Source organism: Nostoc sp. NMS9 (assembly GCF_017114995.1).
Lineage (GTDB): Bacteria > Cyanobacteriota > Cyanobacteriia > Cyanobacteriales > Nostocaceae > Nostoc.
The window spans coordinates 1-57,671 of record NZ_JABXKL010000101.1 but is presented as its reverse complement, the minus strand read 5'-3'; the positions used below and the strand labels follow the sequence as shown (position 1 = coordinate 57,671).

Below are 57,671 nucleotides of genomic sequence, written 5' to 3'. Positions count from 1 at the left end.
GATACACTAACTTTATCTGTTGTATTGATGAGGATATTACCAGCTTTTCCTTCTCCTGATGTGACTGTATTCAGTTGAGCGCCATCTGTTAATAAGAGTGATTGGGCTGTGATATTAATCCCTTGAGCATCTCCAGTTGCCCCTTTTTGTACGGCAGTAGAGATGTCACTATCAGCCAGGGAAATTGCACCCATAGTCTCCACAGAAATCCCGCCAGCATTTCCTTGTCCTTGAGTGCTAGCAGATATCAAAGATTGATCAGAGGAGACAAATCCTGCTTGGATATCTATATTTCCGGCTTCGCCCTTCCCATTAGCAAAAAGTGTAGTCGTGATAAAGCTCTGGTCTAAAGATAAACCATCCCTGAGATCGATTGATATCTTGCCAGCATTTCCCTCTACTTTCTTCTCCAAATTATTGTCGTCACCCACTCCAGTAGCTAAAAAAGAGTCGTTGATTAACTGGAGAGATGGCGCTTTGATACTAATATTGCCTCCATTGCCTTTTATCGTGTTATTACTTAGGGTGCAGCCAACGGCAATTAATGAGCAGATTCCAACGTTGCTGAATGCGCTACCTTGATCAAACAATACGCGATCGCTGGCATTAATAGTGATATTTCCAGCATCTCCATTTTCTCCATTGGCGCTGGCTGCTAAAAAAGATTTACTAGTCACAGAAAGTGCGCCAGTATCAATGGTTATACTGCCTGCATTCCCTTTACCTTGGGTGTTGGAAATTAATTGAGCGCCATTCGTTAAGGAAAGCGACCCGCTAGTAATTTTGATGTCACCTCCCTTACCTTCTACTTCTGTGGTATCACCAGGAAGCTGATTAACATCAGTGTATACTTTAGCTCCATTCTCGAAGGAGGCGGTTTCGCGGGCATCAATAGTGATATTTCCGGCATTTCCCCGTCCATTGGCGCTGGCAGCTAAGAAAGATTCATTAGTTACAAAAAGCGAGTCTGTATTGATGGTTATATTGCCTGCATTTCCCACTCCCGAAGTACTGGCAGTCACTTGAGAGCCATATGTTAAGGAAAGCGACCCGCTAGTAATTTTGATGTCGCCTCCATTACCTTCTACTTGTGTGGTATCACCAAGAAGCTGATTAACATCAGTATATACTTTGGCTCCATTCTCGAAGGAGACGGTATTGCGGGCATCAATAGTAATATTACCTGCATTTCCCCGTCCATTGGTTCTGGCATCTAAGAAAGATTCATTAGCGACAGAAAGTGAGCCAGTATCAATAGTAATATTACCTGCATTCCCCTGATTTTTAGTACTAGCAACTAGTTGAGCACCATTCGTTAAGGAAAGTGACCCGCTAGTAATTTTAATGTCACCTCCATCACCTTCTACTTGTGTGGTATCACTGAAGGGAACCTGATTGACATCAGTATATACTTTCGCTCCATTCTCCAATGAGACGCTATTGCGGGCATCAATAGTGATATTTCCGGCATTTCCCCGTCCATTGGCGCTGGTAGCTAATAAAGATTCATTAGCGACAGAAAGCGAGTCTGTATTGATGGTTATATTGCCTGCATTTCCCACTCCCGAAGTACTGGCAGTCACTTCAGAGTTATTTGTTACCGAAAATGACCCTGTGCTGAAGGTGATATTACCCGCATCTCCTACTCTGGAAGTGCTAGTATTAAGCTTAGAACCATTGCTTACGGTAAGTAATCCTGTACTAATGCTGATGTCGCCTCCCTTGCCTCTGGTCGTCACATTGGTATATGCTTGACCTCCCAGATCAAACAATACGCGATCGCGGGCATTAATATTTATATTCCCTGCGTTTCCTTGTTGTCCATTAGCGCTGGCAGTGAAGAAAGATTGATTAGCGACAGAAAGCGAGCCAGTATCGATGGTTATACTGCCTGCATTCCCTTCACCTTGGGTGTTGGAAATTAATTGAGCGCCATTCGTTAACGAAAGCGACCCGCTAGTAATTTTGATGTCGCCTCCATTACCTTCTACTTGTGTGGTATCACCAGGAAGCTGATTAACATCAGTATATACTTTCGCTCCATTCTCCAAGGAGGCTGTATCGCGGGCATTAATAGTGATATTTCCGGCATTTCCCCGTCCATTGGCGCTGGCAGCTAAGAAAGATTCATTAGCGACAGAAAGCGAGTCTGTATTGATGGTTATATCACCTGCTTTTCCTACTCCCGAAGTACTGGCAGTCACTTGAGAGTTATTTGTGACGAAAAATGACCCTGTGCTGAAGCTGATATTACCCGCATCTCCTACTCCCAAAGTGCTGGCACTAAGTATAGAGCCATTTGTTAAGGAAAGTGAGCCAGTGTCAATAGTAATATTACCTGCATTCCCGTCATTTTTAGTACTGGCATCCAGCTGAGCACCATTTGTTAAAGAAAGCGAATCACTAATAATGTTAAAGTTGCCTGCTTGACCTTTACCGTTTTCCCCAACATCGGTGTAAGCCCAACCTCTATCTAATGAGATGGCATCGCGAGCATTAATGGTTATATTTCCCGAATTACCATCTCCCTTGGTGCTAGAAGCGAGGAAAGAATTATTGGTAACAAAAAGTGAACCAGTGGTGATATTGATATCACCTCCATTACCTTTGACTGTGACGTCAGTATAAGCCTGGCTTCCTTCATTGAAGGAGACAGTATCGGGGGCATTAATAGTTATATTCCCTGCATCTCCCTCTCCATTGGCGCTGGCTGCCAAATAAGAGTCTTCAAAAACTGAAAGTGACCTGGTATTGATAGTGACGTTGCCTGCATTTCCCTGTCCATTGGTACTGGCAGCTAGAAAAGAGTTATTGCTCAGAGAAAGTGAATCAGCATTGATATTAATATTTCCACTATTGCCCACAGCGTTCTCTAGCACTTGATTGGAAATATTGCTGCTGTCTGCGATCGCAACTATCCCAGTGGCATTAATTTTAATATCTCCCGCCTGAGTTGTGGATGAACCAGCGCCTGAAATTCCTGTGATCAGTTGGCTTCCCTCCGATATATTCAAATTTGCTGCATTGATAGCAATATTACCACCATTGCTTGCAAGTACATTCACTTCAGCTTGATTGGTAAGAGACACATCAGCTTGTGGCACTCCTTGGGGAAAATTCAAACCAAGGAAATCCCCGTTAGAAAAAAGTCCGACGGTGCTTTCTCCTGCTACTCCCCCCAACTCCACACTTCCCGAAGGAGCTACAAGCTGACCACGATCCATGCTCACATTGCCGCCAACAAGTATTAAACTCCTACCAGGATTTACCTGCAGATTAGACCCCCTCACCGAAACACTTTCAGCATTGCTCCCAAATTGCAAACCAATAGGGACATTAATAGTTAACAAAGGTGTAGATTGAGGATTTTTTGCACTAAATTCAAATCCATCAGCAAATTTCATACTATTGGCAGATGTGGCAAAAAATGAACCACCAATATTTAACCGAGCATTCTCACCAAAGATAATACCATTGGGATTAATTAGGAACAGGTTAGCTGTGCCGTTGGCTCGGATTAAACCATCAATATTAGAGATAGACGTTCCTGTGACTCGGCTAATAATGTTTTGAATGTTTGCAGCATTGTTAAAAAATGCCTCCGAGCCAGTGGGAACAGAAAAATCTTTAAAGCTGTGAAACTGATTACCCCCTGCTTGACTTCCTCCGGTGATTTTGAAGGTGTTGTTCTCTAATGTGACGTTGGAATTATTTGGCAGAGTCCCGTCTGGAGTGATTTGGGCAACTGAGATATTTGCATAAAAGGCGATCACACTCCCAATCGCAATTCCTAGACCTTGCAACCAGTCCAAACGCATAGCTTTAAAAGACATTGCACTCTCCTATTGAAAAGGTAATTTAGCTTGGAAGCCTTAATTGAGTATAGGTGTGAGGACAATCAACTTATGCATAAGAGAGGATATTACCAAATTGGAATTACTGAATCAAGTGAATAAAATTCAATCACTGCTACCAATGAAAAATCAGAGTCAAGGCAAACAAGCTTAACCTTCAGTTCAAACACAATCTGAAACTCAGGAGAAAAAGAATGTCTAACATCAACAACCAAACCCAAGACTTTTACAGCATCGAATTAGTGCAAGACCTTTCCTATGAAACTGCTGCTGCTATTTCTGGCGGTGCTGCATTGGAACTCTACAATGACAGCAATTTTGGGAAGTTGTTAGTGCAGACAAACGAGGGTACTGGAAATGTGGGCAACGATGTAAATGACCGTATTACCTCGATTGTAGTCAACGAGGGTGTTTGGAGATTCTTCACAGATTCTCAATTTCGGGGTCTTTCTGCCGATTTGGGACCAGGACGTTATGCAAATATTGGTCTCGGTTTTAGTGATTCAATCACATCCTTCTGGAGGATCGGGTAGGTTGAGCTAACACTTTCAACGATCCGATCTCATCTATTGTGATTCTTGAAACTTAAGTGCTGAAATTCAAAACAGAAAAAACGCTCTCACCTTCGCTTTTAGCTGAGTAACGCTTCTTCTCCCAGTTCCTAAGGGCGAGGTTGCTTTCACTCCTTATTTTTTCATAGATATAGATAATTAATTCTACCATGAGAGATCAGGTTGTTCTCCAACACAGTGAGAAAAACTGTGGTGCAGCAAGCCTAGCCACAGTCGCCAAATACTACGGACGTACTTTTACTCTCAACCGCGCGTGAGAAGCAGTCGGCACAGGTTCGCGGGGAACCACGCTACTAGGTTTGAGACGGCGAGCAGAAACTCTAGGATTTCATGCTCGTCAAGTCCAAGCTACCGCAGAACTACTAGAGAAATTAAATGAAGTTCCAATGCCCGCGATCATTCACTCAAAAGGGCACCACTAGGTGGTATTTTACGAGTCAAATTCGAGATCAAAGCGATCGCACTTCCAATTGCAATTCCTAGACCTTGCAACCAGTCCAAACGCATAGCTTTAAAAGACATTGCACTCTCCTATAGAAAAGGAAATTCAGCTTGGAAGCCTTAATTGAGTATAGGTATCAGGACAATCAACTTATGCATAAGAGAGGATATTACCAAATTGGCATTACTGAATCAAGTGAATAAAATCATGTGACTGCTACCAATTAAAAATTAGAAGGGAAAACCAGCCAAAAACGCCTGATTCCCAACAGTGAATAGAATCATGTCACTGCTACCAATTAAGAATCAGTAAGGTTAGCAAGCTGGAAATAACTCTGATTTCCGACAGTGAATAAAATTCAATCACTGCTACCAATTAAGAATCAGAGGAAAGGCAAACAAGCTTAACCTTCAGTTTAAACACAATCTGAAACTCAGGAGAAAAACAATGTCTAACATCAACAACCAAACCCAAGACTTTTACAGCATCGAAGCTGTGCAAGACCTTTCCCATGAAAGTGCTGCTGCTATTTCTGGCGGTGCTGATTTGGAACTCTTCAATGACGACAATTTTGGGAAGCCGTTAGTGCAGACAAACGAGGGTACTGGAAATGTGGGCAACGATGTAAATGACCGTGTTACCTCGATTATAGTCAACGCGGGTGTTTGGAGATTCTGGACAGATTCTCAATTTCGCGGTGTTTCTGCCGATTTAGGACCAGGACGTTATCCAAATATTGGTCTGGGTATACTTCCTAATGATTCAATCTCATCCTTCGAGAGGATCGGGTAAGTTGAGCTAACACTTTCAACGATCCGATCTCATCTATTGTGATTCTTGAAACTTAAGTCCTGAAAACCAAAAGAGAAAAAACGTTCTTACCTTCGCTTTTAGCTGAGTAACGCTTTTTCTCCCAGTTCTTAGGGGCGAGGTTGCTTTCGCCCCTTATTTTTTCATAGATATAGGACTTACGTAAAAGTACAGGCGGTAGGGGCAATTCATGAATTGCCCCTACATAAAAATCATTCTTTTCAGCTATTGTTTGCGTAAGTCCTGAGATATTTAATTTTACCATGAGATATCAGGTTGTTCTCCAACACAGTCAGGAAGACTGTGGTGCTGCAAGCCTAGCCACTTTTGCCAAACTACTACGGACGCACCTTTACTCTCAACCGCGTGTGAGAAGCAGTCGGCACAGGTTTGCAGGGAACCACACTACTAGGTTTGAGACGGGGAGCAGAAAGTCTGGGATTCCATGCTCGTCAAGTCCAAGCCACCGCACAACTAATAGAGAAATTAAATGAAGTTCCCTTGCCTGCCATCATTCACTCGAAAGGCTACGACTGGGTGGTATTTTACGAGTCAAATTCTAGCTCAAAGCGATCGCTCTTATCAATCAAATATCTATCTAAAGTGGTAACATGTTACAGACTAAAGTGGTAAGATATTACATAATCAGCTTCTGTGCATTTGTAGCGTAGTCAGGGCTTCAGCCCTACTTTTATGCAACTTAAGTAAGTCGGTGTTAAAAAATCAACCTATGTAACGAAGTATAAAGTCAGGAAAGAGCTTATAGAATCGTTCCAGGCTTTTTACAAAACTCAACATACCTTGGTTTTACCGTGCAGACTTACTTAAATGCCGATTAGCTGACAACGCCAAAAAAGAAGTATTCACACTTAATTAGGAGAAAAAAATGAAAAAGAACTGCTTTGAAGCAATTTCTACCATCATGGAACTTGACGATGAACATGCTGCTACCTGTAGTGGTGGTGTAGCCTTTACTGGGAGCAACGACCCAGATGTAATTTTGTATAGAGATATAAACTTCGGCGGCGGTAATCCTCTGAATGTTAATGCATCAGTAAATGATGGTGTTGCCTACGTTGGTAATGATTTCAACGATCTAACCTCATCTATTGCCATTATTCGGGGTACATGGAACTTCTATCGAGACGCTGGATTTGGGGTTTATCAGACCACTCTCGGACCAGGACTATACTCTTTTGTTCCTAATTCCGGTATTCCAAACGACAGTGTAAGTTCCCTCTATCGTGTAGGATAGATTTAACTATACTCTAGTCTCCCAGGGGATATTTCAAACGACAGTATAAGTTCACTCTATCGTGTAGGATAGATTTAACTATCCTACATGATAGATAGAGGGATTTTAGGCAATGGTAAAGCCACCTTAGAGTATACATTTCTCAGATAGTATTAACAGTATTTAGCTATAAGTTACTTTAAGAATATCAATAACTCAGTTAGTAGTTATTCACTTTTGACTGATAACTATTCACTGTTTACTTTCTTTAATCATTGAACAATGAAATACCACAGCATATTGCAACACAGTGAAGAAGATTGTGGTGCAGCAAGCCTTGCCACAGTCGCCAAACATTACGGACGCACCTTTGGCCTCAACCGCGTGCGAGAAGCAGTAGGCACAGGTTCGCGGGGAACTACCTTGTTAGGTTTAAGACGGGGAGCAGAAACTCTAGGATTCCATGCTCGTCAAGTCCAAGCCACTCCAGAACTACTTGAGAAATTAAATGAAGTTCCCTTACCCGCGATCATTCACTGGAAAGGCTACCACTGGGTGGTATTTTACGGACTAAAAGGCAAAAAATGTATTATCTCTGACCCCGCATTTGGTATCCGTTATCTCACCTTAAAAGAGTTAATGGCGGGTTGGAGTAATGGTGTGATGTTGCTGCTGATGCCAGACGACAGCCGCTTCTATCAGCAATCAGAAGATCAAATTGGCGGTTTTGGACGCTTCATTGCCCGGATCTTCCCCTATCGTAACCTTCTGATTCAGGCGATCGCCATCAACTTTGCGATCGGGCTGTTGTCCCTCGCCTCCCCTTTAATGATGCAACTCCTCACCGATGACGTGCTAGTACGAGGAGATACCCAACTGCTAACAACAGTAGCAATTGGCGTCATTGCTATGAACCTAATTCAAAGTGCCATAGGTTTGGTACAAGCTCACCTGATTGGTCATTTTGGTCAACGGTTGCAATACGGGCTAATTCTAGAATACGGCCGAAAACTGTTGCGTTTACCCCTCTCATATTTTGAAGCACGTCGCAGTGGGGAAGTCGTTAGTCGGATTGCTGATGTTAATACCATCAATAATCTCGTTTCTCAAATTGTCCTTGGTTTACCCAGTCAATTTTTTGTGGCTCTGGTTTCCTTGGGTTTCATGCTTTTCTATAGTTGGGAACTTACTCTAGCTTCCCTCGCAGCTTTTATCATTGTCACAGGAGTTAACCTGCTTTTTCTTCCCGCCTTACGCCAGAAAACCCGCAGCCTCATCGTTAAAGGTACGGAAAATCAAGGCTTTTTAGTCGAAACCTTTCGCGGTGTTCAAGTCCTCAAAACCACCCAAGCAACTCCTCAAGCTTGGCAAGAGTATCAGACAAATTTTGGTCGCATTGCTAACTTAGGCTGGACTACGATGAAGTTGGGGCTTTACAGTAGCACAGTCACGAGTATTCTTTCCAAATTGACGAGTATTGGCATACTCTGGCTAGGTTCTAGCTTGGTGATTAATCAGACATTATCCATCGGTCAACTGCTGGCGTACAGTGGTATGAGTGGCAGCTTTCTTGGGTTTTTATCGTCAGTAGTCGGGCTAATCGATCAATTTATCACTGCTCAAATTGTCGTTCAACGCTTGACAGAAGTGATAGATGCTACCCCAGAAGATGAAAATGACTTTAAAAAACCTTGGGCAGAAATTCCTGGTAACGCAGATATTATTTGTTCTCAAATTAACTTTCACCATGCTGGTAGAACTGACCTGTTAGAAAATTTTTCTTTAACTATCCATGGTGGTCAAGTAATAGCCTTAATCGGTCAATCTGGCTGTGGTAAAAGCTCTCTTGGCAAATTAATTACTGGTTTATATCAAGTTCAATCCGGTAATATTCGTTATGGCTTATATAATCAGCAAGACTTATCTTTAGAATGTTTGCGACAGCAAGTAGTATTAGTTCCCCAAGAACCTCATTTTTGGAGTCGTTCGATTGTGGATAATTTTCACTTCAGTTATCCCAACATTAGTTTTGAGCAGATAGTCAAAGCTTGCCATATTGCTGGTGCAGATGAATTTATTAGTAAATTACCCGATAAATATCAAACTGTTTTAGGCGAATTTGGTGCAAATCTTTCTGGTGGACAAAGGCAGAGATTAGCTATAGCTAGAGCAATTGTGACTGACCCACCTATATTAATTTTAGATGAATCCACAGGCGCTCTTGACCCAGTAAGTGAAACTCAAGTTTTGGATAGATTAGTTAATCACCGTCAAGGTAAAACCACAATTATGATTAGCCATCGTCCTCAAGTAATCAAAAGGGCTGATTGGATTGTGTTGCTTGCAGATGGGCGCTTAAAAATTCAAGGAACTTCAGAAGAATTACGTCATATTCCTGGAGAGCATTTAAGCTTTCTTGATGAGATTTATTCTGATAATAATGGGTTGAAATCTTCGTTAAATTTTCGGAATTAGTTAATGTTTATTAGACATTTTAGAGATATTTATAGCTTATGATTAGTAAGTCTCAAACAAATTTTTTACCCTTAGTTCAAGACAACGAGTTTCTCCCACCAATTAGTCGTTGGACTACATTTGGCGGACTATTTATCGTGTTTGCCTTGTCGTTAGCTGTTCCTGTGGCTTCGGTTGTTAAATATAAAGTTACGGTCATTGGTCAAGCTGTTGTCCGTCCTGCGGGTGAATTGCCAATTGTACAGGCGGCGACAGAAGGACAGGTAATGCAGATTTACGTCAAAGAAAATCAAACACTGCAAAAAGGAGATAGAATTGCCACTATTGATGACTCTCGACTGCAAACCAAAAAAAACCAGTTGCAAACCAATATTCAACAAGCTAGGTTACAACTAATTCAAACCGTTCCGCAAATTAATGCAATCGATAGTCAAATTCGAGCCGAAAGCGATCGCACTAATCGGACTATCGCCTCTGCTAAAGCTGAATTGCAGGGACGCGATCGCGATCATCAAGACAAAAAGATTACCAGTATCAGTGAACTCCAAGAAGCAGAAGCCAATGTCAAAATGGCTCAAGAAGAATTATATGCAGGGCAAGCACAGTTACAATCAGCACTAGCTAATCTCTATGCGACTGAGGCTGCTTTAGGAGCAGCGAAATCAAAGCAGAACCGATATGACAGTGCTGCCAAACAAGGGGCATTATCGCGCGATCAACTTGAAGAAGTACAGTTGGCTGTGAAACAGCAGGAACAAGCTGTACAGGCGCAAAAAGCTACTTATAAAGCCCAAGAAAAAACAAATGAACGGCTAAAACAAGCTGTTAATGGGGCTATTGCTAAACGCGATCGCACTCAAGTAGCCCTCAACCCAAGCAATGCAGAGGTAGCAATGGCGACTGAACGCATTGCTCAAGAAAAAGCTTCTGGGGAAGTAAATAAAGCATCGTTAGAAAGAGAACTTCAAGAACTTCTCAAACAGAAAATTGAAACGGAAAAACAATTAGAGCGCGATACTAGCGAATTCAAGCAAGTCGAAATTGACCTGAAGCAAACTACTATTACCGCTACAGCCGATGGTATTATTTCCAAGCTCAATTTGAGAAACCCTGGTCAAACTCTCCGGGCTGGGGAGGAAGTTGTCCAAATTGTTCCTAGTCATGCACCTTTAGTGATCAAAGCAGCTGTCGGTTCTGAGGAAAAAGGTAAGATAAAAGTCGGTCAAAAGGTGCAAATGCGAGTTAGTGCTTGTGCTTATCCTGATTACGGTACTCTCAATGGTGTTGTCAAAGCGATTTCTCCTGATGCTGTTAGTTCCCAAAAAAACGATGCAGATGCTGATACGAACTCTATTCCAAAAGCAACTGCTGTAGGTGCTTTTTACGAAGTCACAATTGAGCCAGAGAAACTTGCTTTAGGTCGCAGTACAAAGAAATGTCAAATTCAATTGGGTATGGATGGCAGAGTTGATATTATTACCCGCGAAGAAACTGTACTGCAATTTGTACTTCGCAAGGCAAGGTTAATGACAGATTTGTGACCGAAGAGGCTCTTGATCTCTTAGCAGGGGGCAGGGGAAGGATGTTAGACTAAAGACAAATTGACTCAGCAAAGCTGAGGTGATGAAAGAAGCTCAAAATTGAGGATGACGAAAGGATTAAGCAGACTTTTTGAGCCATTTTTTCAATTTTTTAGTCCCTTTTTTGACCACTTGAATAACGCGGTTTACGCTGCCCTCTAGAGTTTGACTAGATAACTCAAAACTCACATCTTGCACCAGTTGCTTTATTGCAATTACCGTGGTGTGGGCACTTATTGAGTTATAGCTACTGGCAGTCATTTGATTCATCTGACGGTTATGTTTCATATGATGTCCGGGTAATTAACCATAATAACCGGAACCCCACCCCGCAAAAGCTGCGCTTTAGCTCCCCTCCCCGCAAGCGGGGAGGGGTTGGGGGTGGGGTTCTTTTATTATGGGTGATTTGGCGGACATGATATCAGTTGTAAAGGAAAATTTTATTCAACTAAGGGTTGTGGAATCGTGAAAAATTCCGACGGCGTTGAATCAACACTACAACAACACCGCTTGCAACCACGGCAAAGGCAGAAGGAATAAATGGCAACCATAGCCCTTGTTTTAAAAGAGCGATCGCACAAACTCCATATAATATGACAACTGTCACAAAGATGGCGCATCTCTGATGTGAAAGCGATCGCACCCGCCAAATAATCAGACTCCCAACTACAGACCAGCCGCATATCCAGAGAATATCGCCCCAGTAAGGCAAAACCCAAAGAATTGGACGTTGGTCTAAAACAGCACTCAAAACTTGGCTAACCATTTGCGCTTGTATAAATACGCCTGGTATTTCTTGGTAATCTTGCTGTGCACTACTGTAGGGAGTTGACCAAGTATCGCTGACAGTGTTAGCTGTCACTCCAATGATAACTACCTTATCTTTCAGTAGCTCAGGATTAACTTTATCGCTCAATATATCTTCAAGGGAAACTCTTAAATAATTGGTATTACGGTAATTGACAAGTATTTGATTTCCGCCTAAATCAACTTCTTGTTGATAGCCACCACTGCGACTAGGTTTTAAGCGTTTAAATACTTTAGAGCCAAACTGTACATAATCTTCATTAAATTTAGGTTGAATATTTTCGTAAGATAAGTAACGAGCAGCTAATTGCAACGAGAGCGAATAAGGTGTTGTACAAGTCGAAGAAGGTTCTTGCGCCATCATTAAAATTTGGCGACGGACGATACCATCTGGGTCTTGAATTGCATCCGTAAAACCCTGACGTATTACAGGTACTTCTTTCGGAGGTTTAACACCTTGGGGGTCATATTTACGATCGCGGCTTTTGCAGACAACAACAACATTCTCTTTACTAAGTTCAGTAGTAACCTGTATTGGATTTAATTTCTTTGGGGGATCGGCAAAGTCTCTATAAATATCTAATCCAATAATTCGCGGTTGATACTTTTGTAATTGCTTAAGTAATCTTGCTAAAGTACTATCTGAAATTGATTTCAACCCTAGCGTTTTTTCTTGTCGAGATTGAATATCTTTTTCAGTTATTTCTACAATTATCAACCTTGGATCTGGGTCTTCCTTGGGTCGCAGCCGTAGCATTTGATCAAAAGTTTGCAGTTCAACTTTTTCAAAGGCTCCAAAGTATCTCAAACCTACTGTTGAAACAGCCACAATAAAAATACTAAGTAGCACAGTCCAAAGTTTAGATTTTGGTGCCGCAATTTTACCCTTTGTCGAAACTTCACCTACAAATTCAGTATCAGCAAAATTCCCGCACAGTTCTTGCCACGTAGTAGGAACAGTTGTGGGATTTTGACAGATAACTGGCAACCAACTGGCACAAGGAAATTCATTTTCCAGTCCTTGAAGTCTTTCTCGCGCTTCTCGCACAGCTAAGTAAAATGGTTTGCTATCTGCAAAGGCGGTAAGAAAGTTTTTTAAAAATTCCTGTGCTATTAAATCTGGTACTCCTTCCCGCATGACAATCATTTGGGGAATGTTTAAATCAGCTAAATTTCGTCCCAAACCAATTCCGTCACAAGAATTGAAAATTGCCAGTTTCAAACCACGTCTAATTGCTGCCTTAAGTGCATTTCTCAACTGCGAAATTGCTAAAGTTTCTGTTTTATTGATGCAAATTTCTCCCATCTCTCCGTCAGCAATACTAGCGCTATGTCCGGCAAAAAATAGAATATCCCAATCCTGATTCCAGAGATACTCGTCAAGTTTTTGCCGTGTTGGTTCGACGAGAAACGTGGTTTGGGCATCTGTTAAACTTTGTAATAAAGAGGCGTCTTTATCAATATCAATACCAACTCTGTTGCCTAGAATTGCTAAAATTTTGACTTTACCTGTGGGAGATTTTTGTAATACCTGAGGAGATGCATACTCATGATTGCTCAAAGCTAATTCCGCTTTAGGGTAATCTTCAAAAAAATGCCACAGATGCCAAGGCAAGCGATGCAGTAGAACTATATTTGTTTCAAAAATCACTCTAATTTCATCATTACGACTGAGTAAAGTTCGCAACTGCCGTTCAATATTCTGAAATGACTCAAATTTCAACCAAGCATTGATATTTACTTGTAGCTGTTGACACATTTCATCGAAGTCATTGACAGAAATATTGGTTATTATGTCTTGCGAATGTACTTTTATACGTTGATTGCTACGCAGGCGTTGATGAATTGCTGCATAGAGTAACTGCCATCTGCGGTAGAGTTCGCTTAGTTCTGGTGCTGCTGGCAGACTCCCTGTTAATTTCACGGGTACAAATTGGTTATGACACCAAAGTTGAGCCGTGACAACAGGAAATCCTTGATTTAAATCTCCTCCCAAGAAGCTGAAGACAACTAGCTTACTCATAAGTTAAGTGGACTTTTACTAAACATAAAGATGCTTTGATGTGGTAATTATGAGAACACAAGACCCTTTTAAAACATCCTCTTAGAAAACCTGTTCAGTATGGCTCTTAATAACTAAATCACAAAATTTTCTGTAATCTTGCAACTATCAAGAGTAACCTGGATGCTAAAACATTCTCCCACTTTCCCATCAAAGAGTTTCAACTGCACATAAATATCTTGAATTCTTGCTTGTACTTGTTGAAGTATTTCCCCTTGATCTGAAAGTAAAACTAGTTTAATAGTAGTAGGTAGGTAAGGTTGATTACAAGCTGGATGTAGCTGCACGCGAATCTTAACTTGTTGCTTAGCTTCTGGTATTAAGGCAACTAATAAAACAACTTTTTGAGCCTCTATTTCCATTCCCAAGTCAATCAGCTTGGCGCGTTTGATAGCGGCAGCATTTAACCCGGGAGAAGTGCGGAAATTAAAAGCTAGGCTACTAGAGTTTGGTTCAAAAAAAGTCTCTATAGCTTGCCAAGAAGCATCGTAAATCTGCTCCAGCCAACGACTGAGATTCACTTGTACTTCTGAAAATTGCGTAGGCGCAGCCCCTCGTAGATATCGCAGCCTTTCTTGGTACAAACGCTGCCGCCACTGCTCATTTTCTAATAGCACTCCCCAGGTTGTAAATGGCACTGCAAGTCTAGGAAATGTTACAGAGGAATTACTTAACCGTTGCACAATATTTTCTACTTGAACAGTCGATAATTCTGGTAGTGGAGCGATCTCCGCTTTCATCTCCTCTGTTCCACAAAATTGGTAGGTCATCCAAAAAGCATTCAGGTCTTTAATTAAGTGCCGTGCATCTATACAATAAGTCCTATCTACTTGGTCATAGTCTGCTAGTGATTTAAGTTCTTGATGGGTTATGTAGCCCCAAATTCTTACCCACTCGCCATCTGGTGTGACTTGTACTGCTAAATAATAGTCTGCTGCCCAACTGGGTATGTCTACCCATTCTTGAGGAACTTCTAACTCGCTATCATCAATTGCCTCGCTGGGAATTAAAACAATTCGCTTTTCCTTTAACAAAATTGCTGTGCCATTGACAAATTCCCAAAAAGCAGGAATACCAGGGGAACTGTGCCAGATACTTGCTTCTGGAACATATTCAGCTTTTACCCAATTCAGAAACCCATGAAGACAAATTTGATTCATGTAAGCACGCCAGCGACTGCTAGGTGTGGCGTACATTTGGCTTTCTTGCCAAGAACTTGTCTGTAATGATGGTGATATTTCTAACAAGAGTTCCTGCGGTTCTGTAAAAGCGGAAGTCATTTTTACTACCTTCTTATCTTTGATAATGTCAGCGAGATTCCCCATACTTGACTTTCAACCATTCTTCCAAAGCACTACTCATATCATTAACTAGGTTGGAAGTCACAAAAATATTAAGCGTATCTTGACTCCATTGGATCAACGCTGCTAGCATTAATTCTCTAGCTTTGAGCAGTCGGCGAGAAACGGTAGGCTGACTCATTTGTAGACGTTTTACAATCTGTGGCTGAGTCAACCCCTGTTGGTAGTAAAGTTTAAGTATTTCCTGGGTTTTTGCCTCAAAAGTTTGTAAAGTTTTTAACAAAACAGCTTCAATCTGAGATTGTTGATTTTGTTGGTTTTGGGCATCCTCTTGGGCTATCATCTGTGCTATTAATGAGTCAGAGAATGGATCTGGCAAATCAAAAGTCGTTGTAGAGTCATCTTCTGATATCGCTAAATTTAGAGAACTAACAGGTGGATAGAGATAACCACGCACGTACACAGCTGTCTGGGTTAACCACTGTTCAATTTTCTCTCTCGTGCATTGTGGAGTAGGTTGAGTTAACTGATTTTGGCGTTCACGGTTGTAGAGGTTGACAATAGCTTCCCAAAGTTGGGGTTCTGGTTCTGGTAGTGACTTTGTGCCACCTGGTTGGTTTTGAACATACAGTTCTTTGAAACAAGTCCAGGCGAGTCGATATTGGGCAATTAGAATAGGTGATAATCCAGCTTGAGCAAGAGCTTCTAATAACTGCTTTTTGCTTACTTTGCGTAACAATGCCCAATTTGTGCAAATATCAGCTTCTTTGCGTTGGCGTAAAATATCTTTTAGCCGACTGGAAACTGCCATAGTAGCATAGGCTTTTAAGTTAGAGCATTTTTCTAGATTAAAATTTTTGAGAATTGTTTCAAGTTCAGCATTCGCCATTTGAAAATAATCTCCTAGGCTATGTTGACCATTTGTAAATTTGGCAATTGTTTTTTTAGCAGCCCAATAATTTGGTTCCTGTAAATAAGCAGATAAATGCATTCTAGCAAGGCTATTAGATTCCTCTCGCCAGCACTTGTGCCAATGTAACGCCCAAAAATTTTCTGAGTTAGGGACGAATGGTGATGACTCCAAGGAATTTTGAATATTTCGATGCAGTTTGATATCAATCAACCATTTGCTGAATCTGTCTCCTTCCAACTCAACGAAGGTTGAGAACATCTCGATAATTTTTTGACGAGGACGCATAAGCAGTTAAAAATTTAAATTGATCCGAACTTAAGCAACTATTAAAGCCACAGACACCTCTGTGGACAATTGCAAGATACTGGTTTTCTACTTCGCAATTCAATAGCGCACATATTTTATTCCTTGATATTCTTTGAAGATAACTCTATTCATATTCTATTGAATCTAGATAATTTAGTTATTTTAAAGTTAAATTGGCGTAAAAAGCGATTTTAGGCGTTGCATAAATGCGGCATAAAGCAAGTAAACACTGGTTGATAAGGCCTAGCAAGATATTGTCTCTTAACTTTTTGAAAATTATCTTGCAAATTTCCGTCTGTCGGAAGTTTTTATCGATTAGCGGTTGTACGCCTATACGCTCTATTTGAGTTAGAAGTATAGGTATATCATCGACTCCTTTGTTTGTAATTATGGGTTCAGTAGCCATAGTTGCGAACATATACCTAATCAAGTCTTTTTGGGAATATGCCCTTCGGTATACTTTTCCTAACTCCCTAAAAAATGGGCGAACCGGGAGTAATTAAAGTTAATTGCTTATATTCAGCTTAAAGTATTTTAATTAAATCAACTAAATCAACTTTTTTGATCTAACTGCAAATGAGTTTAAAAGTGAGAAAAATCAAACTACTGGCTTTGATATTAATTAGTTTGGCAATGGTGTTGTGGTTTAATTTGCGTTTTTCAACACCGTCAATACCCACTATTGCGGCTTCACCACCAAAAACTATCCGCTATTTCGATCGCACTTTGCCCCAAAGCATCGCTCACATTGTGTTGATTCCAGCTAATAGCAAATTTTTGGTGACTCCTGCACTATCACAGAAGGTAGCCACTGTAGAGGAATTTGCCCAAAAGCATCAAGCCGTGGCTATTTTGAATGCAGGCTTTTTTGACCCAGCCAACCAAAAAACTACATCTTATGTTGTCCGACAAGGAAAGTTGATAGCCGATCCCAAGGAAAACGAGCGGCTGGTGAACAATCCCAATTTAAAATCTTATTTGGGTCAAATATTCAATCGCACAGAATTCCGTCGCTACTTATGCGGGCAAACTATTCGCTATTCCATTGCCCTACACAGTCAGTCACCACCAGCAGGTTGTCAGTTAGTTGATGCTATAGGTGCTGGCCCACGCCTATTACCAGAACTCACCTTAGAAAAAGAGGGCTTTGTAGACAATGTCAATAAACGAGATGCGCTTGGCAGCAACCAACGCAATGCCAGAACTGCCGTAGGTATCACCCGTGATGGCAGCGTTATTTTAGTTATGGTGGCTCAAAAACCCTTGGCTCCCGCGAACTCTGGAATATCTTTGCCAGCATTAGCTGATTTGATGAAAACTCTTGGTGCCGATCAAGCGATGAATCTGGATGGGGGAAGTTCGTCTTCGCTTTATTACAATGGGAAAACCTTTTACGGGAAGGTTGATTTGGAGGGAAATTCTATCAAGCGTCCTGTGAAGTCGGTTTTGCTGGTTCAGGAAAAGTAGGGGCTGTGGGAATTGATCGGACGGAGCGATCGGCAATTGCCATATCAAACTTAAGTACTAGTACCGCAAGGCGGAATTAAAAATTAAAAATTAAAAATGAATACAGCGTAAGCGTTTCATTGATTTGAAATGGGTGGTTTACTTCCGCCGTGCTGTACTAGTTGAGCTATACCTACCTACTGGTAGATTTTTGCCATATCACCAATTCCCGAATCCAAATTGAGTCACAATGATAATAGGCAATCATTGAAGGTGCTGTTATGCTTCGTCTAACCCAAATTATTCGGAACTTGTTCCTTCGTTTTGAAGGCTTGTTTGGTGTTTTATTCCAAAGTATTTCTAATTTTTTCGGAAATTTATTTGGTTTTTTTGCCAAGCTTTTCGGATTCTCTCAGTCTGGTTATTTCTTGGAATCTGATCAGGTGCAAGGCATAAAGCAAGCTTCAGTTAAACAGCCAATTCAAACGAATCGGGATAACACTGGTAAAATTCCTGCCACTAACCGCCGTCGTTCTAATGCCAAACTTGATGACTACTACCTTAATATGGCTCGTGATGTGAAAAAGAACTGAAAAAAGCCATCAACTGAAAGGTAAGTTTAGCAATAAGCTGTTCCACCTTTAACTTGCATAATTAGGGCGGGCAAGACTTTAGCATCAGCGCTACTTTAATAACGCTCAGTACAAGTCAGCCGAACATTGTCCACCCCACAATATTTTAATTAAATTTAGATATGCAAATTATATCTGGAACAGTTTACCAATAACTAAATGGCGCTTTGCATTTTCACAAAAATCATCTAGCCACAATTAACGAATTTATATGTGCGTAGGCGAGCATTTACCGCAGGCATCGCACCTACAACAAAAATTTTGTCCAGTTTGAGGCTGGACAATAGCTAGAAATATTTTTGAGCTTGAATATTTACTTGGTTTTTAACTTACCAAATCAACTAAGGCGTTGCTTTGGAAGCGGACTATAGATGAAACTGAGCAACCCCGATAATTCTCAGAGGTGAATACTGATAGTGTGATATTAGCTTGACCTGGATCTAAAATGCGTTTTACCTTGCAGGTTTGCATTTTATTGTTGCAGTAAGCAATAATCCGATCGCCAGCCTTGACTTCCAACGCTTGAATTTTCAATTAATACCAACCTTGCCAGGAATTTGCTTTGTTAAAGGAAAAATATATTGCTATATCTGACTCGCTTGACAATAGCAATGTTCTTTTAGTATAGCACAAAAATTAAGGATATCAATGCTATCAATTTAATCTTGGTAATGTCAAGTTTATTCATACTGCAAATACTAGTGTAGAGGTAGGAGGCAGAAATTTATCTGTTGCTCTCAACCCTATCTAATTCCAAGCCACCAAATCGTTTGTGCAGTTTCTCGGTTGGAGTATTTGTTGAAATTCAGATGAAGGGAAACCTCTACTCCAAAGAAGTTAGAGCTAAATTTTTTTGATGGAAGATTTTTCTCTCGATGTTTTTGTTACAATCATTGAAATTTTTACCTAAAAATATCACTATGGCTTTATACGCTGAATTACATAGACATCTAGGCGGCTCCGTCGTACCACGAGTTTTATGGCGATATTTCGAGCGACATTCTACGGAGTTAATTTCCCGCTTTGCTGACTATTCAGATTTTGAAGATTTTTATACCCGCCCACGTAACACCCTAGATGAGTATCTAGAATTACACACCCTGGTAGAAAGCGTGCAAACTGTGGAGACTTTGCCTTACTTTATCTATCGCTTGGTGCGGGGTGCTTACATATTTGAAAATTTGGCTTATCTGGAACTGCGCTACACTCCTTATTTGCGGACACCTGAGCATCTGAGTCAATCCGAAAGAATTGACAAGATGGCAGAAATTGTGCGAGTAGTAGGACTTGCCAGCCACCAGCCAGAATATCCGATTGTTACTAGCCAAATTCTCTGTATGCACACGCGCCTACCATATCAGGTGAACAAGGCGATTGTTGATTTGGCGGCGCAAAATAAACAGTATGTCTGTGCAGTAGATGTAGCGGGAGGTGGTAGTAGTTACGCTGAACGCTTAGAAGAATGGATTAGCTTATATGATTATGCGCGATCGCTGGGCGTTAACACCACAGGACATCTATATGAAACCACCGCTAGTTGTTACCCAGAACTGTTACCATATTTGATGCGAATTGGTCACGGCATTCAAATTCCCCTACTATATCCAGAACTACTTAATGATGTGGCTAGACGCGGACAATGTTTGGAGGTTTGTCCGACAACTTACCTAAAAACTGGAACTTTGCAGGATATACGTCAACTGAAATTAGTTTTTGACCGTTGTCTTGATGCTGGGGTTGATATCGCTATCTGTACTGATAATGCTGGATTGCACAATGTGCGTCTACCGTTTGAGTATGAGAATCTCTTGACTTACAACATTATTAGTTTTGAACAACTACAAGCTTGTCAAGATGCAGCTTTCCGTCATGCTTTTGCTTGGCCTTACAGTCAACCTCCTGCATCGCTGTTGAACGGTTTGCTCAAACCTGAACCACCTAAAATTTTGGCAGCAAGAGATAGTAATTAACGACCAGCTAGAAGTAGGCAGAAAGTAAGGTGATTTAATGTTAATTAATGTTGCAATCTGTGCTTTTTTATGATGCTGCAGAGAAAGCTGTAATGCACAAGACATATCTGGCAAAAGCCAATGTTTTAGAGATTAAACCACAGATGCACGCAGATAATTTATCGGCGTTTATTTGTGGTTCTCTTTTCGCTGATTCGGATTTTTGCTGAACCTATCGCACAAATAATATTTTGTTAATATTATTTGTGAATGCCAGAATTCACCCACTAGCTTCAAGGTAAGGTCGACGTAACATCAAACCAATCCCAATTACACATATACCGAATAGTGTTGCATTAGTTCTTGGTTCTGGAGTTTTCTGCGGTGTCTGGAAGGAACCACTCAAAAAAGCTTGACCTTTCAAGGGAGCAGTTGGATCTTGCTCGAGTGACTCAATTTCACTAAAGTTAAATATGCCTGTAGCATCGCTGAACCTGCCTGCACCACCAGTGATAGTTATAGTACCAGAACCTACTAATTTGCGGTTGATAAAGTCAAATGAAGCAGTAGCGCTACTGCTGCCAAATAATTTATCATCGCCACTGCCAAAAAACTCATCTCTGCCGCTTGGCAAGCCTTGTAAACCAAATTTTGCTGGATCTTGAAAGAATACGAGCTTACCAGTATTGGGATCAATTCGGCTGTAGTTATTTATGCTTAAAAAGTTAGTCAGACCGTAAGGCGCATCAGAATTAAAGCCTGAAACAAATGCTTTTGATACGTTGGTCGATGGGATAGGTGTGAGGGTGACTTCCGTGTTGTATACTACATCAAATGGATAAATAGTCTGGGTGATCGCTTTTGCCGGACTCGCACCCACACTAACTAAAGAGAAAATTAGCGGGACAAGACATATACTATGCGATCGCAGTGTCATTGTTAAGACCTCTACTATAAAAGAATATTGGCTTTGACAACGAGCAGAATCTTTTGCTATGAGCTAGAGAATCAATTTTCTAGTAAGTAAGCGTATAATACTAATTTGGAATTGGTAGCTCGCTATGAATGCTACCACGTCAACAATTTATTGTACATCTCATCCCCCCTCACTTCCCCTGCGCCCAGAAGCTATAAACTATAATTTATGGCATCTACTATTCAAGCTCTACCAACAGAAGTCGTATATCTCATTACAGCTGGAGAGGTAATCGACTCTTTAGCTTCTGTGGTGCGGGAATTGGTAGAAAATTCCCTAGACGCAGGTGCAACGCGAATTGTGGTTTCTCTGTGGCCGCAGCAATGGCGAATTCGTGTGGCAGATAATGGTTGTGGAATGAACCTAGATGATTTGCAACAAGCAGCCACAGCCCACAGCACTAGTAAAATTCGCTCTAGTGCTGATTTGTGGAAAATTAACAGTTTAGGGTTTCGTGGTGAGGCGTTGCACAGTTTAACGACTCTGGCAGATTTGGAAATTTTGAGTCGTCCTCTGGGTGGAAAATTAGGATGGCGGATAATTTATGGCGATGGCGGGAAAGTTGTACAAATTGAAGCAACTGCGATCGCACCTGGTACAGTAGTTACAGTTTCCCATCTTTTTGGTAATTGCTCATCTCGTCGTCAGGGATTACCCACAACAGCACAGCAAATGAAAGCTGTGCAAGCCGCAATTCAACAAATCGCCCTTTGTCATCCGCACGTCACCTGGCAGATTTGGCAAAATGACCGTCAATGGTTCACCATCTGTCCCGCTGCCACAACTGGGCAGTTGCTACCGCAGATTTTACCGCAAGTGCGACAAGGTGACTTGCAGGAAGTAAAACTCGAAATACCCAACCCACTAAACTCCTCACTCCTAACTCCTAACTCCTCACTCCTCACTCAGCACTCTGCACTAAATTTAGTGGTAGGATTACCCGATCGCTGTCATCGTCATCGTCCAGATTGGGTACGTGTAGCCATTAACGGCAGGATGGTGAAGACACCGGAACTAGAGCAAACGATATTATCAGCATTTCACAGAACATTACCGCGCGATCGCTATCCAATTTGTTTCTTACATCTTGCCATTTCCCCCGATCAAATTAACTGGAATCGCAATCCAGCAAAAACAGAAATTTACCTCAACGAAATCATTTATTGGCAAGAGCAAATTACCCAAGCAATTAACCAAGCACTCAGCATCTCTTCTAGCAATCTCAAAGAAGCTGTTCACACAACACGAGTTAGTAAATTACTCAAAGCCGCAGAAGCCAAAGGTGGTTACAATTTCAATCCTCAAAATCCCAACCCTTGTACAGACGCGATTAATCGCGTCTCTCCTAACTCCTTAAAAGCTGTCGCTCAAGTTAGCAACACTTATATTGTGGCGGAACATTCAGGTGGTATGTGGTTAGTAGAACAGCACATTGCCCATGAGCGAGTTTTGTATGAACAATTATGCGATGATTGGCAACTTGTACCCGTCGAACCGCCAATAATTCTTTATCAATTATCGCTAGCGCAAGTATCGCAACTGCAACGCATCGGTTTAGAAATAGAACCCTTTGGCGAACAACTTTGGGCAGTCCGTAATATCCCCGCACCTTTGCAGCAGCGAGACGACTGTGCAGAAGCAATTTTAGAACTTAGTTGGGGAGGCGATTTACAAACAGCCCAAGTAGCTGTCGCCTGTCGCAGTGCCATTCGTAACGGTACACCGATGAATCAACAAGAAATGCAGACACTTTTAGATAATTGGCAACGCACTCGCAACCCCCGCACCTGTCCCCACGGACGCCCAATTTATCTATCCTTAGAAGAATCAGCTTTAGCTCGGTTTTTCCGGCGTAATTGGGTAATTGGTAAAAGTCATGGAATTTGATGTTTTTGGCAATACATTATAATAGCTGTAAAAATGGTGTCGTTTGCCAAATTATTTGTCTGCGTTGAGAAATTAATGTCCATATTGACAGATAAATGTCCGCATTGACAAATTAGTGTTCATTAGACAGTCTGGATAACTTTTCAAACATCCTCTTACCACTATATGAGGATTTGTGGTTCAAAGAAATGAAAATTGCTGTAAGTTGACAAGTTTTTGTCCCATTAGTCCAAGAATTCCATGACTTTTACCAATCTTTCAACCCACCTATTTTTAAGAGAAGTTTGTAAAACTCTCCCCAAAAAAATTGTCAATTTTCAGAGTTTTCTTTCAGCCCATCTCTAGCTAGGAATGCTTTTGAAACGTAAAAAAGTATTATCATGCAAAGTCTCATTTTTCCTCAGGGCAAACGCATCTAAATTTTGACAAAGTGGTACAAAGAAACTATCAAGCTGGTTAAGTGAGGTATTGTGCAAGACTTGTATCAGAAGTTCCTGATGGGGCTTTGTATCGGTTGAGTGATGGCGAAACGAACAACTTCAGGAGTATCCGCGCTTGTGCGTAGGCGTAGCCCGCCGCAGGCATCGCTCGACCATGATATTCTCATTCTCAAAGTAAAATGAAGCCACAGCCTGTGAAACTCAAGCCCAAAATCACAATTGCCTCAAATGAAATTACAGCAATTCTAGAACTATTAAAGGTTTTAGAATTAGCTGGATGTATTGTAACGATTGATGCAATCGGGTGCCAGAAAGAGATAGTGAAGTTAATTACACAGCAAAATGCAGATTACGTAATTACCTTAAAAAAGAACCAAGGTAATCTGTATGCGGAGGTAGAAAAACTATTTAAGTTAGAGATAAGCACAGGTTTTCAAGAGCTTCAACATAGCACGTATAAAACAGAAGAAACAGGGCATGGTCGTCATGAAATTCGCCACTACGTGATGTTATCTGGAATTAAATCTCGGCTTGACCCTGATTCAGTTTGGACAAATTTTAATAGTATTGGCATGGTAGAGTCCGTCCGCTCCGAAGATGGAAATACAACGGTGGAGACTCGTTATTTCATTAGTAGTATTGAGGAAAATGCTCGGAAATTTGCTAACTATGTTCGCAGTCATTGGGGAATTGAGAATTCATTGCATTGGGTATTAGATGTCGCTTTAAGAGAAGATGAATGTCGGATTAGAAAAAATAATGCTCCACAGAATTTTGCTGTATTGCGGCAGATTGCAGTCAATCTTTTAGGTAAAGAGAAGCGTGTGAAACGCGGAATAAAAAATAAACAGTTTCTCGCCGCGATGGATGATAACTATTTAGCAAGAGTTTTAGCGTTAGCTTAAACTAATATAGCAAAACTTGAATTTGGAATTTTGCGGAAAAGTGAAACTTTTCCCCTAGATAAACATACTTGTATACACTTATTCATTGAAGATATTTACTATTAATAAATAGTGATTCCTGGGGAGATAATATAATCCATGTTTTAAGGGAATAATTGATTTATTTTATTTATAACTTTATCAATTTTTACAATTATCTATGTCAGGTTAAAATCTCTTTTAGTTTTTATTAGTAAATAAGATGCGTTTTCCCTGGTTGGGGAATATTATGTAAATTAACTACATAATCACCGTATTTTTTGATACGTCTTGTTATGTATGGACTCAAAGCAGCAAGGTGTCGCATGGGAATCAATTCTCCCTGTGACATTAACGTTTGGATAGCCAACGACATATCAACCGTATTCTGGCGTAAATCTAGCGAAGCTGTCACCAGGGGCAAGATAGCCTGAAAGTATTGTGGAATCTAGGTTTGAGAAAAAATAGTTCATCATTGGGTTTTAGCGGGTTTGACGGGCGTTTTATAAGCACAGCCACAAATTGGACAAAATCGGTGTCTTAAAGACAACACCAATTCACCGCAATTCGCGCAGTTAGCTCGAATCGGTGTACCGCACAGATAACAAAACTTTGCTTTGACATGACCCCACATAGGGTCAACCGCAGCGCCAGGATTCCAATATTGGGGACAAAACTTAACCCCTCTAACCTGAGATACTTCCTCACCCTTGATCACAGCATCCAAATATTCTTGAGGCACGCCAAGCGCGATCGCTAACCCTTGAAGTGTCCTACAATTAATTTTGACCGTAAGTCCCCGCTCAATTTTCCCGACAGAGCGTCCATGTATACCAGCAGCATCTGCCAACTCAAACTGAGTTAAATTGAGTTTCTTCCTGAGCCGCGACACGTAACTAGCAAGGGATTCAACGTTATTTTATTCAGAAAGAACAATTACGTAATGCTATGCGTGTGTTGCAAATGCAATTTTTACTGCCAGAATTTCTACAATGATTCAGCAGGTTTTGTCCCAATCACAATGGATGAAGTTGATGAAGTTGGAAGATTTGCGGGCGCTTTCGCCTTTAATTTGGGGTCACGTTAATCCCTATGGTACTTTTCATTTGGATCTCAATGTTAGGTTGCCAATTGAGACGGGGTGAATGTGTCTAAAAATACTAATGTTAGTATATCTGAGAAGCTTATAGTCTGAAAGTCATTCATAGCAGTACTTTCAGGCTATCTTGCCCCTGGTGACAGCTTCGCTATATTTACTCCTATCTGCGGCAGGAGGCATTGTAACAGTGATAAAATGTCGGGCATGGGCTGTTTGTGGGTTTTGAGTTGTCGTTGTGAGAGACAATAACTCTACTACGGCAGCCCTATCTCTTCAAAGCTTGCGATCGCACCCAAGCTTGGAAATTTATGCGAAGACAATAACTCTATTACATCGTCCCTCTCTTTTCATCCTCTTATTTTGGCTAAGGTATTGATTAGGCAATCACAGTAATATTTGCATTAGTAAGCATTACCTGATTCGAGAACTGGGCTATTTGAACTTGTGCTGTACCACCAAGTCCATCTTTATCAAAGAACAAGTTACCCGTAGTTTGATTGTAGATGAAGCGATCGCTTGCTGTTGTAGCACTAGCACCAAGTCGAAATAAGCTAGCCTCAAGAGAAGTGTTTTGAGATTGGCTAAGTCCGAATTCTGCCTTGGAAATGAAAAGCGTATCATCTCCAACAGTAAAATCAGCAATAATATCATAGCCTCCAGTGCGCGTATCAGTCAGGTACAAGCTATCTCGACCAGTTCCACCAGTTAATACATCTCGACCAGTTCCACCACTCAGGAGATCGTCACCTGCACCGCCGAACAAGCTGTCATTGCCTGAATCACCAATCAGGCTATCGTTGCCATCTTCTCCATTCAAGATGTTAGCGCCAGTATTTCCAGTCAGAATATTGTTGAGGCTGTTGCCAGTACCATTAATTGCCCCGCTTCCACTCAGTGTCAAGTTTTCCAGGTTAGCTCCTAACATCCAAATTACCGAAGACTTGACTAAATCTGTGCCTGCATCTAAGCCTTCAGTAATACTATCGTTCAGGTTGTCTACGGTGTAAGTATCATTGCCAACTCCACCATTAAGACTGTCAGTCCCTGCACCTCCATCCAAAGTGTCATCGCCTGCACCGCCGAACAAGCTGTCATTGCCTGAACCACCGAACAAGCTGTCATTGCCATCTTCTCCACTCAAGATGTTAGCGCCAGTATTTCCGGTGAGGAAATTATTGAAGCTATTGCCTGTACCATTGATTACCCCACTTCCAGTCAGTGTCAAGTTTTCCAGGTTAGCTCCCAACACCCAAGTTACCGAAGAATTAACTAAATCTGTGCCTGCATCTAAGCCTTCAGTAATACTATCGTTCAGGTTGTCTACGGTGTAAATGTCATTGCCGACTCCACCATTAAGACTGTCACTCCCTACACCTCCATCCAAAGTGTCATCGCCTGCACCGCCGAACAAGCTGTCATTACCTGAGCTACCAAAGAGGCTATCGTTGCCATCTTCTCCTCTCAACGTGTTAGCACCAGTATTTCCCGTCAGGATGTTATTAAGGCTGTTACCAGTACCATTGATTGCTCCGGTTCCAGTCAGAGTCAAGTTCTCCAGATTATCTGCCAACACCCAACTCAGCGAAGAATTAACTAAATCTGTGCCTGCATTTAAGCCTTCAGTAATCGTATCGCTGAGGTTGTCTACGGTGTAAATGTCATTGCCAACTCCACCACTGAGACTATCCGCTCCTAAACCTCCATCCAAGGTGTCATCGCCTGCACTACCGAACAAGGTGTCATTGCCTGAACCACCAATCAGGCTATCGTTGCCATCTTCTCCACTCAAGATGTTAGCGCTAGTATTTCCGGTGAGGATATTATTGAGGCTGTTGCCAGTACCATTGATTACCCCACTTTCACTCAGTGTCAAGTTTTCTAGGTTAGCTCCCAATAGCCAACTGACAGAAGAGTACACCAAATCTGTACCTGCATTGACTTCCTCAATGATAGTGTCGCCGATGCTGTCCACGGTATAACTGTCATTGCCTATACCACCTTTAAGAAGATCATTGCCTGTGCCACCATCCAAAGAATCATTTCCAATGCCACCATCAAGGGTATCGTTTCCACTCATACCATAGAGCTTATCGTTCCCCTTGCCTCCAGAAAGAGTGTCATCAGTATAAGCACCAGTAAGGGTATCGTTGTTGTCAGTGCCAACAAGATTCAACCCACTAGGTTTGAAAAAGTTGAGGATGTCGGTTCCTTTGAGATTATCTACAGTTTCCAGGAAGCCAGAACCAGCTGTGTTGTCACTACTAGAGAAAAACTCTAAAATCGACAGGTCATTAGTGACATTGGCGATGCCATCAGCGTTGATATCTATAAATAGTGTGGTACTGACTTTAGCAAGTCCAGTATAACCAGCAGCTAATCCTGCCAGAGAGAGAATAACGCCTGCAAGATTAAGAGTACCAGTGCCATCTTGATCTTGAATTTGGCTGCCAGCAGCTGTTGCCGCAACTAACTCATAAGTATCATTATTTATACCACCGCTCAGACTATCAGACCCCCCGCCACCAATCAAGGTATCATTCCCGGCTCCACCGATGAGGGTGTTGGCAGCAGCATTGCCTGCGATCGCATTGTTGAGTTCGTTGCCGATACCACTAACTGCACTGCCACTTAGGGTCAGGTTCTCCAAGTTCGAGTTTGCACCCAGGTTGTAGTTAACAGAGGAGACTACAGTATCAATGCCTCCGGTTGCCGTTTCTGTAATTGTGTCTGTGGTGCTATCGACAATATAAGTATCGTTGCCATTGCCGCCAAGCAGGGTATCGATACCTGACCCGCCGTTGAGGATATTAGCGGCACTATTGCCTGCGATCGAGTTATTAAGAGCGTTACCTGTTCCGTTAATGTTGGCTGTATCAGTGAGAATAAGGTTTTCTACGTTGTTGCCGAGTTCGTAGCTGACAGAAGATTGTACGGTGTCTGTCCCTTCTCCCGTATTCTCCGTGATAATGTCGGTTGTTGTATCCACAACATAAGTATCATCCCCTGTACCACCCTGTAAGGTATCAATTCCTGCACTTCCGTTAAGAATATCGTTACCCGCACCACCCTCAAGAATATTATTGCCAAAGTTGCCTGTGACTAAGTTGTTGCTGGCATTACCAGTAGCTTGCAAGTTGCTGAAGCCAATTATGGTTAGGTTTTCCACCTCGGTAAGGGCAACTAAGGAGAAGCTTACAGAAGCTACCACTGTATCTATGCCCTCACCTGCTAACTCGGTAATCATCTCGGTGGTGTTATCTACTTGATAAATATCATCACCCAAACCGCCGATTAAGGTGTTATAGCCACCGCTACCAATCAGAGTATCGTTACCCGCAGCACCATTGAGAACATTATCACCCAAGTTACCTGTAATGATGTTATTGGCGTTGTTACCAGTACCCTTAATACTGCCATTACCACTAAGGATCAGGTTTTCAATATTGGGCAAGCTAGCCAAAGTGTAGGTAAAATTAGCAACAACTGTATCAGTGCCACCATTATCTGTAATACTTTCCCCAGTGTTATGGACAATAAAAGTATCATTACCAGTTCCACCAAGGAGTTGATCTGCACCACCGCCACCATCTAAGGTGACATCACCAGTGAAAGCAGAGGCATCAAGGCGATTATTACTGGTTCCTCCAGTCAGTCTAACCCGTTCGATATTACTGAGGGAGTCTGTGCCATTGCCACTAAGTTGAGTAATGGTCAGGGTAAAGTTGATATTCCCTGATTCAACCACTGTATCAATACCTGCTCCACCATCAAAGCTGTCATTGCCCAGTCCTCCTGTGAGGATGTCGTCACCCGTTCCACCCTTGAGGGTATCATTTCCGATCGCGCCATTGAGGATAACATCGCCCAAGCTAAAGGCAGAGGCATCAAGAAGGTTATCTCCAATGCCTCCAGTTAAGTCTGCCTGTTCGATATTACTGAGGGTGTCTGTACCATTGCCTGTAAGTTGAGTATTAGTTAAGGCAAAGTTTACATCACCTGATTCAACGACAGTATCTACACCTGCTTTGCCATCAAGGGTATCATTGCCTGCTCCACCTGTTAAGTTATTATTACCCGCATTACCGATTATTTGGTTGGGGTTACTATTACCAGTGACACTGAGATGATCTATTCCAGTCAGAGTTAAGTTTTCTACATTAGATAAGGCAGAGAGACTAAAGTTTAAAGAGGAGAAAATGGTATCTGTGCCTTGCCCAGCATTTTCTATAATTGTGTCGGCGGAGCTATCTACAACATAAACATCGTCTCCTATTCCACCGCTAAGGGTATCATTGCCACTGCCACCATCAAGTGTATCATTGCCTGCACCACCACTGAGGATATCATTGCCTGCACCACCACTAAGCAGGACAGAGCCGACAGTGAAGCCAGAAGCGTTGAGGATATTGTCTGTATCTCCTCCAGTGAGATTCACCCGTTCAATGCCATCTAAGGTATCTGTACCATTGCCACTGAGTTGGGTATTAGTCAGGGTAAAGTTGCGATCGCCTAACTCTACCAGGAGATCGTCTCCTAAACCGCCTATTAAGTTGTCATTGCCTGCTCCTCCACTGAGGATATCATTGCCCTCGCCCCCGTTGAGGGTGTCATTGCCAAGCCCACCCATCAGCAGATCCTCCCCTGCTTGGCCACTGAGTATAGCGTTACCACTAAAGGCGGAAGCATCTAGAATATTGTTACCTGTTCCGGCAGTCAAGTCAGCTTGCTCAATGTTATTGAGAGCATCTACGCCTAAGCCTTGGAGTTGGGTATCGCTGAGGATGAAATTAACATCGGCTGATTCTCTGACGGTATCGATACCTGCTCCGCCGTCTAAGCGATCGCCACCTAATCCCCCAATCAGCGTATCATTACCGTCTCCTCCATCAAGGGTATCATTACCGTTGCCTCCATCTAAGATATTGTCGCCTGAATTGCCTAGAATGATGTTATCTGCGCTATTTCCAGTACCATTAATAGCAGCAGAACCAATTAGTAACAGGTTATTGTCTGTTGCTGCCAAAGTAGTGCTGACATTAGCCTTAACTGGATTTTTAATCGTAATTAGGATAGTTGCGTTGGGAATCTGAACGTTACTAGTGATGGTGGAGAGGTTGAGGGTAAAATTTTCGTCCGCCTCTGTCACAGCATCAGCCAAAATCGGAATATTAATCGTTTTACTCGTCTCTCCCGCAGCGAAGGTGAGAGTACCAGATGTAGAGGTATAGTCTTGGGAAGCGATCGCACTCCCGTTATTAGTGGTATAGGCAACAGTAATATCTTCGTTGCTAGGCTGGTCTAAGGTAACGGTGACAGTGGCTTCACTCACAGTATCCCGTTCCAAGACGGTAACATTAGCAATACTGAGGCTAGGTTGGAGTAACTGGAGATGGAGGGTAATATTCCCTGTATTATTCTCGACCCCATCTACCATAATTCGATAAGAAGTTCCAGCAACGGCATCAAAAGTTACTACACTAGCTTCCCCGTCACCAGAGTCATCGTCTTGACCTACTAGAGTTAGGTCAGATACGCTGGTTCCAGTGAAGACTCCTAGTAGGGTATCAAAATTACTGCTATCAGTCGAGATTTGCACCTTGCCAGAGACGGGGGCAGTCCACTCCCACCAAACAGAATTACCAGTTGTATCGTTTAACAGGACGGGTTCGCCAACTTCTTTGGTAGCTTGACGATTGGCGCCAGTGGTAGTGACAAAGGAACCGCTTAAAGTAAATGCATCAGTAAAGTTATCGTTGAGAGGTAAATCGTCATTGATAACCGTGTTAGTAACTGGGGTCGTTGTCTCTAAAATATAGTTACTGCTGGGGTTGAGAGTTAGAGTAATGGTTTCATTTAATTCTGCCGTAGTATCGGCTTTGGGGCTGAGGCTAAGAACGGCTGTATTAGAGCCAGCGGCAAAAGTGATGCTACCTTCTGTAGCGCTGTAGGTAGTTGCTCCTGATTGGGTGTAATCGGTATTAAATTGAGCCGTTCCCGATACAGTAAAGTTAACAGTTAATGGGTTACTTAGGGAGCCAGTACGAGTGAAGGTGTAAGTCAATTGCTCGCTGCCATCTTCCATAATGCTAAGTAGAGAAGCATTGAAAGAGATTTGAGGTTGACTGGTGTAAAGAAGAGTAATTGGCTTGGCTAAGATATTGTTTTTGATATCTACATCGTAATTGCCACTGGCTGGAACAAGGTTAAACAGCAGATACCCTTGACTCAAGCTAGTAGTAGGTAAAGTAAATTGATTGCTGACGGATGTGGTAGCACCAGCATTTAGGAGTGAGTTGGTAACAGGAGAATTAGCTACTAAAGAAATATCATTGGCATCTAGCGCGGTATCTGCGGAGAAATAGCCCATTATCTGCCAACCAGCTTGAGCTGCGACTGTGCCAGTGTTACTGACTGTTCCTGTAACTGAGATAGCCGTGCCAGGGGTTGGATTACCAGAATAGGAAACGGTTGACAATACCAAGTCTGGTAGAGTAGTGGGGGTAATACTTATAGGACGACTAAGTGTATTGTTGAAAGCGTTATTTTCTCTAGGTTCTTGTTCGGGATTGCTAGTTATGAGAAGGTAATAATTGCCACTATTTACCTGCTGAGGAATGGTAATAGACTGAGTACCGCTTTGGGTTTGACCAGCAGAGGGAAGAAGTTGCCAGTTAACTCCTAAGAATTGATCGTCCTGGCTTAGTTGCTTGTCAGCAGAGAGGTAGATGTATGTACCATATTGATTCTGTGGATTTCCTCCAGAACCGATATTTTGGAGCGTCCAACCAACATCAATGGTTTGGATTTGTTGAGCGGTGTTGGGGCTAGATATTTGCAGTAGTTGTAGATCGGGTAAAACGATCGCCCCATCACTGAATTCACTATAGATGAAGAAAGTTGCTTGGTCTTGGTTAGGTACTAGTTGAGCATTAATGGGATTTTGCAGAGCAATGGTAAAGGTTTCAGTGTCTTCAGGGATAGTGTCTCCCTGAACGATAAAATTAATTGTTTTGAAAATTTCACCAGGATCAAAGGTAATCTGACCCACTTGAGGCAGAAAGTCTTCATCAGGTGTTGCTGTATCTGAAGCGGACTTGTAAACACTGTAATCTACGGTAATCGCTTGAGTGCTAGCTTGGGACAACCGGACTGTAACACCTGACGATTTTGGCCCGCTGTCTCCTTCATAGACAGATTGGCTGGATAGATTAAATGTTACTGTTACGTTAGGAGTAGGCAGTACAGGTGGCAGAGGTGCAGCGATGCTAAAAGACTGCTCGCTGGAGAAAGGCGAAGTAACAAGACTGCCATCAATAGCTTGCACACTCCAGTAGTATTGCCCAGGTGCAAGTCCTTTTAATGTCCAAGTGCGATCGCCATTAGCTTGTCCAACACCTTGACCGACGTTACCCGTTGGCAGTTGAATGGTTTGGCCATTAACCGTGCCTACATTCGAGAAAATATCCCCTTGACCAGATGCCGTTCCGATCCGCAGATTGTAGCTAAGTCCTGAAGTTGCGGTATGGTCATCAGTCGCCCCATTCCATTGAAAGATAACACTTGTATCATTAACTGTGCTTTGGAAATTAGTAGGTGCAATGGGGGCAGTATTGCGATTGAAAGCATCATTTTGCAGGATTTGGCTAATTCCTGTGCCGTTAGAGAAGAAGAGGTCTAAGTCTTGGTCGTTATCGTAATCTTTTTGGGTAATGGTGGTGTAAGCACCGGAAATTTGATTGACATATTCCTTAAAGCCATTGGCACTACCCAAATAAATCTTTGTTCCACTGTCACCTGTAATCGCTAAATCTAGCCAGCCATCATGGTCATAATCTGCTGTTACTGCACTCGTGCCTCTGATTAGACTTGCAGATATTGATTGTTCGCTAAAAATACCAAGGTTATTTTGAAGCAGACGTGTTCCTGTTCCAGTTTGAGAACGACCTAGAAGAATAATGTCTTGATCGCCATCTCTGTCATAATCTGCCCAAAGTCCTTGATTCGTCCAGTCGAGATAAATGGATGAGCTAAAAGTTTGATTTTGATTGGTATAGAGGTTGGCTTGGTTATTTTGGATAACAAGGAGATCGAAATCGCCATCATTGTCGTAATCTGCCCAAGAACCTTGGGAAGCATTGCCAAAGTTTTTAACAGCAGTAAAGTTTCCGCTTTGATTGCGATAGAGGATGAGGTCAGTACTAAGAGGACTTAAGAGATCGAAATCGCCATCATTGTCGAAATCTACCCAAGAACCCTGAACTAGATTTGGAGAAATTATGTTAAAAGTTGAACTGCGATCGTAGACAAAAATATCTCGATTACTATTAGTGTCATTAGAGACTAAGTTATTTGCTAAGGAGTCAAAAGCAATATAGCGACCATCAGCACTAATACTAGGACTTGAACTACTAGAATTAGCTTGAGTTCCATTGCCGGCTATGCTAACACGAGTAGTCTGTTGTGTATTCCGGTCATAGACAAATGTATCGTTTTCAAAATTAGTGTCATTAGCAACTAGATTGCTAGCAGCAGAGATATAAGTTATGTAACGCCCATCACTACTGATACTAGGGCTAAAACTACTTGCATTACCTTCAGTGCCATTGCTGGCTATGCTGATCCGAGTTGTTTGTTTTGTATCACGGTCATAAACAAAAATATCAGATGTATTATTGTTGTCATTGGCAACTAGATTGTTTGCCGCAGACGAATAGGCAATATAGCGACCATCAGCACTAATGCTAGCCCCAAAATTATTCCCATTAGCTTCAGTGCCATCACTAGCAACACTAATTCTAGTTATATTTAGAGTTGTGCGATCGTAGAGAAAGATATCTGTTTTGGCATTTGTATCATTAGAAACTAAATTGTCAGCATTAGACTGAAAAACAATGTAGCGTCCATCAGCACTGATGCTAGCCAAAGAACTACTAGCATTAGCCTGAGTCCCATCATTAGCTATACTGACACGGGTTGTCTGTCCGATATTACGGTCATAGACAAATATATCATCTGCACTATTAGTATCATTTAGAATTAAGTTACTAGCAGCAGATGTGTAAGTAATATAATTGCCATCACCACTAATACTAGGATTAAAACTGCGACCATTAGCTCTGCTGCCATCAGTAGCTGTATTTATTCGGGTCGTCTGCGCTGTAATCCGGTTATAGACAGATATATCATCTGAAGCTATAACTAGCCTATCAGAGTTTAGATAGGAATTATAAGTTACAAAAGCAATAGACACCCCCTCAGCACTAATACTAGGACTAGAACTATCATTAAAGAATTGAGTTCCATTACTAGCTAAACTAACGCGGGTTGTTTGTTTTGTAGTCCGGTCATAAACAAAGATATCTTGTTTACTGTTGGTATCATCTAAAACTAGATTATTGGCGTTGGAAGTAAAAGCAATATAGTTTCCATTGGCACTAATTTTAGGCGTAGAAGAAATACTACTATTATTAGATTGAGTTCCATCGCTAGCTACACTAACTCGGTTGATAACATCATCATTATCTTGGTTAACAATATTTATCTGAGAAATAGGCAAACCATTATAAGTTAGGTCAGTACTTTTTACGGTAGTTTGGAGAGCGTAGTTGATATCTCCATCATCTAAAGTATCGTCAATCCCTTTTACTATTAAGTTTTGGATTACATTCCAGTTATCTGGGGTAAAGGTAAGGCTAGGAACCGATGGTTGTCCTTCAGTAGAGTTGGAACTAGTAAACTCTAGTACTACATTTTGAGTAGGGCGACTGTTAAGGCGGATGCTAAAACTTGCTGAGTCTCCTGCCTCTTTGGTAAGTAAGAGAGTCGGAGGAGAAATTGTTACGCCTGCTGATAGAGAAGAAAAAGGACTTGTGGTAAAAGAACTCTCTTCAGAGAAAGCAGAACCAGCTAAACTGTTGTCAATTGACTGTACGCTCCAGTAGTGAGTGACTCCCTTGGCAAAATTACTAATATTAAGTGCCTTTGTAGAGACATAGCCTGCATTTCCTATCTGGGCAACTGTCCGCTTGCCTTCACTATCTGCAAGAGCAGACAGCACATCTGTACCACCTGAGGTAGTTCCTATGCGGAGGTTGTAGGTATAAGGTTCTGCCCCTTCATCTAAGTTAAACCAACGGAATAAAAGAACTGTATCAACTTGACGTACTTGAGCGAACACAGGAGCAGTAGGAAGTAGATTCGGTGTTCCACTGTTTTGAATAGGATCAAAGGTGTTATTACGATACAGTTGGACAAATGGCTGTCCTGTAGTGCCTAATGTCCCCGTTAGTAACAAATCTAAGTCGCCATCGCTGTCGTAGTCTCCCCAAGCGGTAGAACCATTTTGTAGTCCAGGTAGGAAAGCGGGTTGTTCGCTAAAGGTTTGACTGATGGTAGGACTAACCACAGGGTTGAGGAAGACTTTAGTAAATGAACCATTGTCTCCTAATCCACTCAGGGCAACATCCAAGTCTCCATCATTGTCATAATCTCCCCAAGACGTAGCTCCATTAACGCTATTAGATAAGCCAATTCCGCCTACAGATAGGTTATAAGAACCTGTGATACCAGAACTAAAACTTGTTACCCAGACTTGGGCATTTTTTAAGTCTGGAGTGTAGTTGAAGCGCAAGAGAGAATTTAATCCTTCGCCACTATCATCATCGTAAGTAATTAGTCGGTAGCCAGATGTAGCAGTAGAATCCGGTTGAACAATTTGTAGGTACGTATCAAAGCCTGCAATTAAATTCAGTTCAACTACCTGCGCTTTGTTAGCATCATTAACAAGATCAGTAATAGCGTAGGATTTGTAGTAACTGCCTGAACGCAAAGGATTGTTTAAATTTGAATTATTAATTAATTGTCCTGTTAAGGTTCGCCCAATAAATTCGCTAAAGTAAATATTACCTTGATTCGCTACATCTGTGCGATTTTGATAAACCTTAGTTCGGTCTTGGTCTGTGATAATTAGGTCTAGTTTTCCATCTAAGTCATAATCACCTAAGGCTGCCGTTTCTGCACCATAAATATTCAGAGATTGCTGAGGTAAGGATGTAAACGAGTTTCCTGTATTTTTTAAGATTTGGACAGTATCATTAATTTCTTTAACTGATAGTTGGAATTGCCCTTTAGTATCAGGTGCATAGCTAGTTGCTCGAATTTTGTAACCAGCATATTTAGAGTCGTATTCAAAAGAGAATAAAGAATTTAACCCTTCTCCACTGTCATCATCAGATGCAAAAACCTTGCCTTGGTCATCAATGATTTCTAAATAAGTATCAAACTCAGTAGAGGATAAACTGATTTGATATAAATGTTTATCTATAAACCCTTTTGTAGTAGCAGACGGGTCAAAGTCTATTTGTGCAAAAGTGAACTCTTGATAATATTTATTGTTTGGACTACTGGTAGTTAGGGATTGCATACCAGTAGGAGTCCATGAATTTGAACCTAAAGATTTTCCAGTTAGAACGATGTCAACATAACCATTGTTGTCCAAATCTCCTAAGGTAATCTTCCCATTACTAACATTAGTAGAAATTGATTGTTGATTATTGTTAGCAAAATATAGTTTAATTTGGTTGTCGTTAGTGAAAACAATATCTAATTTGCCATCATTATCAAAATCTACCCAGTTAGCTTGGACTAAACTATTAAACTTCTGATTTGATAAACCACTAATAGGAAGAGGAAGTTCGGTAAATTGTTGACCGTTCTGATTTAGCAATACTTTAACCTGATATTTTGTTTCAGCTTGACCAGTAGTAGGATTAAGAACTGTATCGCTTCCAGTCGCTAAAATATCTAAATAATTATCGTTGTTGTAGTCTCCCCAAACAGCAGTATTAAACCGTTCAAACTGAGTTAATTCCAAAGAAACTGTATATGTTTCTGCTGGATTAATAAAGTTGCCAGTATTGTGATAAATACGCGTAGTTCCATTACCGTATTCATCGTGCCCAACCACTAGAAAATCAAGATTTCCATCTTGGTCATAATCGCCAAAACTAGCAGAGCTATTCCAACCTTTTGTAGTGGAAATATTCAAGTTTTGTGCGTCTAGAGATAAAACAGGAGTAAAACCACTATTGGTATTGAGAATATCTGCTGCACCAATAGTTTGAGGAGATAACAATTGTTCTTCTGGAATTATTTGAAAGTCAGAATTATTAATTGACCACAGAAGTTCAATCTGAGCATTACCTGTTTTTTCTACATATTCTAAGCGCAGATTATATTCTTGGTTGGCGCTTAAGTTTAAGGTTTGGCTGAAGTCTGTAATTTGAGTGTTGTTAATAAAAAGTCGAACTTTTTGAGTCCCAGCAGGATCGTCTGAGTCTATATTCCATTTAAATTTATAGCTTCCTGTGGCATTTGTTTTGAGGAAGCCTTGCCAAATAACACCAAAGTTATCGCTGCGTTTGTTCAGTGCTGTGGGAGCTTGATTTCCCCAGTTGAAATTAATTGTCGGATCGATGCGAGTGATAACAGGTTGATTAAAATTCGTAGCATCTGTTAATGCGTAATAGGTTGCTTCTAAGCCAGAAACGCGAATTGTGCTAATGCTACCTGTACCGCCTGCATTTCCATCAAAGAAGTTTTTGATGGTGAGGTCATCTTGTACATTAGGTGCACCATCTTTATTAAGGTCAAGAATTAAATCATTTCCTGACTGATAAAAACCAATTTTGCCAGCATTAAGACCAGTTTTTGAGAGGGGAGCATCAGAAGCGATGATGAGAGTATCTTCGCCACCTTGATCTTCGATTTGTGTACCAGCAAGGGATTGTCGCAACCATCCTTGTTTAGGATCTGTTTTAGCTTTTTCATACAGCAAGGGGTCTGGTTCTAGCCCGATCGCTCGGTATTTCTCCCATTGCACCTGGCGATCGCTCCAGCGATCGGGATCTGACCAAACTCGGAACATCTCCCATGTAATAGATTTATCCTGACTGTTAAGCTTGACAGTAACACTACCCCGTGTTTTGTAGTTACCACCCAAAGCAGCAAAGGCTTGTTCCAGGGTAAGCAGATTAGCGCGAACAATATAAGTATCTACTCCTGCACCGCCTTTGAGATTATCCGCGCCACCACCGCTAATTAAAGTATCAGCGCCGTCTCCACCCTCTAGCATGTCAACACCCGTACCGCCGTCTAAAGTATCATTGCCGATACCACCACTGAGAGTGTCATTACCTGCTAACCCTAAGATGAGGTTATTTTGGTTATCTCCTGTTAGACTATCTCCATAATTTGAGCCACTGACATTTTCAACAGTCGATAAAGTACCTGCTTTAATAAAAATGTCTTCAGTTCCATAGCCATCATTAGTAGCTTTTGCTGCTACTAGACCGACTGTCACACCTGCGGGAGAATCTGCATAGGAAGCAATATCCACTCCTCCCCCGCCATTAAGGGTATCGTTACCCTGTCCACCTACAAGAGTATCACTATTCAAACCACCGACTAAGAAATCATTTCCACTACCGCCATCTAAGTAATTACGCCCTTGTAAGCCTTGTAGGTTGTCATCTCCTTCCCAACCCAATAGAACATCTGTAACAGGTTTGCCAATGCTATCAAGATTGAGATTACTACCTCTGATGAAGTCATTGCCTGCGCCACCATCCAGATAGGTTACTAATACTCCATCTTTAGTATCAGTGAGGCTTTGGCTGCCATAGAGGTTATCATTTGCATCCCCACCAGCTAAAACTCCCAATTTATTCAGTGGGTCTGATTGCAGCTCATTTTGCTCTACTCGATAACCATCTATCACATAGGCATTGGAAGCAACAAGATTATTAGCATTCTTGTCACCATTATTCGTTATGACAAACTTGACGCTTTCGCTCTCATCCCGTTTTGGGTCTGCAAAGATGACATTTCCTTGTTTGAAGTTATTACTTAAAGCGATCGCATCCTTCTTGACTCCTTTAAGTATTACCTGAAGGTTTGGAGTTTGAAGATAAGCTTGTCTATCAGGATTTACTTTAACAAGAGTATCATTTCCACTTGCAGTTATAGAGTAATCATCCTGATTATTGTAGAGTTGTAGCAGGTCGAGGTTAGGGTTAAAGCCCTCAATTGTGATAATTGTGTTGTAAAAATTCCGGGTTTTATTACCAATGGCAAAGATATTTTGTCCTGCTGTTCCTTGCAGAGTCGTTAGAGAAGCCGCCTCACCATACCCTGGAACTAATTCCAATCCCCCAGTAGGATGGTCATAGGCAATTCCTTTGAGTTGATAGACACCTGGTTGGGTCAGATTGCTACTTTCAAATTGATAGTTAAAGTTTGCCCAACGTTTATCTTGTTCGTTAGTAGTAAAGATGGGATTGACAAATTTAATCTGTCCATTACTAGAAACATTGCGATAAACAGTTGTGGTAGGATTGCCTCCTTCCATCTGTGGTGAAGACAACTGCGCTTGGTCTTCTGGACGGACAAAAATATCCTCACCAGTAATTAATAAATCTTTCTTACCGTCCCCATCAAAATCTTCAACTTTAACGGAACTATTGGCAACACCACTCAGATTAATATTGGCATCAAAATAAATCCCAGCAGTAGCATCTTTTAATTGATAAACCTTAGTAACTGGAATAGGAACATTTTTGCCATCAGCAGTACGGCGAGTTTGTCCTGTAAAACCTGTTAGGAGAATATCTAATTTTCCATCTCCATCAAAATCTTGCCAGCTAATATCCCCTTGATAAATTCCAGTCAGGGAAGTAAGATTACTACGTTCTTCAGGATCTAAAATTCCGTTATTATTAGTATCTTGCGCTAAAAGAACTGGGACTTCTTCTGGAGTTACTTGCTTAACAGTTATGCCATTAACAATTGGAAAAGTAACATTAAGCTTATAAATCTTAGTAACGGTACTTCCATCTGATGTTCTACCACTCAGAAGAATGTCATTTTTCTTGCCATTTTGATCGTAATCTCCCCAAACAGCTTTACCGTCTCCAACACCAGTGAGATTGGTTAGTGAATCCGCTATAGAATAATTAGGTTGTCTCTCAAAAACTGTGGTATAAGGAACACCATTTAGGTCATAACCTGTCTGAACAAAGTCGAGATCATTGTCTCCATCAAAATCGCTCCAATCATTGGAACTTAACCCCAGTTTTGAGATATCTTTAGTATAAATTTGATAATTGCTCCCAGATGAGCGAGTCCAAACGATATTGTTGCCAGATATTTGAGAAAAGTTATACTGAAAATCAGGGTTAGTAACCTGGAAGATATTCCTACCGTTGTAAAATAATTTTTGATTGCTATAACCGTCATTCCAAACTATGTTGTTCCCTGAAATCTGTGGAGGGAAATCATCGTAATTATTATTAGTCAGTTTAATGGGAGTACCACCAATACTGGCATTGTAGAAGTAAATTTCAGCATCAGTCCCATCGTAGCTCTGCCAAACTACGTTATTTCCGGAAATTTGTGAATAATAATCACTGTAATTATTATTAGTCAGGTTGATGGGAGTACCACCAATACTGGTATTGTAGAAGTAAATCTCATCACGAGCAAAAGGGTTATCGTAGCCGTGCCAAATTACGTTATTCCCGGAAATCTGTGGCAAGAAGTCATCATAATTATTATTAGTCAGTTTGATGGGATTACCACCAATACTGGCATTGTAGAAGTAAATCTCATAATCATTCCCATCATAACCCTGCCAAACTACATTATTCCCGGAAATCTGTGGAGGGAAATCATCGTAATTATTATTAGTCAGTTTGATAGGAGTACCACCAATACTGGCATTGTAGAAGTAAATCTCATTATCATTTCCATCATAACCCTGCCAAACTACGTTATTCCCGGAAATCTGTGGAGATAAATCATCGTTATTATTATTAGTCAGTTTGATGGGAGTACCACCAATACTGGCATTGTAGAAATAAATCTCATTATCATTTCCATCGTAGCCCTGCCAAACTACGTTATTCTCAGAAATCTGTGGAGATAAATCATCGTAATTATTATTAGTCAGTTTGATGGGAGTACCACTAATACTGGCATTGTAGAAATAAATCTCTTTGTTTACTTCCCAGGTTAAATTATTTCCTGAAATTTTGACTGTTGATAGATTTCCATTAATAGTAACTATAAGATTTCCAGGAGTAATATTGTGGGGGTCTAGTGAAGGTAAGTAAGGTAAGGTATTCTGTCCAAAGGCCGCAGTGGTTAAATCGAGTCCTGTATAAATTCTCTGCTCGATCATCAAATCGAGGACATTATCACTGTCAAATTTGCCCCAATTTACTTCTTTATTGACGATTTGAGACAGGGAGATAGTAATCGGTGCATCAAAATTACCAGTGGTATTTTGTCGATAAATCTTAACAATGCCAAAACCTCCAGCGACATCACTACCTGTTTGGAAGATATCTAAATCTCCATCTCCTTCAATATCTCCCCAAGTAATTGTTCCATCATAAAGTTGAGCAAGGGGTGAGGTAAGCCCTTGAACTATATCAAAATTACCTTTGACATTACTTAAATTGAAAACTTCAACAAACTGATTACTTGATTTGTCGTAGCGATAGAGTTTGCTAACTGGAACGAGATCAAAAACTTGATCTGATTGCCCTTGACTTCTGACTTTGGAGGTGTAACCAGTCACTAAAACATCTAAATCACCGTCTTTATCAAAATCACCCCAATCAGCATTGCCATACTTGACTCCTGTAAGTCCGACATCTCGCAAATCTTTCCATGCACCAGTTGGATCTTGCAGCCAGAAGTCTATCTTTTCAACGTCGTTGGCTCCATTAGGATCTCGTACCTGAGCATCAACAAGGCTGATAGTTTCGTCTTTAGCGTAAATCGGTTTCTTACTGCTAAATTCTAAGCGGTCTGGCGGTACATTCTGCTCGTCAATTCTATTGCTAATCTGCTCCGCTGTTACGCCAATAAATTTCGCCAAAACTTGGTCAGTGTCGAGGTCAATTAGTTTAGTAACAGATTTTAATTGACCCTGTACTGTTTCCTGTGTTTCTTCAAATTTGATAAAACTGGCACTTAGTCCACCCGTTAAGAAAATAACATCTTTCGTATCTTTCGTAATATTAAAGTCAAAGACTGTATCTGTACCAGAACCAGGGCTAAAAACAAAGACAACGCCATCATCTGATGTTTTGTTTGCTCCGTTATAGCCATAGAGCGTATCATTACCCTGTCCACCATAAAGGCGATCAAACCCCGATCCGGCTTTAAGAACATCATCTCCTAAACCACCATACAGGGTATCATTACCTGCACCCGCTTCTAAGGTATCATTTCCTCTCTTGCCATAAGGGGCAGGACTATTGGGATTGGTGTCTACTAATGGATTATCAGAATCATCCCCGTAGAGAATATCATTGCCTGCGCCACCAATCAGCGAATCATTTCCATCACTGCCCCAAAGCTCATCATTGCCATCTTCCCCATCTAGGGTATCGTTACCATCGTTATTGGCAATTTCTGTTTTGAGTTCTAGCAGATACCCCTTGAGGACATCATCTCCCGCTCCCCCAGAGAGGCTATCACCTCCCAGTCCCCCTATGAGGGTATCATTGCCATCTTCTCCTTTGAGGGTATCTTTGCCATCATCACCGGAGAGTGTATCTTCACCACTGCCTCCGTAGAGTTCGTCATCACCAGCGTTACCTGTTAAGGAATCATTCCCTGCCTTTCCATAAAGGTAGTCTTTACTTGCGTCTTCTGCACCACCCGTCAGGGTATCGTTACCCTCTCCGCCATCAAGGGAGTCAGTTCCGGCTCCTGCATCTAGGATATCGTTGCCCGTTTCCCCAGAGAGTGTGTCATCGCCTTCTTGTCCTTTGAGGATGTCATCTAACTCACCTCCCCAGAGAATGTCATTTCCTTTACCCCCTTCTAGGGTATCTTTGCCTCCCAAGAGAGGATCGTTTTCTTGTCCATCTCCTCGGAGTGTATCATTATCGTCCCCACCGTAGAGACGATCGTCACCTCCACCTCCGATTAAGGTATCTTTACCAATACCTCCGTCGAGAATGTCATTTTCATAAAGTCCATAAAGACGGTCATCACCCTGATTGCCTTCTAGGGTATCATTTCCAGTACCGCCTAGCAGTAGATCGTTGAGTTCTCCACCAATCAGTCTATCTCTACCAGATTCACCCATAAGGGTATTCGTGCCAGAACCCCCTTCTAGGATGTCATCGCCATCTTCTCCTCTGAGGATATCGTTGCCATCTTGCCCTCTGAGGGTGTCGTTTCCTTCTCCACCAGACAAGACGTCATCACCTGTCCCGCCCTCTAGGGCATCATCACCGCTATTGCCTTGTAATAAATCGTTACCTGCATCTCCATAAAGGTAGTCTTTGCGATCGCCACCTACAAGAGTATCATTACCATCTTGTCCTCTGAGGATGTTGCTTCCTTCTCCACCAAACAAGATGTCATTACCTGTGCCACCTTCTAAGACATCATCACCGCTATTGCCTTCTAAGAAATCGTTACCTGTGTCTCCATAAATGTAGTCTGTATCCTCACCTCCCCTAAGAGTATCGTTGCCATCGCCACCCTTAAGGGTGTCTATTCCTTCATTGCCAAGAAGGACATCATCTCCTAAGCCTCCCTCTAGGCTGTCAGTGCCACTATTCCCTTGTAGGTTATCGTTTCCTGTGTCTCCATACAAATAATCTTGATCTTCACCACCGATTAAGATATCGTTGCCATCGCCACCCCTGAGAGTGTCTATTCCTGCACTGCCAAGGAGGACATCATCTCCTAAACCTCCCTCTAGGCTATCATTGCCACTATTCCCTTGTAGGTTATCGTTTCCTGCGTCTCCATACAAATAGTCTTGAGCGTTACCGCCAATTAGGATGTCGTTGCCATCACCAGCCCTGAGAGTGTTTATTCCTTCATTGCCAAGAAGAGTATCATCTCCTAAACCTCCCTCAAGAGTATCATTGCCGACTCCGCCCTCTAAGTAGTCTTTTCCTTCATCACCTGCGAGAAAATCATTTCCTGCTTGACCTTTGAGCCAGTCATCTCCCTGACCGCCCTTAAGGATATCCTCCCCTTCGCCACCATCAAGGGTATCTTGCCCATAACCTCCATCAAGGGTGTCATTTTGATTTTCTCCCTGTAAAAGATCATCCCCTGCACTACCTAACAGGCTGTCAGCACCATCTCCCCCAATTAATGTATCTTGATCTAAGCCCCCATCTAGAGTATCGTTGTCTGCACCGCCTTCGAGTAAGTCGCTGCCAATACTACCTAAAAGGCTATCATTTCCTGCTTGTCCATATAGGCGATCGCTACCTTCACCACCTTTAAGAATGTCATTTCCTGTACCCCCGTCAAGTTGGTCATCCCCACCATCACCCGTGAGGGTATCATTACCCCCATTACCTGAGAGGATATCATTGTCTTCGTCTCCTATTAAGGAGTCATTTTGATTTCCTCCTGTTAAGGTATCTCGACCTACTCCGCCTGTAAATTCAACGGTAATATTTAAGCCAGAAGCATTTAGGTTATCATTTCCTTTATTGGCATTACCTAAAATGCGGTTAACTCCAGAAAATTCTTCCTTTTCTTGACCTTTGGTGGGGCCAGTAACAATAACTTTCCCTCCTCCTAGTGTTAGGTTATATACCTCGCCTACATCGCCTTTATTATTAGTTCTGGCAGCTGCATAAGTGCCAATATTTAAGCGCAATTGCCCGTTATTAAGAACCGCAAGACTGGGGGAAACTACTGGGCGAGAGGAAGGCTTAGAACCAAACTGCAAACCTGGAATAGGAATAGGGCCAAATTCATAAATATTCTCTCGTTCAAAGACTTCTCCTGAGAACCACTTAGATGGTTTATACGTTGGATATTCGATGTAAATATTTGCTCCGGCTGAAACATTAACAGAGGTATCAAATAGAGAAGAAAAACCTTGATTAAAATTATTTTTAATTTCTAACCAGCGAATTCTGCCATCATTATTGGGGTCGTTGAGGGCAAGATTAATTAGTCCTTTAATATAAGCTTCACCACCGATACTAGCAATACCTCTAATACCAGCATTAATATCCAAGAATAATTTGGAATTTAACTCTAGCCCCGGTCGTTTGCCTGTAGTTGGATCTTTACTGTAGAGATATAATCCTTCAAAGATATTATCAAAGCTGCCACTATTTCTATACTTTAGTAATCCTGTAGCATCAAACCCATAGGTTGTTTTGGGAATAGTTGCACCAATACTACCTCCAAAGCCAACAGATACAGGTGGAGTAGCCCAAATTGGGAAAGTAAGCATCCCGCCTACATTGACATTTAAACCCGGAACAGTAAATCTGAATAAATCAATATTAGGATTGCCTAATAATAGTTCAAATGCTGATGTCGGATTATTCAGAATAGGCAAAGTAAAGAAAGATTCACCAATTAAACTGGTAGCCTTGGAATTAGCGCTGTTATTGGTCGTATTATTTACAATTTGACCTGTATTAGTTACATTGAATCCTCCAATACTAAAATATCCGGAATTTGTTAATCCATCTACTTTTTTGATCAAAGTATTGAGCTTATTAATACTGTTAATAAAGCTAGTATCAATAGGAGGAAGCCCTGAAACTTGAGAAAAATAAGCTTTAATAACAGGGTTTTGGGCTAAATCTAAAATAGAGTATTTAAGTCCAAATTTATCAATTACAGGTAATGGTTGATTTAAAAAGTCAAGAATCGGATCGAATTTATCTACAACTCCCTTAACATCTTTAATAAAGGGACTAGCTGTTTTGAAAAGGGAACCCAAACCTACTTTAACATCATTAAAAGCTAGGTTAGAATTGTTGGAATTATAGACTAAATTAGTTGTAAAATTTGGTAAATACTGACCACCACTGAGGGTTACTAGAGAATTTAAACTGAGATTTGCTGTGGGAGTAATACCTTCTAGTAAGCCTCTACTGTTGATATCTGCATTTAGACTAAAGTTACTAGATAAGGCTTGTGCTGCCCCATTATTAGCAGCATTTACGTCAAGAAAACCTAGCTTTCCTACCAGGTTACCGTTATTTTTTGTAGTTAAATTGAAGGAAAATTCTTTCCCAGCATTCGGATTTAGGATAAATGTTCCTGAACCAACACTAAAATCAATGGCACTATTGAAAGTTGCGGTTAAACTTGCAGTTCCTGATAAGTTTAATCCAACATTGGCAAGACCTAGATTACTATTAAAACCTAAATTATTTGATTCAGTCTTGCTAAAATTGAAAGTAAATTTGTCATTATTTTGGTTATAGCTAAGACTAGCTCCAGTACCTTGAAGAACTTGAGCATTTAACTCAGTCACTAATTCTTGAGCAGAATAACTCTTGATATTAATGGTTTGGAGTTTTTGTCGAAGACTATCTATTTGCTCAATTAGAGGGTTATTTTCTAAGCGATCGCCAAAAATTGCTCTAATAACAGAATTTTTGAGTAACTGACTATCTAAAGTGTCTTGAATACCTGCGAGAACTCGATCCAAGTTATCTCGGATTTCTCTGACGGTAGATTCACTTAAGCTTCCAGAAGCTTCTATATTTACTATTTGTCCGTTGAGGCTAACAGCAAAATTATCATTTTGCTGCTGAATCTGCTGGATTTGAAGAGGATTTAGGACTATTCCTCGAACCAAATTAGAGAAAATTTCTCCTTCATCACCAGGGGCATCTATGCCATCCTGTTGGTCGAGAAAATGTCCAACTTCTTCAGATATTAAACTAGCGATCGCTTCGGGTTTGTCGATGTGGCTGCGTAGGAATTCTTCAGCTAGATAAATAGTATTATTGGCTGCTACATATCCGCCATTTAGTCCATTAATTGTAGCTGATAAGCAAATTTCAATACGGGGAAGTTGCTGAAAGTCTCCTCTAATCCAAGCCTGCTGTAGCTGATCTGGCTGCACCTGACCTCCAAAAGCCACCTGCATTAGTAGCTCAAACTTAGGGCTTTGGGCAAAGCTCTGCAATTGTTGCTGAGTAGTTAATATAGCTTGTTCTAGAGCATCCAGAGAGTTTACATCAAGAACAAGGGAGTTTTCGGTGAGCAGTTGGAAGGGCGAGATAGAGGATGTCATACTTTACTTTTAAAACTGAGAAATTAAGAATAAAAGCAAGAAAGATTTTGATTAAGCTACAGGGAAATTTTGGAGAAAACTAGACAAAAGAAATCTAACCAATGATGTCACGATGAATATTGCTGGTTCGCAGAATTTATAGTGTTAACGCGAAACTAGGAAACTGAAGCTAGCCTGTTTTCCAAAAGCCTTACTAGCCCTTCATTTTCCCTTGGGAATGCAATCCGCCGAAATTAGCTTTTAATAGACCTGTCCAAAAATTAATTTTGCATAAAGATAGGATATAAAATTTTAACTTTATTACTCTTGATGTTTACCATATCTAGCTTTTGCAGACTATACAGCATAATAAATTTTGTTGGAACACAAAATTTGAAAATCCTATTTTTTGCTTTTAAACTATCATTAACTATATCAAAGCCTTCTTTCTACGTTGATTAAGATATACAAGTAGCGTTGAAAACCCTTGTACAGACTCGATTATAAATTTACGGACAAGTCTAATCTACCTTTCAAACACCTCTGTTGTGGATGGGCTTAAGAGCGATCGCTTGTGGTTGTAATGGAAATTCCCAAAAACGATGGCTGAAACCCTCATTATTTCGTCAAGTTTCAAAAGTATGAGAATAAACAGTAGCCTAAAGTCAACATAGTCAACACAGCCAAGATGGCGGTGACAATATAGTCAAAGTTAGATTGTGCTTGCCAGAATCATGTTTTTACCCAAGACTGGGGCTTAACAATATCGTCATCAGCTCCGTGCATAATCCCAATGGGGATATAAAGGGTTTCTAGCTCCTGCCTCTTGCCTTCTTCCCATTTTTGACTTAAACAGCAGCACTGGTGGCAAATACATTTTGTACCACAGTTCTGTCTTCACTAGTTTTGCCCAAAAATTTATTGCTAATAATTTCTTGGTAAGCTGATAAGTCTACTTGCCAATTATCAAGAGCAAGATGTATGCTGCTCTTGCGTTCCAGTACAGTTTCACTCTTGACTTCGTAGCTAAAACTACCACTGAACAACACAATTGGGGTACTTGTTTCGTCTGGATTCCGTAGTGCTGCTTCATTTACACTCAGGTAAAATAGCCCGCGCTCCAAGGTGTAAGCTAAATTCAGTGTTGCTCGTACAGGTGCAGTCCCTACTTCTTGCCATGTACCCGCAGATAATAGCGTTTCTGTTATGAATAAACGGGCTGCATCTTGCTCTTTTTCAAAAGCAACGTAGCCTCTTGGATTAATACCTACAGCTTCATACTCGACATTGGGTAAGGCTTCAACATATTTTTTAGCAATAGCTGCCACAGCGATTTCTTCTACTGCTTTGTTTTCAATCGCTTCTATGAACATAACTCGTGTTGGTTCAGCTATTATAACGATGCCGTTGGTAAAGGCGACTTGGGATACGCTTTGGGTATATATCGGTTGACGAGCCAATTCCCATTCAGTCGGGACGATGCCACTGTATTTGAGAAAATCTGGATTCAGGATAGTGGGTTTGTGATTTTTCGCGGCAATGATAATTCCGAACTCTTGCGTAATTAAGGTTTGGCTCATGATGTTTTCCTGATAACGGTGTACTTCAAGTTATGAGTCTTTGTCTGGGCGGTGGTGTTACTCTTTGCGGAACTTGCGTCATTACCTGTTGTGCGGGATTGAGGGATAAAATATGAGAAAAAAACAGAACTACCTCTGGCATTTCATACCTTACATCCGCCTTTCTTTTAAAAGTTCCCGTAGGATAGGAACAACCAAACGCAGTAGCTTCAACCTTTAGCACATAACCCACTACTGGACACAGTTGTGTCCGAAACTCGTACCTTTATACACGTTTTTGAAGATTTACACCTGCGAAATTCTACGGAAAGTTGCTCAAGTCCCCTTTTCGGTACTAACTATATTAATAGTATTATTTTTATAAACTAAACCACTTATCTCAATCGCCACTGCCTCACTCTGGGAGATATACACAACTCTCCTTTACTCGAGATAACTATTGATAAACAACCTCATTAGATTCTCACACCACTCTCCCATCGGCTAGTTACTGATGTGTTTTATGACTATGGGCAAGAATTTATCCAATTCACCAACGGCAAGGAAATACTGGTAGAGACAGTGTGGCGATGGGAGTGGGAACGAGTGCTGGAATATGCTAGTAGTTGAAATGGCGATCGCGCTAACCCTCCCAATTCACCAGTACCCCATCCACAATCACAATCCCCGACTGCGGAAACTTCGCCAGCAACTTCTTGATCGCGATCACAAGTGCCGGATCATCATTCCAGCACTCATACAAAAAGTCAAAGTCCGGATTCTGCGCCGAATTCGCCGCAACTTTGAGTTTCTGCATACGTGATCTTGCAGCGATCACCTTATGCGACCACTTTTCAGGATTTGGCACAGGTGCGGCGGAACAATCACCTTGGTCGGAACCTTTCACTTCAACACCAGAGACTTGGTTTTCTCCCGTTTGCTGCGGAGGCACTTTTCATAATGATTTTGGCATTAAGCAAGAGACCTATCCTTAATACAAAAACAATGAAATAATCAGAAGAAACTAGAAATAATTGACATTTAGCATCACAAGCCCTTTAGTGAGAATAGAGTCTCATCCACAGGAAGCAAAACAGTTCCAATATGCCTGCCAATTCAGCATCTTCCTCTCCTGTTAGCAATCCAGCTTTCTTTTTCTCAGACAATTCTTCGAGTCGAGACTGTAATTCTTCAGTAAATTTAAACAAATGTATGTCCCTAACTTTACTGAGTTTGATTCCAGAATCTACCCAGAATGAGGGTTGAACCATCATTTGAGTAATCATAAGCTGTATGTCTCGTTTAATTTAGGGGACTGGTGGTATTTTAACAAACATCCCCATACTGCTTTTTGTCCTCAGCTAAGTCAATCATAGGAGTTGGTAGTCTTGAAATAGTTAACTGTAATGCTTGCATTTGAGGAAAATCACGCTTAATAATTTCGATAGCTTTTCTTTGACTCTCTTGATTTTTAACTATCAGTTGTGCAGTGCCATCCCCCTGAGAACCTACGCCTTTTCCTCCGAAGATATAAGGCTTAAGTGGCTCGTGATGAAGAAGCAGATGTAGCTTTTTTGCAGTTAATTGATCGGGACAAGCCGGAACTACGTGCCGATCAAATTCCGCTTGGGCTTTTGTCATTAAAGCTCCAAGAAGTTGGGCATCTCCGAGTTGTATTGCTTCAACTGCTGCCTGGGTAATTTCAGAGCTAATAGAACCAAAATATTTTTGGACATTTTGCTGAAGAGAATTAGTAGCCAAAGGATAACACTGATTCAATTGTCTTAGTATTTCTTGTGTGTTTTTGCTACCGCCGAGATCGACAATCACAAAAAACAAATCCTCACTCACTTTCAATTCGAGTAGGTCAATTTTTTCACCATCAAATATCATCAATATTGGGCGATTTCCATAAGCACAAGCCTGATCCATACGGCCACAAAGGCTAGGAGTGCTTCTTTCTCCCAGATAGGCAAACTCCATTTCTGAACGAATTGTCATCTTCAAGTCATACACACGATTAAAAGACCGAGCAATGAGAACACAAAAGGCAGCACTCGAAGATAATCCCTTTTGGATGGGTAAGTCGGTTAGATAATTATCAACCTCAAGTCCGCCGACACCATAGTGAGTCAGAAATTGATAAGCTGTACCAGCAGCATAACTAAAAAAACCACCCTTTGCCGCTATGCATTTCAGGGTATTAGATTCCATAGGTAATCTCAACGGTTCATAACTCCTGCCATCATTGAGAGAAGTACGAATAATTAATTCAGTAGAATTAGGTTTGACCGAGGCATAAATTCCTTGATTAGTACCAACAATTAAGGTGTAGCCCTTTTCGAGCAGAGGATTAACACTGCGATATTCTCCTGCCCAATCGCTGTGTTCTCCGAACAAACAAAGACGGCCTGGAACAAAAATTCTCATTTTAAGTTTCCTGTTCTTAATCGAGGTATATTATTCTGATTAACTTGAATAAACAACATACCATTCATCACTCCAATAGCCCACATCAGCAGCGCTTTCGGTAATCACTCGTGAGAATCAATTGAGGAGGGGATGACCAAGAAGGGTGTGGGGTGTAGGGAAAGAACAATTCTCCCACACCCAACTAGTACTTGCCCCTATTTTTAAATATGGAAAAAGAAAAAGGAAGATTTTTGAGGCACGTAGTGCGATCAAATCAGCGTCCATGTTTGAAACCCCTGATTTTAATTATGGGGTTCCTACACCCTACACCCTATCCCCTACACCCTCTTCATTACGCTCCACCTAGCGATCGCTACTTTCTCCATCCCCAGATTTCCTTACTCAGCACCCCATCACCAGCAACCATGTCTGTCGGCTGCCAGGGAAGAAGCTAAAAGGTCAAAACCTGGCTGGGGCAAACTTTAGTTATGCAGATATCCGAGGGACGGATTTTACTAGGGCTAATCTAACAAGGGCAAACTTCAATCATGTTAAAGCGGGACTACCTGGTTGACTGACAAAACTCAAGTAGCATAGCAGTGTGACTTGATCGTAAACTCTCTTTCGTAAGGCTGTTGAGCCTGTTTGCGTGAAGAGATCGCAGGTTGTGGATCAGGTATACCAGAAAGTTGTAATGAATGAAAATATACCCAACCCTGATGCAAGCAACCCTTAAACCACTCCCAACTAAGGAAAGAGATAGCTACTGCCCCGTTGCCCATGACAGTCCGCTTGACGGCAAAGACCAGAAGCAACGACTTGTTGCGTTTTGTAAAGCGTTGCGATCGCCAACACTAAACACAAGCGAGACAGTACAATCGGAGAACGGATTTGAGAGCGTTCCTTTCTCATTGCCATTGGACTTATCATCTCAAAAGTTTTCTTCTTCCCTCAAATCGTTGGCTGTATTGGCGAAATGTTTACAGGGTGGTAGTTTCATCACTAGATAATTCTTGTACTCAGACTTTTGTCGGTCAACCAGAACTTTGCAGACTAGTATAGTCTTAACCAAGAATTATTTACAGGTTTCAATTTAGAAATCAACTTCAGCACTATGAATCTACCTGATAGTCCCAAAACTCCCGATTGGTTGCAGAAGATTCAGTATATTATCGCTGGAGCGGTATAGTCGACGATCGCGTAATTCCGCCAGGGCCTTCCCCGCTTCAAAAAACGCCCGCTCCACTTTCCTCTCCAACTGCAGGCGATCGCTTTGTTCTGCCTCGCTTAATTCTTCGACCTCAACGGCAGTAACTGTAATTGTTGCTAAAGAGGGATCTACTTGCTGGGAGATATCCTCATGTGTAGAGCTAGTGGTGGCTTTTTTGTGCTTAGAGGATGGTTTAGTCATTATTCCACCTTTTCTAATGGTATTTGCTCAGACTAGATCAGAAAATTATGGCTGTAGTCAGGAGCTACAAGCGCTCATTAAAAGAAACCAAAGGACTTGTGCCAGTTGCGTAAGTCCTGTAGATATAGAGTTATATCAGCACACCAATTCTTTAACAGAAGGCAAACAAGATCCAGAATTTGAGAAAAAAACTGAACTAGCGCTCAAGTTATGCCGCATTACACCACTTGTTAATGTCACAGCTTGGGGGTATAGATTCAAACCATACTGTTCTGCGATCGCAACATTCGGAATCTCTGAGACTAAAAGTAAAGCGATCGCCTACGGTGGGGCGTAGCCCATCGCCCGGGAGCATCCCAATTTTGCAAAAATAAATGAAAAGATGCTTTGGGTTCCAACGTTGTTTGTATAGAGGAGATATGGGATTTAAAAGTTGGGTGCGCTGGGGAATAATCGCTCATAATTTGACTGTTATCAGTCGATGCTTAGTTTCTCAAGCTAGAAATGGTAACTAAATTAATATTTTATAATTAGCGATAAATCACTTCATCACCATTAATTTCTTTTCCCAATATTTGAATTTTCATATAATTTATCTCGCGGGCACTATTACTCTCCGTATTACTTTTTATTTTTACTATTTAATAGTACTTTTTACTTATTGTCTCGCCAGTTTCGCAGCGCGAACTAGTCTAAACTCCAGTCTGAAGAGTTTTATGTTTTCTCAACAGCAAATTGAACAATGCAAGTTCCTTCAAGTAGTTCTACCGCCAACTCTAATACTGGGGAGTACGTTGGTATAACTGGGGGCCCAGCTTTTTGTTGACGTCAATCCAGGTAATAGTGTCATCTACGTTAGGAGGAGCCTGGGCTAATGCCTTGAATTTTTCGTTTTTAGGGTTTTGCTCACTTTTTGAGATTGATATCTCAGACTCCTGTGTGGTAGCGTCAGCCTTTGTAGTATTGGTAATTTGAGCCGTTTGAGAAGAGGCAGCACTAGACCTGTTTTTTTTGCTGCGGGAGAGGGGTAAAGTGACCCATTGCGGGGTTTTTTCCAAAGTCAGGTTAGCACTCAGATATAGTCCTGAGTGCAAGGCAGGAGGCTTTTCTGTTTTCTCTTCTTTACTGGAAGAGACGGGCAGTAATGAAAGACCCTGCGGTAGTTTCAGGGTGTTGACTAACTCTGCAAAGATGTCTTGATAGGCATAGAGAATTTGGAGGCCATTGATGCGGGGGGTGAAGTCAGTAGGGAGTTTATCGCCGATGAGGGGCAAATCAGCGAGGTTGATATTGAGTCCCAATGTAGCCACCCACTAAAAAGGTAGGGGATGCTTGGGGTTTGTTTGTATCTGAATCGGGAGCCTTTTGATAAGCTAGGAAAACTTGCTGAAGAGAGAATGCTAACCCGGTGGGCAGTTGATCGGCGATGCTAGGAATAAGATCACTGATGAGTTCTGCAATATTGATAGAATCACCAGTTTCATTCCGGTAGGCAGCGGTAAACCCCGCAAATAAGCCTGTAGAAGTAAAAAGGGTGGAAAATTCAAATCGCCGCTGCTGAAGGATAAGGTAGACTTTTTGTTTTTTGGAAGCAGGGTCAGTTTCAACAACCAGGAGAAGAGAAGTTGGTCGCTCGCTCAGAGTAAGTTCTGCTTGAAAACCAAGAGTTAGTGAGGGTGAATTGCTCATAGCTACTCCTACCAGTTTTTATCTGTCTTGGTTGTTTTTAGTGCCATCTAAAGTTTCCGTTTCAGGTCTCATTTCGTCACTTTGAGAATACACAATCAAGTTTTCATGAATCTCTGAAAACCTCGAAAAATTTAAACCTTATTGAGTGAGAAGAGCCACAACATGTTATACTTTGCAGGTTTTTTGAATTCGCAACAAGACAATCGATCGAGGCATACTTTTAGAACCTGACTTTTCCCGTTATCTCCTTGACGGAGCGATCGCTTACTATACCTCTATCCCAAAGTTTTATTCTCTGGTGATTCATTGTCATTAATCTCAATTAATTGACAATACAATAGAGTGTAAAACTCTTGCTATTTCGATGTTCCACGACTTAACGGGAAAAGTCAGTTGTAGAACCAGGCAATTAATCCCAGTTTTAGTAGATAAAATTAGCTTGTCTTGAGGCAACTAAATTTTTATAATAAAACACAAAGAGTACCATTTTGGTCGATTGAGACCTTCACTAGAACCACTGGTGAGAGTGTAGCTACTTACATTTCCAGAGTGAGTGTGATCGCCGTTACTTTGTGTAGAAGAGTCACCAATATTGTCGTTTCCTCTATCTATAGCATTGAAGTTGCTCCTAAATGTTGCTTCTCGAGTAGCGTTATCACGATTGTACCAGGCAGTTGGAAAGCGGTGACTATGACTTCCATTCCTTGAAATATTAACTTCTTTTGAGGGGACAGAAATTGAATGATTATGCCGATCGGGATCACCTTTATCATTCAATTTGTGTAATTCTCCAGCACATACGATAAAGCGATCGCGCAAATCTGGCGTATTATTATCTCCACTACACAGCGCCCAGCCTCCTGGAATTCCATCTGCTGCTCCACTCCACATAATAATCATGCCTGTTACAAATGCACCTTCCCCCTCAAACTTTCTGGCACTCACGGTATTGTTGATCGTGAGGGAATTTGCCACCGCGTCCCCCTTCACCTCCAGGGAATCCGACGCTATTTTCCCCTTTACATCTAGTTGAGTTTTAGAGTCAGGATACTTGTTAATCCCAATCCGTCCATCAGCATCTTTTCCTCCCTTCCGCTCAGTAATACAGGTTTTCGTCACGTTCAGCGTTCTTTTTCTATCCATATAGCCTGGCAAGTTGTAATAGGCTAGATACAAGTTGCCAATCCCTGGACGAAGTGAGCTTTTAAGATTGATTATTTTAATAAAGAAATCTTCATTCTGTTTAAAGGTGAAATCCTTACTCGTATCTCTCTCTTCTTTCCTTTGATTTAAACCGAAATTTGGTCTAATGACCCAGGTCGGATCTTCTCGGCTCTCGATGGGTTTTTCTATAATCCAGCTTTCTCGACTTTGAAGGAAATTCCCTGGCTTTTGTTCAATATCTACATCATAAGTTTTTGCTTCATCTTTTTTGGCAAGTGCCCAAGGTTCTGCCCTCTCTCCTTCTACATCAATTGTGAGTTCAAATTTTGAGTTCTCGTTTAAGGTGATTGAATCTTGCCCTGTATTTACAATCTGAAGTACGATCGGTTCACTATCCGAACCATTATTGAGAAGGGTTGGTGCATAGGCAAACGTAACAGTTAAATTGGCTTCTCTTTTACCGGAGTAATTGAGAACTGTGAGAATGATTATCTGCGTTTGTGGGTCAATAGCTCTTCGTTGTGTGTTAGCATTTTCATCAGATTTTTCCTGTGCAAAATAGAAATCTTTATAGTTGATCTCTAATTGAGTAACCCTTGCTCTGTCAGTAGAGTTTGCGCCGAGACCAGTCAATGTAATGAATTTAGTTCCTTCTTTTTCGATGACGATCTCATCCTTTCGCTTGAGAAGAAAAAGCGAAAGGATGAGATCGCGATTTTCATAAGGTCGGCTGATGCTCCAGCCCTCTTTACTCACCTCACTCAAATCAATCTTTTCGCGAGATATTTGGGAGAGTTGGTTAGGTCTGAATTTAAGCTCTATATGATAATTGTTAGGGTTAGGGGCTTCTAGCTCTGATTGAGTAGATTTGTTCAGCGTGATTGCCTGGGTGGAGAGATTTTTGATCTCTAAATTGAATCGTAGGTCATCAGGATTATCGTTAATGTAAAGAAGATTACGATCCTCTCGCACATGAAAATTGGAAAGAGCAAAGGAGAGAGGATTTTGCTGTGAAAATTCTTGATGGATGCTGTCAGACATGATAGGACTCTAATTTTTAAATAGTGGCTATTCAGCAAAGCGTTAAGTCGTGAGAAATACAACCTTAAATGAGTTCAAGAACTGTTGGTTTGGTGTTCAGTCTTCTTCAACTTGAGCCAACCTTCTCGTAACTCCTGCTTGGCAAAAACCGCCTCCATCTGCACTGGACGAATTTTTACTGCACATACATCCAGCGCGGTTTCAATATGTTTTTGCCATCTTTGATAAGGTTCTTCAAGCTTGCGTTGCGATCGCTTGTCATAGGACGTTACTAGCACTCTATCTTTCTCTGCTGTCAGCCAACCTACCTCACGCTTAAGCAGGTGTTCCCAAATTATTTCTCCACTCAAATTCTGTTCCTTGTCTTGGTTCTGGAGTGGGCTACTCTGGTTTGTATTTCCCAAGGTTTGGCTGCGTGACTGAATTTGGTGGATATGTTTGACAAACACTTCTCGCTTAATTTCTCCAATCATTGAAATTTCTGACCAATTTTGATCTTCATCCTGCTCGAACCAAGACCAAGTGTAGCCCTGTTCCTCAGGGAGGGGTAAATGCATCCGCAATCCATACCGCACTAAACTTCTGTGCTACTGATGTCCAAAGGGG

33 protein-coding genes and 4 pseudogenes (1 of these 37 running past the window's edge) are annotated in these 57,671 nt (G+C 41.4%); 15 read left to right on the top strand and 22 right to left on the bottom strand.

The features are described 5' to 3' along the window. Positions 1-3,833 carry the 5' portion of a filamentous hemagglutinin N-terminal domain-containing protein gene (locus tag HWQ40_RS33340; protein WP_292786414.1) on the bottom strand. Its footprint begins 1,321 nt before the window's first position, so the window shows 3,833 of its 5,154 coding nt (coding positions 1-3,833); its start codon is at positions 3,831-3,833; its stop codon lies beyond the left edge, outside the window. Positions 3,834-4,048: 215 nt separating this feature from the next. Between HWQ40_RS33340 and HWQ40_RS33335 the strand changes: the two genes are divergently transcribed. Both HWQ40_RS33335 and HWQ40_RS33330 read left to right on the top strand, forming a co-directional pair. Beyond that, complete coding sequence (locus tag HWQ40_RS33335) at positions 4,049-4,387, top strand: beta/gamma crystallin-related protein (protein ID WP_292786410.1); 339 nt, start codon at positions 4,049-4,051, stop codon at positions 4,385-4,387. A gap of 188 nt (positions 4,388-4,575) precedes the next feature. Next, a pseudogene (locus HWQ40_RS33330) lies at positions 4,576-4,845 on the top strand (cysteine peptidase family C39 domain-containing protein); the annotation flags it as partial. On the opposite strand, the gene HWQ40_RS33325 reads toward HWQ40_RS33330, so the two are convergent. After that, entirely contained in the window at positions 4,823-4,948 is a 126-nt protein-coding gene (locus tag HWQ40_RS33325; RefSeq protein WP_292786408.1) for a hypothetical protein, read from the bottom strand. The pseudogene HWQ40_RS33330 and the gene HWQ40_RS33325 sit on opposite strands and share 23 nt — an antisense overlap. Before the next feature lie 367 nt (positions 4,949-5,315). On the opposite strand from HWQ40_RS33325, the gene HWQ40_RS33320 reads away from it, so the two are divergent. Then, positions 5,316-5,660, top strand: coding sequence for a beta/gamma crystallin-related protein (locus HWQ40_RS33320; RefSeq protein WP_292786406.1), 345 nt, complete (start codon positions 5,316-5,318; stop codon positions 5,658-5,660). 52 nt (positions 5,661-5,712) lie between these two features. Here HWQ40_RS33320 and HWQ40_RS33315 read toward each other — a convergent pair whose 3' ends face one another. Next, complete coding sequence (locus HWQ40_RS33315) at positions 5,713-5,943, bottom strand: hypothetical protein (protein WP_292786403.1); 231 nt, start codon at positions 5,941-5,943, stop codon at positions 5,713-5,715. On the opposite strand from HWQ40_RS33315, the pseudogene HWQ40_RS33310 reads away from it, so the two are divergent. The 4 genes and pseudogenes from HWQ40_RS33310 to HWQ40_RS33295 form a co-directional block, all read left to right on the top strand. Next, positions 5,942-6,227 (top strand): annotated as a pseudogene (locus tag HWQ40_RS33310) (cysteine peptidase family C39 domain-containing protein); the annotation flags it as partial. The gene HWQ40_RS33315 and the pseudogene HWQ40_RS33310 overlap by 2 nt on opposite strands. 337 nt (positions 6,228-6,564) lie before the next feature. Further along, positions 6,565-6,933, top strand: a complete 369-nt coding sequence (locus tag HWQ40_RS33305) for a beta/gamma crystallin-related protein (RefSeq protein WP_292786400.1) — start codon at positions 6,565-6,567, stop codon at positions 6,931-6,933. Positions 6,934-7,194: 261 nt separating this feature from the next. Further along, a complete protein-coding gene (locus tag HWQ40_RS33300) occupies positions 7,195-9,387 on the top strand; it encodes a peptidase domain-containing ABC transporter (RefSeq protein ID WP_292786397.1) in 2,193 nt (730 codons plus the stop codon). Between the two features lie 38 nt (positions 9,388-9,425). Next, positions 9,426-10,928 carry an HlyD family efflux transporter periplasmic adaptor subunit gene (locus tag HWQ40_RS33295; RefSeq protein ID WP_292786394.1) on the top strand — a complete coding sequence of 501 codons (1,503 nt, stop codon included), beginning with the start codon at positions 9,426-9,428 and terminating at the stop codon, positions 10,926-10,928. Between the two features lie 117 nt (positions 10,929-11,045). Here the strand turns inward: HWQ40_RS33295 and HWQ40_RS33290 are convergent, their stop codons facing one another. The 4 genes from HWQ40_RS33290 to HWQ40_RS33275 form a co-directional block, all read right to left on the bottom strand. Then, positions 11,046-11,237, bottom strand: a complete 192-nt coding sequence (locus HWQ40_RS33290) for a hypothetical protein (RefSeq protein ID WP_292786391.1) — start codon at positions 11,235-11,237, stop codon at positions 11,046-11,048. A 178-nt stretch (positions 11,238-11,415) separates the two neighbouring features. Next, a complete protein-coding gene (locus tag HWQ40_RS33285) occupies positions 11,416-13,797 on the bottom strand; it encodes a CHASE2 domain-containing protein (protein ID WP_292786389.1) in 2,382 nt (793 codons plus the stop codon). A gap of 113 nt (positions 13,798-13,910) precedes the next feature. Further along, a complete protein-coding gene (locus HWQ40_RS33280) occupies positions 13,911-15,116 on the bottom strand; it encodes a DUF1822 family protein (RefSeq protein WP_292786386.1) in 1,206 nt (401 codons plus the stop codon). Between the two features lie 28 nt (positions 15,117-15,144). After that, a complete protein-coding gene (locus HWQ40_RS33275; protein WP_366934046.1) occupies positions 15,145-16,308 on the bottom strand; it encodes a sigma-70 family RNA polymerase sigma factor in 1,164 nt (387 codons plus the stop codon). A gap of 636 nt (positions 16,309-16,944) precedes the next feature. Here HWQ40_RS33275 and HWQ40_RS33270 point away from each other — a divergent pair. Beyond that, a complete protein-coding gene (locus tag HWQ40_RS33270) occupies positions 16,945-17,823 on the top strand; it encodes a phosphodiester glycosidase family protein (RefSeq protein WP_292786381.1) in 879 nt (292 codons plus the stop codon). Between the two features lie 260 nt (positions 17,824-18,083). Next, positions 18,084-18,395 (top strand): threonine dehydratase, encoded by a 312-nt coding sequence (locus HWQ40_RS33265; protein WP_292786379.1) that lies wholly within the window; start codon positions 18,084-18,086, stop codon positions 18,393-18,395. A 363-nt stretch (positions 18,396-18,758) separates the two neighbouring features. On the opposite strand, the gene HWQ40_RS33260 is transcribed toward HWQ40_RS33265, so the two are convergent. After that, positions 18,759-18,968 carry a hypothetical protein gene (locus HWQ40_RS33260; RefSeq protein WP_094352741.1) on the bottom strand — a complete coding sequence of 70 codons (210 nt, stop codon included), beginning with the start codon at positions 18,966-18,968 and terminating at the stop codon, positions 18,759-18,761. A gap of 386 nt (positions 18,969-19,354) precedes the next feature. On the opposite strand from HWQ40_RS33260, the gene HWQ40_RS33255 reads away from it, so the two are divergent. Next, complete coding sequence (locus HWQ40_RS33255) at positions 19,355-20,404, top strand: adenosine deaminase (RefSeq protein ID WP_292786376.1); 1,050 nt, start codon at positions 19,355-19,357, stop codon at positions 20,402-20,404. 259 nt (positions 20,405-20,663) lie between these two features. On the opposite strand, the gene HWQ40_RS33250 is transcribed toward HWQ40_RS33255, so the two are convergent. After that, positions 20,664-21,320, bottom strand: coding sequence for a hypothetical protein (locus HWQ40_RS33250; protein ID WP_292786373.1), 657 nt, complete (start codon positions 21,318-21,320; stop codon positions 20,664-20,666). A 207-nt stretch (positions 21,321-21,527) separates the two neighbouring features. Between HWQ40_RS33250 and mutL the strand changes: the two genes are divergently transcribed. Beyond that, positions 21,528-23,246 (top strand): DNA mismatch repair endonuclease MutL, encoded by a 1,719-nt coding sequence (gene mutL, locus HWQ40_RS33245; RefSeq protein WP_292786370.1) that lies wholly within the window; start codon positions 21,528-21,530, stop codon positions 23,244-23,246. A gap of 664 nt (positions 23,247-23,910) precedes the next feature. Further along, a pseudogene (locus tag HWQ40_RS33240) lies at positions 23,911-24,591 on the top strand (ISAs1 family transposase); the annotation flags it as partial. Positions 24,592-24,820: 229 nt separating this feature from the next. Here the strand turns inward: HWQ40_RS33240 and HWQ40_RS35800 are convergent. Both HWQ40_RS35800 and HWQ40_RS33235 read right to left on the bottom strand, forming a co-directional pair. Further along, complete coding sequence (locus HWQ40_RS35800) at positions 24,821-25,024, bottom strand: Tn3 family transposase (RefSeq protein WP_366934044.1); 204 nt, start codon at positions 25,022-25,024, stop codon at positions 24,821-24,823. A gap of 57 nt (positions 25,025-25,081) precedes the next feature. Next, positions 25,082-25,501, bottom strand: coding sequence for a zinc ribbon domain-containing protein (locus HWQ40_RS33235; RefSeq protein ID WP_292786367.1), 420 nt, complete (start codon positions 25,499-25,501; stop codon positions 25,082-25,084). 76 nt (positions 25,502-25,577) lie between these two features. On the opposite strand from HWQ40_RS33235, the gene HWQ40_RS33230 reads away from it, so the two are divergent. Next, positions 25,578-25,754: a Tn3 family transposase gene (locus HWQ40_RS33230; RefSeq protein ID WP_292786574.1), complete on the top strand. Its 177-nt coding sequence runs from the start codon at positions 25,578-25,580 to the stop codon at positions 25,752-25,754. A gap of 330 nt (positions 25,755-26,084) precedes the next feature. On the opposite strand, the gene HWQ40_RS33225 is transcribed toward HWQ40_RS33230, so the two are convergent. The 5 genes from HWQ40_RS33225 to HWQ40_RS33205 all read right to left on the bottom strand — a co-directional run bounded on the left by HWQ40_RS33225 (position 26,085) and on the right by HWQ40_RS33205 (position 51,778). Next, complete coding sequence (locus HWQ40_RS33225; RefSeq protein WP_292786364.1) at positions 26,085-47,810, bottom strand: FG-GAP-like repeat-containing protein; 21,726 nt, start codon at positions 47,808-47,810, stop codon at positions 26,085-26,087. A gap of 827 nt (positions 47,811-48,637) precedes the next feature. After that, a complete protein-coding gene (locus HWQ40_RS33220; protein WP_292786362.1) occupies positions 48,638-49,369 on the bottom strand; it encodes a hypothetical protein in 732 nt (243 codons plus the stop codon). Positions 49,370-49,991: 622 nt separating this feature from the next. Beyond that, positions 49,992-50,300 (bottom strand): hypothetical protein, encoded by a 309-nt coding sequence (locus HWQ40_RS33215; RefSeq protein ID WP_292786358.1) that lies wholly within the window; start codon positions 50,298-50,300, stop codon positions 49,992-49,994. A gap of 106 nt (positions 50,301-50,406) precedes the next feature. Further along, a complete protein-coding gene (locus HWQ40_RS33210) occupies positions 50,407-50,634 on the bottom strand; it encodes a hypothetical protein (RefSeq protein ID WP_292786355.1) in 228 nt (75 codons plus the stop codon). A gap of 40 nt (positions 50,635-50,674) precedes the next feature. Continuing rightward, a complete protein-coding gene (locus HWQ40_RS33205) occupies positions 50,675-51,778 on the bottom strand; it encodes a GHMP kinase (RefSeq protein WP_292786352.1) in 1,104 nt (367 codons plus the stop codon). 394 nt (positions 51,779-52,172) lie between these two features. Between HWQ40_RS33205 and HWQ40_RS33200 the strand changes: the two genes are divergently transcribed. Further along, a complete protein-coding gene (locus HWQ40_RS33200; RefSeq protein WP_366934048.1) occupies positions 52,173-52,334 on the top strand; it encodes a pentapeptide repeat-containing protein in 162 nt (53 codons plus the stop codon). Between the two features lie 173 nt (positions 52,335-52,507). Here the strand turns inward: HWQ40_RS33200 and HWQ40_RS33195 are convergent, their stop codons facing one another. Continuing rightward, positions 52,508-52,678, bottom strand: a complete 171-nt coding sequence (locus tag HWQ40_RS33195; protein ID WP_292786349.1) for a hypothetical protein — start codon at positions 52,676-52,678, stop codon at positions 52,508-52,510. Between the two features lie 256 nt (positions 52,679-52,934). After that, positions 52,935-53,171 (bottom strand): annotated as a pseudogene (locus HWQ40_RS33190) (hypothetical protein); the annotation flags it as partial. Between HWQ40_RS33190 and HWQ40_RS33185 the strand changes: the two are divergent. Next, positions 53,137-53,508, top strand: coding sequence for a hypothetical protein (locus tag HWQ40_RS33185; RefSeq protein WP_292786584.1), 372 nt, complete (start codon positions 53,137-53,139; stop codon positions 53,506-53,508). The pseudogene HWQ40_RS33190 and the gene HWQ40_RS33185 overlap by 35 nt on opposite strands. A 439-nt stretch (positions 53,509-53,947) precedes the next feature. Here the strand turns inward: HWQ40_RS33185 and HWQ40_RS33180 are convergent, their stop codons facing one another. The 4 genes from HWQ40_RS33180 to HWQ40_RS33165 all read right to left on the bottom strand — a co-directional run bounded on the left by HWQ40_RS33180 (position 53,948) and on the right by HWQ40_RS33165 (position 57,622). Further along, a complete protein-coding gene (locus tag HWQ40_RS33180) occupies positions 53,948-54,472 on the bottom strand; it encodes a hypothetical protein (protein WP_292786346.1) in 525 nt (174 codons plus the stop codon). Next, positions 54,447-54,860, bottom strand: coding sequence for a hypothetical protein (locus tag HWQ40_RS33175; RefSeq protein WP_292786344.1), 414 nt, complete (start codon positions 54,858-54,860; stop codon positions 54,447-54,449). The genes HWQ40_RS33180 and HWQ40_RS33175 overlap by 26 nt, the downstream gene beginning before the upstream one ends. Positions 54,861-55,313: 453 nt before the next feature. Beyond that, positions 55,314-57,065 (bottom strand): hypothetical protein, encoded by a 1,752-nt coding sequence (locus HWQ40_RS33170; protein WP_292786341.1) that lies wholly within the window; start codon positions 57,063-57,065, stop codon positions 55,314-55,316. A gap of 74 nt (positions 57,066-57,139) precedes the next feature. Next, on the bottom strand, positions 57,140-57,622 hold the full coding sequence (locus tag HWQ40_RS33165) for a hypothetical protein (RefSeq protein ID WP_292786339.1): 483 nt from the start codon (positions 57,620-57,622) through the stop codon (positions 57,140-57,142). Positions 57,623-57,671: the final 49 nt, after the last annotated feature.

What these genes read in the sequence shown, in the direction of transcription:
- HWQ40_RS33335 (WP_292786410.1), top strand. Translation starts at nt 4,049, where the DNA reads ATGTCTAACATCAACAACCAAACCCAAGACTTTTACAGCATCGAATTA.
- HWQ40_RS33325 (WP_292786408.1), bottom strand. Translation starts at nt 4,948, where the DNA reads ATGTCTTTTAAAGCTATGCGTTTGGACTGGTTGCAAGGTCTAGGAATT.
- HWQ40_RS33320 (WP_292786406.1), top strand. Translation starts at nt 5,316, where the DNA reads ATGTCTAACATCAACAACCAAACCCAAGACTTTTACAGCATCGAAGCT.
- HWQ40_RS33315 (WP_292786403.1), bottom strand. Translation starts at nt 5,943, where the DNA reads ATGGTAAAATTAAATATCTCAGGACTTACGCAAACAATAGCTGAAAAG.
- HWQ40_RS33305 (WP_292786400.1), top strand. Translation starts at nt 6,565, where the DNA reads ATGAAAAAGAACTGCTTTGAAGCAATTTCTACCATCATGGAACTTGAC.
- HWQ40_RS33300 (WP_292786397.1), top strand. Translation starts at nt 7,195, where the DNA reads ATGAAATACCACAGCATATTGCAACACAGTGAAGAAGATTGTGGTGCA.
- HWQ40_RS33295 (WP_292786394.1), top strand. Translation starts at nt 9,426, where the DNA reads ATGATTAGTAAGTCTCAAACAAATTTTTTACCCTTAGTTCAAGACAAC.
- HWQ40_RS33290 (WP_292786391.1), bottom strand. Translation starts at nt 11,237, where the DNA reads ATGAATCAAATGACTGCCAGTAGCTATAACTCAATAAGTGCCCACACC.
- HWQ40_RS33285 (WP_292786389.1), bottom strand. Translation starts at nt 13,797, where the DNA reads ATGAGTAAGCTAGTTGTCTTCAGCTTCTTGGGAGGAGATTTAAATCAA.
- HWQ40_RS33280 (WP_292786386.1), bottom strand. Translation starts at nt 15,116, where the DNA reads ATGACTTCCGCTTTTACAGAACCGCAGGAACTCTTGTTAGAAATATCA.
- HWQ40_RS33275 (WP_366934046.1), bottom strand. Translation starts at nt 16,308, where the DNA reads ATGTTCTCAACCTTCGTTGAGTTGGAAGGAGACAGATTCAGCAAATGG.
- HWQ40_RS33265 (WP_292786379.1), top strand. Translation starts at nt 18,084, where the DNA reads ATGCTTCGTCTAACCCAAATTATTCGGAACTTGTTCCTTCGTTTTGAA.
- HWQ40_RS33255 (WP_292786376.1), top strand. Translation starts at nt 19,355, where the DNA reads ATGGCTTTATACGCTGAATTACATAGACATCTAGGCGGCTCCGTCGTA.
- HWQ40_RS33250 (WP_292786373.1), bottom strand. Translation starts at nt 21,320, where the DNA reads ATGACACTGCGATCGCATAGTATATGTCTTGTCCCGCTAATTTTCTCT.
- mutL (WP_292786370.1), top strand. Translation starts at nt 21,528, where the DNA reads ATGGCATCTACTATTCAAGCTCTACCAACAGAAGTCGTATATCTCATT.
- HWQ40_RS33225 (WP_292786364.1), bottom strand. Translation starts at nt 47,810, where the DNA reads ATGACATCCTCTATCTCGCCCTTCCAACTGCTCACCGAAAACTCCCTT.
- HWQ40_RS33220 (WP_292786362.1), bottom strand. Translation starts at nt 49,369, where the DNA reads ATGAGCCAAACCTTAATTACGCAAGAGTTCGGAATTATCATTGCCGCG.
- HWQ40_RS33210 (WP_292786355.1), bottom strand. Translation starts at nt 50,634, where the DNA reads ATGATTACTCAAATGATGGTTCAACCCTCATTCTGGGTAGATTCTGGA.
- HWQ40_RS33205 (WP_292786352.1), bottom strand. Translation starts at nt 51,778, where the DNA reads ATGAGAATTTTTGTTCCAGGCCGTCTTTGTTTGTTCGGAGAACACAGC.
- HWQ40_RS33195 (WP_292786349.1), bottom strand. Translation starts at nt 52,678, where the DNA reads ATGGCAATGAGAAAGGAACGCTCTCAAATCCGTTCTCCGATTGTACTG.
- HWQ40_RS33175 (WP_292786344.1), bottom strand. Translation starts at nt 54,860, where the DNA reads ATGAGCAATTCACCCTCACTAACTCTTGGTTTTCAAGCAGAACTTACT.
- HWQ40_RS33170 (WP_292786341.1), bottom strand. Translation starts at nt 57,065, where the DNA reads ATGTCTGACAGCATCCATCAAGAATTTTCACAGCAAAATCCTCTCTCC.
- HWQ40_RS33165 (WP_292786339.1), bottom strand. Translation starts at nt 57,622, where the DNA reads ATGCATTTACCCCTCCCTGAGGAACAGGGCTACACTTGGTCTTGGTTC.